Raw genomic sequence first — 57,671 nt, forward strand, 5'->3', positions numbered from 1 at the left:
TAGTGAGGGAACAGCTATACGCTTACTCCACTCACAAAAGTTGCTACTAAATGTTGAATAAAAGGTTCTTGCTGATCCTTTAAAAAATGATTGTCCCATAATGCATTGGTTACAAAAAAACCAAAGAGGCTCGTTAAAAAAACAATCGCCTGCCCATAAGTATCAATCTCCTTCAACGTCCCTTGCGTAATTTTGGACTGGAAATAAGCGGCCAATAACTTTTGTAGCTGTTGGGTTTGGGTATTGGCAATAGATTTCATTAGTTCAGGTAGTCTATCACGATCTTGGGCTGCGATGAGAAAAATGGGTTTGTTTTTTTCCATATACGCTAAATACGTTTGAGCAATTTGCTGAAGATCATTGACGAGATTACCTGATAACTCTTCGGCAAAAAAACGTTCAAAGTACGGGATATATGAATGGGTTTGAAGTACTGCCTGAAGAATGCCCATCTTAGTTTCAAAATGACGAAAAACAGTCATTTCACTCACACCAGCAGTGGTGGCAATATCTTTAACTGACACATTCGAATAGCCTTTTTCAGTCATTAAATCTGTAGCTGCCATAAGAATTTTCTCTTTTGTATCTTTTTTCATGCTCAGCCCCTCCAAAATGTTAGTCGTGACTAACAAAAATATAAACAACTTTCCCCTCCTTGTCAAAAAAAAACGTGCTACCTCTAGAACTAATTTTCTACAGGTAACACGTATACGTTGGCTTACATATGTCCAGCCCTAATCTTTCTCACAATAGTAAAAGTCGTATATGTAGCAGCTGGTGCCAAGACGACAATAAAAATGATCCAGACAGTTAGATTATTTGTTGCTTTCAAAGTTTCATAATTTGTTATGACAAACATGATGAGACCGAATAGTAATAAATAGCTCAGCACATTTGGAAAAATAACGATAAGTCGTAATAGTGCTGGCGGCATCTTTTGCTGATTCATTTTAACCACACCCCTTTTTTCAATTATACGGGAATTAAGTGATTTATCGTACTATATTTTTCCTTTTACACACTATTAATGTATAGCATAAAAAATTAAAAACATCTATTAGCTGTTATTCCAATTAATAGATGTTTTCCAATATTAAAGCAATGTATTGTTTTGCCAAGTATAAATCGCTTGATCGGAAGTTAGATACGTTTGCGGGAAAGTTTCCTGAGCCTCTGCCAAAAATGGCGGTAAATCCTGTGAAAGAAAACGAGCACTTAAATGATTCAGTAGTAGATATTGTGCCCCTGCTTGCTGTGCCACCTTTGCTGCTTCCACATTGGTAGCATGACCATAATTGGCGGCTAAATCCGTAGTTGTGCCGTCAAACGTAGCTTCATGGACAATGATGTCAGCACCCATTGATAGCTGAACAGCTTCCTCACAATATTTTGTGTCACCTAAAATGGTAAGTGTAAAGCCTTTTTTGGCTGGTGCAACAACATCTTTCGCTTGTATGACATCGCCGTTATCAAGCACGACATCATGGCCTCTTTTCAATTGTCCTAAAAGTGGTCCCTTGGGAACACCTAAATCCTTGGCTTTCTCGATTAATAATTCTCCAGGTAAATCCTTTTGTTCAATACGATATCCAAAGCATGGAACAACATGGCGCAATTCCTTCGCATATACCGTAAAACAATCATCCTCATATACAATCCCTTCTTGAACTTCTACAAAGTGCAAAGGATATGTTAAATGAGTCTTTGATAAAGAAAAAGTTTGTTCAATCCATTGCTGTAAACCTGCTGGACCGAAGATCGTTAAAGGTTCATCTCCACCTTGAAACGAACGGGAGCTTAAAAAGCCAGGCAATCCAAAAATATGATCACCATGTAGATGCGTAATAAAAATTTTTGACACCTTCCGCGGCTTTAACGACGTGTGTAAAATTTGATGTTGAGTCGCCTCTCCACAATCGAAAAGCCACATTTCGCTTATTTCGTCTAATAGCTTTAGCATCAGGGCACTCGTATTTCGTTCTTTGGAAGGCATGCCTGCGCCTGTTCCTAAAAAATGTAGCTGCACAAATGCCACCTCACTTCATGTTTTATCGTTTTATTGTACCTTATTGGACCTCATAAGAAAAACCTTTGGTAAAGCTTTCTCCAAAGGTTTTGTCGTTTATTTTGGTTGCCAAGAAACAAGGGCTGCATGAAAATCATGACGATAATAATAGCGTCCATCTTTTTCTTCAATAAAAGGTTGCAGCGATTCCTCAATGTGTGCTTGTTGAAAATCTGTATTTAATATTTTTTTACTTTGAGTCGTCACTAGCTGTTCATAGCTTTCATAAGCATAGACACGTTCTAAAGGAATGATTTGACAATCAGCATAAATATCCATTTCGTATAGTAGATTTAAAAACTCTATATAATCTCTTCGGGGGAATTTGATCGTATAGCCGTACTTTTCATATAATCGTTCATAGTGTGGCTGAATAGGCCCTGTCGTCATCCCAATAATGGCACGTTTCGTTGCGAGTCGATTCATATGCGCTAAAGCAGCTTTAATTTCATACATACGATAAAAACAGTTGACGCCTAAAACGATATCATGTGGCTCAATCTCATCTTTTTCTAAACGCTCCCATTTTGCATGGACATAGGAAACGTGCTCCTGATGAGGCATGCACTGCTGTAAGTACTGCAACATACTTTCGGAGCTATCCACACATGTGAGCTTGTTTACTCTATCTGCTAAAGGAAAGGTGTAATTTCCCCAGCCAGGTCCAATTTCTAATACAGAATGTTGGGGTTCAATACTTTTTTGAAGCTCCTGAAAAATGCGTGCAGCATACGGATCCGTTTGCCCCATATTTTTTCGCGCAACAGATTGAGCCCAAAATTGCTCTTCTAGCTGATCATTCACCATTCGCTCAGGCATATGTCCATGCCAGTCTTTCATACCCTCTTGCCATAATGCTTCGAAATTAATGGCTAATGGTCCTTTTCTTGTCATACAGATACCTCTATTGATAATAATTCATATATTTTTTTCATATCAAGATTTGCTCGTACGTGACTGGCTAACATATTGTAAGCATCTTCTCTTCGTTCAGCATCACTTTTTACCTCACGAGGTAAGGCAGCTAATCCTTTTTTTACACGGATGTCATTGATAAGCTGACGGGTATACGTACGATTATGGAATAAACCATGGAAATACGTGCCAATCACCTGCTCATCTTGACTTACAGCGCCATCCTGTCGACCATCTTCAAGCTGCAAAAACGGTGTAACCTCATCACGTAAAATTTTTGTTCGTCCTAGATGAATTTCATAGCCCGTCAATAGATCCTGTCCTCTTGTGCCCGTCATTTGCACCGTTTTTTTATTGCCTACAAAAATAGTTTCCATTGGCAATAAACCAAGACCGTAAGCAGATTCACCATTGCCCTCCACTGCTTCTGGATCTAATAGCGTCTCACCAAGCATTTGAAAACCACCACATATTCCAATAATTTTAGTGCCTTGCTCCCTTAATCGGGCAATAGCTTGATCGAAGCCATTTGCCTTTAACCAGGCTAAATCATCCATTGTGCTTTTCGTTCCTGGAAGTATGAGCAAATCTGGCGTACCGAGTTCATGAACTTTTCCAATTAATCGAACCCCCACTTCAGGCTCATCAAAAAATGGATCGACATCTGTGAAGTTTGAAATACGGGGTAAACGAATCATCGCCACATCCACAGCAAATTCCCCTGGTTTTGGCTTTTTAAAGCGTAATGATGATAAAGCAAGTGAATCTTCCGCTTCAATATTGACCTCTAAATAAGGCACAACACCTAGCACTGGAATACCTGTTTCTTGCTCCACCCATGCCAAACCATCATCCAATAACTCACGCATACCTCTAAATTTATTAATGATTAGTCCTTTTACTCGTGCCCGCTCCGCCTCATCTAGCAATGCCAGAGTACCAACAATCGAAGCAAAAACCCCACCACGATCAATATCGGCAACAAGAACAACCGCTGCATCTGCTAAATGTGCCATTCGCATATTTGCAATATCACGATCCTTTAAGTTAATCTCTGCTGGGCTTCCTGCCCCCTCTAAGACAATGACATCATATGTATTTTGAAGCGTACGAACTGATTTTTCGACAATGGGCATCGCTTCCTGGACAAAATTATTGCGATATGTTTTGGCATCCATATTTAAAAAATGCTTTCCGTGGACGATGACCTCAGACATCATATCTTGCTTTGGCTTGAGCAAAATTGGGTTCATATCAGTTGTCGCAACAACACGAGCAGCTTCAGCCTGTACTCCTTGTGCACGACCAATTTCCCCACCGTCTTTTGTTACAAATGAATTAAGCGCCATATTTTGCGATTTAAAGGGGACAACTTTAAAGCCATCATCCGAAAATATACGACACAACGCCGTACAAATCATACTTTTTCCAACATCGGAAGCTGTTCCTTGAATCATGATCGATTTTGCTGGCATAATCATTTTTCCTCCGTCATTATTGGTGTCACGCTGTCATATTTCTGTTCCTCGAGACACGATTATTTGCCTTCGTTCTGGTAGTAATCACACTTATCCAACATGCGTTGCTCACCTAACTCAGAGTAATTCATCCACCCTGAAGGTGAAGCTGCTTTAAAATTCAAGCCCCTTCACAGCTGGAATACCTTCATCATAATAATGTTTAGTAGCATCAATCGTAGAAACTAAATCAGCCATTGCTAGCAACGCAGGATTGGCACTTCGGCCTGTCACCACTAGATGCATAGTCGATGGACGTTGCTGAATTGCTTCGATAACTTCTGCCAGTGGAAGAACATCATCAATTGGAAACTTACTTATAGCTAATGCATTGTTTAGCTCATCTAGCACTAATAAATCAATGCTGTCATCCTGTAGAGCGGCCTTCGTTTTTTTCCATGCCTTTGCTAGGGCTACACGATGCTCCTCAGGTGTTTTGGTCCAAGTGAAGCCAATGCCCATTTGTTCCATTTCCACTCCTAGCTTACGCAAGGCAATTTGCTCTCCGTACGTACGCTCAGGTGATTTAATAAATTGCATATAGCGCACATTTAACCCACGACCAACCGCACGTAATGTAACACCTAGAGAGGCTGTCGTCTTGCCCTTTCCTTCGCCTGTATATACTAAAAACAAGCCTTTTTTTGCCATGCTGTTAGCCTCCTTACAGCCAAGTTGTTTTTTCTTCAAATGGTGTACGCTTCTTGTCGTTAAGCTCCTGTTCTTCTGGATAACCGATAAAAATCGTCCCTACCACTTTCTGGGCTTCACTTGCACCGATAAACGAATGCATGCGCGGATCATGAACAAGCCCAACACCACGTGTACGCCAAACAAAGCCAAGACCTAGCTCCTCGGCTGTTAGCCACATGGACATAATGGCACTGCAAACAGCAAAAACATTGTCCTCTGTCGCATCGATATCACCCTCCACAACATCTGCTGTCACAACTATCGCGACAGGGGTTGTTTGTACAACCTTTAATGAGCTTTCCACTAAATTCGGCTTTGTTGGGAAGCGTTCCTGTAAATAAGCACTCGCCATTGCCTCATAACGCTCCATTGATTCACCTTGAATGACGTAGAAATGCCAAGGCTCTCTCATTCTGTCATTAGGGGCAAATGTAGCTGCTTGTAAAATTTGCTCAATTTTCTCTTTTTCTACTAGCTGTGTTGTGTAATTTCGAATAGCTCGACGCTTTTTTAGTGCTTCGATAACTGTCATATTGCTTCCTCCTTCTGTTCTCTCAATGTGATGATTATGAAAAAGCAAGTCCCTGCTCTTCAAACCATTGAATTTTTTCACGTACATTGACGACTTCACCAACTACAATCATGGAAGGATTATGATATCCTTCCCGTTCAATAATGTTCGCAATTTCATCTAGTTGCCCTGTTATCGTTCGTTGTTGAGCAGTTGTTCCCCATTCAATAACCGCTACAGGTGTTGTGGCTTTACGTCCATTGTCGATAAGTTTTCGAGCTATGTAGGCAATATTGCCAACGCTCATATAAAAAGCGACAGTATCAATGCCTGTTGCTAATGCTGGCCAATTCAAAAAATCCTGTCCTTTTTCTTCTCGACCATGCCCAGTCACGAGGGCAAAGCTAGTGGCAAAGTCTCTATGTGTCACAGGAATCCCCGCATAAGCAGGAGCAGCAATCCCTGCTGTTATACCTGGCACAATTTCATAGGCAATGCCATGATTTTTTAAGATTTCAGCCTCTTCTGCACCACGGCCAAAGACAAAGGGATCGCCACCTTTAAGACGTGTGACAATTTTTCCTTGCTGCGCCTTCTCCACAAGTAATGCATTAATTTCATCCTGAATGAGGTGGTGCTTTCCTGGTAATTTCCCACAATAAACGAGCTCCGCATCCTTTTTTGCGAAGTCTAGCAATGCTGGATTCACAAGACGGTCATACGCAATAATATCAGCCTTTTGGATACATTCCAGACCATAGACCGTAATGAGCTTTGGATCTCCAGGTCCTGCGCCAACGATATAAACTATTCCATCCTTCATTGCTTTTCTCCCATCAATAGTTGTTGTAAATAAGCTTCACGTCTATCCATCTCACCTTGACGTGTCCATTCAAGGATGTTTGGCTCTAGCAAGGCCTGTAATGCCGCACGTCTTTGTGGGCCTTTATCAAACTTGGCAGCAACCATTAAACGAGCTTGCTGCAAAAAGCATACGTAATCCTCATAGGCATCATCAAATTGATCCTCTAACTCTGCTTTAATTTTACGAGCTAGCCCGGGACTTGCTCCTGATGTCGAAACAGTTAACACGAAGGGACCACGACGAACTGTCGCTGGGGTAGTAAAATCACTTTCACTTTGTCTATCTGTTCGATTAATTAATTGCCAATGCTGTGCGGCCTCTTGCACGGCTTCGTTAACTGCCGTCACATTAGTGGCAGCAATAATAAGGATTGCATCATCCAAATCACGTGGTTCAAACTCTTTTTGTTTCCAAGTAATTTGCCCCAATTCGGCTAGTGGCTGTAAATCTTCATGTAAGGCCGGACTAACAATGACAATATTCGCCTTCGCTGGTAAAAGGGATGCCACCTTTTGTGTAGCTACGTGACCACCCCCTACGATTACAACCGTTTTATATTCTAGATTAATATGAATAGGAAAATAATTAGTCAATATTCTTCACCTTCTTGCAAGCTGTTAACCAATTGTCAACTAGCTTTGGGTTTGATACAAAATGAAAATGCGTATAACCAGCCACCAAATTCCCTACTTGATAGCCTTCTTGCTTTTTGCCAAAGCGTCCAATCGTTTCGTAGGCCGGTGTGTGATGGGAGCCACTGTATTGGGAATAGTGGAATTCATGTCCCTTTGCTTGTTCCTCTGAACCGATTAAGAAATTACCTGCCGTACCAAAAATTTCACGATAGCCAAGCGCTGCTAGTTTTTTTTGCATCGCTACTTCTCCTGGGATTACACCTATCATGCCATAACGCTCCCCATGACTATCTGTAATAGCTTCTGTTAAATACATAAAGCCCCCACATTCAGCCAATGTCGGTAAACCTTTGTTGATGGCTTCACGTATAGATTGTTTGGCCATCGTATTTGCCGCAAGTGTCTGCGCAAACTCTTCAGGAAAGCCACCCCCTATATATAAGCCATCCGCCTCTGCTGGTACTGGCTCATTGGCAAGTGGTGAGAAAAATTGTAATGTCGCACCTTTCGCCCGTAGTAACGCCAAATTTTCTTCATAATAAAAATTAAATGCCGCATCTTTTGCTACAGCGAGACAAATATTTTGTGTAGGCTCCTCTGTAAATAATTTGCCTGACTCCTTAAGTACAGGTGCCTTTGTTATGTCGAGTAATTGCTCTAAGTCAATCGTCTCAGCCATTAGGTCTCCTAGCTTGTCAAAAAATGAATGAAGTTCTCCTCTTTCAATAGCAGGGACTAATCCTAAATGACGACTTGGAATATCAATCCCTTCCTCGCGCTTTAAGTAGCCGATTACAGGAATCCCACATTCTTGTTCAATAGCAGCCTTGGCAATTTCATAATGGCCAACACTACCAACTTGATTTGCTATTACACCAACGATATTTGGTTTATCTGATAATAATTGAAATCCTTTGACAACTGCCGCAACACTTCTAGCCATACTTGCACAATTAACGATTAAAATAACTGGACTTTCAGTTACTACACTAATATCTGCGGCAGAGCCAGCATCTGATAATGGACTTTTACCATCATAAAAGCCCATGACACCCTCGATAATAGAGACGTCTGCGTCCCTACTGGCGCGAGCTACAATATCACATACTGCTTCATGCGAAAACATCCAACTATCAATATTGCGTGATACTCTACCTGTTACGGCCGTATGATAGGTTGGATCGATATAATCAGGTCCACATTTAAAGCCCTGCACGACTTTCCCTTTATTTTGTAGAGCCTTCATCAGACCAATAGTAAAAGTAGTTTTACCTACACCACTGCCTGTCCCAGCTAGTACAAAGCGATTTGTTTGCATGGACTTCCTCCTTAAAACAGGTATCTAGCAACTGAAATCGTAGCATTACCTGATTTTTTCTTTTCTAAGATGAGTGATTTGACTTGAGCATAACGCATAGCTGCAGGTTCACTGACACCATATGCCCCTGTATATTTAAAGACGGTTTCTGAAGGTGATGGGAATTCAATTTCGTTTAATTCTGTCGGTGAATAGGTAACGAACTCCCAATCATATTTTTTTGTAATATCTAGGAAGCATTGCTCATCTTTCTTCAGATCGATTGTACAAAGTGCCTTCACACTTTTTTTCGAAAGCTTAAGCTCTGCCAAGGTTTCATCAATGACTTGTTCAATCTCCTCAATAGATGTACCACGATTACAGCCCATGCCTAGAATAATTGATTTTGGTCGATAAATGACACCATTTTCAAGCAAAACCTCTTCTTCTCGTTCAATTATACGGTCCGTTATTAATAATGTTGCATGAGGTTTAGCCTCTATGGCCGCCAGTGTAGATGGATAAATTTTAATTTGCTCTGGCATTGGGGTATCACGCATCCACCAATCCCGTTCACCAGTTTCCTGTACAATAGCCACATGTTCCTCATTGACGACAGAAGCACTGACAGGCGTTAATTTATCGGCACTATCCCAAACCCAGCCAAAGCGTGCACCAAATAGATCGACAGGAATAGTCTTTTGCACATCGGAGGCTGTTGTAATAATAGGATTGGCACCAAGAGCTGCCGCTACCTCATGTGTTAGTTCATTGGCACCGCCAAGATGCCCTGACAAGACACTTATTACGTTTTCGCCTCGATCATCAATAACTACAACACCCGGATCAGTCTTTTTATCCTTTAAAATGGGTGCGATCATTCGTACAACTGCACCTAAAGAAATAATTAAAATCAAACCTTTGTATTGTTTAAATAAAGTCGGCAAAAGCAAACGCACTGTTCCGGTAAACAGTTGAATATGTTTTTCCTCCTCATCGCCCTGTTCAAATTTACTCATATAATACAAATCACTTGCTGCAAACGTTTGTTGGAGTCGACGTCCTATTTGAACACCGTGCTTTGTAATCGCTACAACCGCATATGCATGGCGCTGATCAACTTCTGGTAATATCCCCTCTTGTAACTCAATCACTTGTCTTCACACCTTTTCTAAAGCCGTGTGTAAAGGTTGCATCATATAATTTCGAGCGATATTGATCCTTATCATGAATATCAGGGTCTAGCGCCCAGCCTGCTAGAATCATCGCATGCTTACGGATGCCATTCACGCGCATTGCTTCATCCAATTCGATTAATGTCGTACGAACAATTTTTTGATCTGGCCAAGAAGCACGTTGAATCACCGCTACCGGTGTGTCATCAGCCCAACCAGCACTTTGTAGTTCTTTGACAATTTTCTTTGTGAGCGTCGCACTTAAGAATAGAGCAATTGTACAATGATGGCTTGCTAAATCACGTAATTTTTCAAATTCGGGTACAGGGGTACGCCCTTCAGCACGAGTTAAAATTAAAGTTTGTGTTAAATCAGGAATCGTTAGCTCAGCCCCAATTGCCGCTGCTGAAGCAAAAACAGAGCTAACCCCTGGAATAACTTCGTAGCCAATATCTTGCTTTTTTAAGAGTGCTACTTGTTCCATAATCGCTCCATACATGGCCGGATCACCTGTATGCATGCGAGCTACTATTTTCCCAGCATGAACCCGATCAGCCATCACAGCGACCATTTCCTCTAAATGCATACCAGCTGTTCGAATAATTTCCGCATCTGGTCGAGCTTTCGCAATGAGATCTTCACTCACTAATGAATCTGTATACATCACAACGTCTGCTGTTTGTAGCATATGTAAGCCTTTAACTGTAATTAAATCTGGATCACCAGGACCCGCGCCGACTATATAGATCTTCTTCATTATTTACGCACCACCATTAATGTTAAATATTCTAAATCGACACCATCCAACTCGCGTACATCCCAAATGACTTCTTCGTCAGATGTTACCTTTGTCACAACAGATGCTTGATCCAGTAAATCTAAATCACGAAGTACCTGTAGCATTAAATCAATTACTTTTGCTACTTTAATAAAGACCACAGCATCATGACTTTCAATAGCTTCACGCATTGCCTCATAATCATCATAGGCAGGAATGATCGCGACACGGTCATCACCATCAGCTAATGCAATGCCAAGTCGAGAAGCGGAGCCATTAAATGAGGATATCCCCGGAACCGTACGAATTTCTACATCAGGATGCATGTCCTGCATTAACTTCATCATATGGATAAACGTGCTATATAATAACGGATCACCTTCTGTAACGAAGGCTACATCCTTGCCCTCCTGTAATTTTTCATATACAAGCTCGACTGACTTTGTCCATTCACGCTCAAGGACAGCTTCATCCTTCGTCATAGGAAATACAAGACCAAGCATATCTTTTTCCTCTGGATTAATATAAACGTCTACAATACGATGGGCATAGCTCTTACTACCTCTCAGTTTTTTGGGATAAGCAATAACAGGTGACTCTTGAATCACACGAAACGCCTTCACTGTAATTAATTCTGGATCGCCAGGACCGACGCCCAAGCCATATAAAACACCTAAATTAGTCATGATTTTCTTCCTTTCGATAAGCCGAAATAATATATATTGGATTTAATGGCACAAAGCGTGTCATATCTAAGATCGGTTTGCTACGCGCAAGCTGTGCCTGTAAAATATCAACCGCAAAATCACAAGCCTTAAACGCTTCCACTGCTTTATATAAATTTTCAATTGTCGCTGCATTTAAAACAATGCGACCATTTGGTTTTAAGCGGTTACAGCACAATTGTAGTAATTCGACCATTTCACCACCAGTTCCACCGATAAAAATGGCATCAGGGTCTGGGAAATGATCGAGCCCCTCCGGAGCTTTACTATGAATTGCTGTTATATCCACACGGAATTTTTGCTGATTGTGTAGACAATTTTCTAAATCAGGTGCATTTTTTTCAACGGCGTATACTTGCCCCTCAGGTGCAAGCTTACCCGCTTCAATGGCCATAGATCCTGTACATGTACCAATATCCCAAATAACACTATCCTGTTGAAGTTGCATCGCCTGTAAGCTTAAGACACGAATTTCTTTCTTAGTAATGAGTCCTTTATCTGGTTTTCGTTGTGAAAACTCTTCATCATCAATACCGAGTGTGTAGCGTTTTGGTTTAACAGATTGTTGTAAAATAACTACGTTTAAAGGGGAAAAATGTGCAGTCTCCATTTCATCTAGCGAATACCAATCATATTTTTCATCTTCACCTTGTAGATTTTCGGCTACAAATGCACGATATTCGGTCATACCAAAATGCTTTAAATAACGTGCGAGCGCATTTGGGCTATTTTCAGCATCTGTTAATAGAGCTATTTTCTTTTTCCCATCGATGCGCTGTGCCAAGCCTTTCATAGGTCGTCCATGAATACTTGTGACATAAGCATCCTGCCAGCTTTCTCCCATTTTCGCGAAGGCTAGCTGTACGGAGCTCATATATGGATAAACCTCCAAATCTAGCTTTTTCGCTAAATAGCCTCCCACGCCGTAAAACAATGGATCTCCTGATGCGAGAATAATCGTATTTCTTGTTTCCTCTGACAATCTCTCAACAAGTGCTGAAAGACCTCCTTTGATCATGATTTTTTCCCCTGTAAAATGTGGGAAAAAATCAAGCACGCGCTCACCACCTACAAGTACCTCACAGTCTTCAATCCACTGGCGATATTGTGGGAACAAGCTTGCTAATCCGTTATCCCCGATCCCAATTAATTTCATCGATCGATGCAATGTCATCAGCCCTTCCTAATAATTGTCCCTGCATCGAATAAATCGATGTGGAAAGCGTTAAACCGCCCTTTATATGATGAATGGAGGAATAGCAGCAGGCCTCACACAAACGATGGAAAAATGATTCATATCCTTTTTCCATCATAATTTCACCGACTTGCGACGCTGTGTTGGCCTCTCGTATTTCGGTTATTGTGTCTGCATCTGCCCCTACATCTTCTGCAAGTTGTGCTAAAAAGTTAAAATCAATCGGAGCACTTTTGGAATGCACCATCATTACCCCTTGTGCCACCTTTGAAAATTTCCCCATCATCCCGACAAGGGACACTTGTTTAATACCGAGTCGCTTACAATGCTTTAAAGTAAAGCCAACAAAATCACCCATTTCAACAAAAGCTTCTTCCGGTAAATGGGGGTATTGTTTCATCCCAAATTTTTCACTGCGACCACCTGTTGTCACTACTAAATGCTGACAGCCAGCCTCTTTAGCGACGCTAATGGCCTGTACAATACTAGCCATATACGCAGAACTTGAAAAAGGCACGACGGTTCCCCTTGTGCCTAAAATAGAGATGCCTCCAAGTATACCAAGACGACCATTTAACGTTTTTTTCGCAATCTCCTCACCCTTAGGTACGGAAATCACTACGTTAACCCCTCGTGTAATTTGAAATTCGTCCAATACACCTTGAACAGTGCTGTGAATCATTTTCCGTGGGACAGGGTTAATGGCTGCCTCTCCAACAGGCACTGGTAAGCCGGGCTTTGTGACACGCCCGACTCCAATCCCTCCATCTAAATGAATACCTGGTGTCTCTGCCCAGCTCACAGTACCGACGATGAGTGCCTGATGTGTGGCATCTGGGTCATCACCAGCATCTTTAATCGTTTCACAGCTGACGGCATTGTTTTCAAATAGGCATTTTTCAATGGTAAAGGTCGCATCCCTACCTATTGGCAAATGAATCGTGCTTGTTTCTTGCTCTTCATTTGTAATAAGGGCGAGTAAAGCTGCCTTTGTTACTGCAGTTGCACAGGCTCCTGTTGTATAACCGTGACGCATGTCCTTAGGATCCTTTTTTGGCTTCCGCTCCATTATTTTTTCGCCTGTTCATCCGCTAAAAGTGAAATGGCATTTAATGCGGCAACCGTCACTGTACTACCGCCTTTACGACCAACATTTGTAATGTACGGAATACCTTCAAGTTTTAGCAGCTCCTCTTTCGATTCAGCAGCAGACACGAAACCTACAGGCATACCAATAATTAAATCTGGTTTTGCTAAGCCTTCCTTAATTAAACGAATCAATTCTAGTAATGCAGTTGGGGCATTACCAATAGCATAAATACCGCCTTCATGCAATTTTGAGGCTTTTTGCATCGATATAATGGCACGCGTTGTATTTTGCTTTTTCGCTTCTACAGATACATCCTCATCCGCAATATAGCAATGTAAATCGCCACCATGTTTTTGGAAACGTTTTTTACCAGAACCACTTTCAATCATTTGCACATCCGCAATTACATGACGCCCTGCCAGAATTGACTTAACACCTGCTTCAAGTGCTCCTGGTGTAATAATAACGCTACGACCTAGCTCAAAGTCAGCAGATGCATGGATAATACGGCGCACAACCTTCCATTCATCCTCTGAAAAGTCATGCTCCCCCATTTCCTCCGCGATAATCGAGAAACTGTAATCGTAAATTTTATCTGGGTCTACTGTTAATGGTTTGAAATCTGTTTTAAAATCCATTGTTATTGCCTCCTAAAGTGTATGTTGTACAGCCTGTAACACTTCTTCAAAAGTGGAATATTGCTGGCCATATTTAATATTGGGTCTTGCAATAAGAATTGTTTCTATAGAACAAGCAAGGGCTGCCTCTAGCTTCTCGTCTACTGAGCCGACTTTGCCGCTCTCTTTGGTAATCATTAAGGTCACTCCATATTGACGGAATAATGCTTCATTTAATTCCTTTGAAAATGGGCCTTGAATGGCTACAATATCTCGCTGTGCCACACCGAGCGCCTCACATTTTTCCATATTGTCAAGTCGTGGGAGCATACGAGCAATGACTCTTGTATTTTCTAGGCCTTGTAAAACTTTCGTAAATGTAGCAAGCGTTTTACTACCTGTTGTCAGCATAATGACACCACGCTTTTCTGCTGCTAGCTGAGCTGCTTCCTCATAATCCTTCACGACTGTAATAAGTGGGTGTGCATAATGTTCATGAGCACGTTCATAGCGAATATAAGGCACTTGCGCTTTTTCAGCTGCTGCCATGGCATTTTTCGATGCCTCTTCTGCAAATGGATGAGAGGCATCTACGACCAATTGAAAGCCTTGTTCCGATATAATAGTCGCCATTTCTTCCGCTGTAAGTCGCCCTATTAAATGAGGTAAGCCAGCGTCAGCAAGACTAGAAGCTGCCGATTCCGTCACAACGGTGGCAGTTACAGCATGTCCCGTCCTTTGCAGTTCAAGGCCTAAATTCCTTGCATCACTCGTCCCTGCTAACATGAAAATCATTTTACTGGCTCCTCTTCATGATGATGGTGATGATCGTGTCCATGATCATGATCGTGGTGGTGATTATGGTCATGATGGTCATGATGGTCGTGATCATGATGGTGATGGTGATGTGCATGCCCATGAATAGCGGCGTAAGCCCGATAATCTTCAAGATCCTTCATACCTGTTGATGTACCATTCACCGCTTGCTCAATACGTTCTAATAGAACATTTTGTAAACGTTCATGGTAGCCAAAGTAGTTGGCAATTTGAATCTCACTTGTTGGAAATTGCTCATTGAATTTCTCACACATAACATGCATACGCTCCATTAAAATACCTGTGAATAAAAAATAAGGAAGCATAATAATTTTTTTAGCACCTAGTTTGACGCAGCGTTCAATGCCTTCCTCAACACGTGGGTCCGTTACGCCCATAAAGGCACTTTCTACGTATTTAACAGGTAGTTTTTCCCATAGCAATCGTGTAATTTTATAGAAATCTCCATTTGCATAAGGATCACTGCCTCCTCGAGCAATTAATAAAATGGCTGTGTCTTCCTGTTCTTGTTCAGTATCAAATCCAATTTCAACTAAACGATCTTGTAATATCGCAAATATTTCTTCATGAATGCCAATTGTTTGACCATATGTGAATGTGATATTCGGATAATGCTCACGAGCATGCTCGATTTCTGCTGGAATATGTAGCTTGGAATGACCTGCATGAAGTAAAATAATCGGGATGACATGTACCTCTGAAGCACCCTTTTTCACACAGTTTGTAATACCTTCTTCAATATTAGGAGAAGCAAATTCAAGGAAACATGTTTCCACTAAATATTGTTCTTCAATGCGAGATTTCATTTGCTCGATAAATGTACGCACCTCATCATTTCCTGCTGCTAAACGGCTGCCATGGCCAACAAATAATATAGCTTTCATCTCTTTTCTCCTCACTAGTCGCCGCACGGAGCTGGCTCTATTTTTATTTTGGAAGACATATCTTGATACGTAAAATGCAATATCTTTTTCACCCGCTTGAAGTATTTAAATAGACGTTCGTTTGGATGCGCATTGGCTTTATATTCTTCGATAATATCTGTAATTAAAGGGATTAATTGATCAGGCTCCAAACCTTCTACAACAGGCTGTGCTGCATGAGCCGTACGTCCGACTGGCTTCGCCCCAATAAAGACATCAAATTTACTTTTGCGATAAACAATCCCAATATCATCAAACACGGCTCGATAACAAGCCATCCCACAGCCATTGAAGCCAATATTTAACGTTTTCGGTAATGAAATACCACCAAGCTTTTCTTGAATTTCCTCCGCATACGGAATGGAATCTGCTTTTTCACCGTAGCAAAAATCACAAGCCTTCAACGACAACACATCACCAATTGGTGCTAATAAAAAGCCTACTTCCTGTAATTTCTCAGTGATACGTTCAGGCGTTGTTGTAGGTATTTTTAAATGGATTTGATGATCTGGTGTATATTCCATTGATCCTTCTTCTCCTACGACCTCTGCTAACGTCATCATTTGCTGTGGTGTGAAAAATTTATTGGCCACGCCAGGGCTCACTGCCAATTCAAAAATTGATTCTATTTTTTGTTGTACAAGCTTTGGCGTAGCCTTGATAGCACTTGTTCCCTTTACCATTGCAAGCGCAGCTGTAGCCATTTCAAGTGCTGTTTTTTGCGGCTTTGGCATAACGGCTATACTGGGTTTATTCATTCTCCCTGCATTAGGGTCTGCCGCAAAGTCATTTCGTGCTGTTCCTGTCTCTTGATTCATCGCCCATGGCTCATTTTCTTCCCGTAAGCGTTGATGTGGACGTAATGGCTGTTTTTCCTCGCCAAGTGTATATTTACGTTGGTAGCCACGCGGTGTAATCATTTTATTATCATAGAAGAACGTAGATGAGTTTCCGATAATAACCGTTGTCAGCATACCAATATCATGTTCCAACATTTTTGCCAATGTCGTCATCGTCACTTCCTGACGTTCTCGATAGGCACTTTTTACAAGCCCTACTGGTGTGTCAGGAGAACGATATTCTAAAAGAATTCGTTGCGCTTCGACAATTTGTCTTGTACGGCGACCACTTTTAGGATTGTATAAAGCAATAACAAAATCGGCCATAGCTGCGGCTTCCACACGCTTCGCAATTAAATTCCATGGCGTAAGATGGTCACTCAAACTAATGGTACAAGCATCATGCATAATGGGTGCACCAAGTAAACTAGCACATGAATTGATAGCTGAAATACCTGGGACAATCTCCACTTCAATACCAGTTGCCTCTGTCCAGCCTAGCTCAATTAATACTTCATACACTAATCCCGCCATACCATAAACGCCCGCATCTCCACTCGAAATGACCGAAACAATACTTCCTGCCTCTGCTTGACGAACGGCCTCCTGAGCACGTGACACTTCCTCTGTCATACCTGTACTGACAATGGATTTTGCGCTGACTAAATCTTGAATCAGCTCAACATAGGTTTTATAGCCTATGATCATATCACTTTGTTGTAAAGCCTCTACTGCACGTGTCGTAATATGCTTAAAGTCTCCAGGCCCAAAGCCTACTACGAAAATTTTCCCTTTTTGCGCCATGTTTTTACCCCTCTTTCACCTTTTCAATCCCTTTAATGGCTGTCGTTTGCGCTGTTCGCTGTAATGTCCCTTCTCGAAGTGTAAAAACATGATCGTTATATAAGGATTCATGATGCAAATCCTGTACAAGTGTTCTAGCATGCTCCGTTGATGGTACACGATACCAATTCCCCTGAGGGTAAGCAATTACAACACAAGCATCCTTGCATCGTCCATTACAGCGCGTTCTTGTCGTATGTATTTCTTTATCTAGTGCGTTACGCTGTATTTCATCTCGTATAGCTTGGGTAATTTCCTCCCCACCCTTGTTCATACAGCTACTGCCATTGCAAATAAAGAGATGTGTTTTCATCCCCTCTAAATTCCACGTTGTCATCTTATATCTCCCCTCATTTGCTTTTGGAAAAAAGAAAAAACCTTTACTCTGCCGAAGAGTAAAGGTTTGTAGAAGCCAAATAAAAACGAATAGATTGAAAGACAGATCCTCGCTTTTGCTTCAACTTCTCCCTCCGAAAAGTTTGCATGCACAATCTGATAAGCAGGTTTCCTGACTTAAGCTTCATTTTACTGTCGCACCTTCCCTAGTTTGCACAGGTGGCATTGCGATTTCATCAGCTATTACAGTAGCGGGGGCTGTATTGGACTTTCACCAATTTCCCTATTATCTCGAGTTCTTCGAGCACTTATCGACGTTTTATATGAAATTTTTAATCGTATATATAATAGAAAACTGTCTTAATCATATCTTATTATTTTAAAATTTCAATATTTCTTTAAAAAATCATGACAAATTTATCAATTTCATAGGAGGGTTGAAAGCTATTAAAAAATTGAATTTGCCTTCTTTAATCCTAAAAAACGTTAGTTATCAGAATTTTCGACATTGATATTCTATTTTTAATTTTTTATAAAAAAAGTATAGCATATTTATGGAAATTCGTGATACACTTTGTCGTGAAATCTCACAACTTACTATTTTTTGGTGTAAAATGCTCGTCATTTTGCTTAAAAGGGAAGCCGGTTTAAGTCCGGCGCGGTCCCGCCACTGTAATAGGGAGCTTTATAGAACATGTCACTGTCCAATAGATGGGAAGACCTATAAAGTGTTGAACTAGAGCCAGGAGACCTGCCGAAAATAAGTGATCGTTTCAGCCTACGAGGATAGGTGTGCGGCTTAGCAGATGAAAATGTTATTTGCTTTTTTAGCTATGCACTTTTCCAACAACGGAAAAGTGCTTTTTTATTACGCACGCTACATTCTAAAAATCTATTTACAGTTTGGAGGAAGAAAATTGAAGCTGTCTTGGTGGAAATTTAGTTATTTTCTATTGGCTTTTTTAATGGTGCCAAAGCGTGCCTTCGCCATGCATATCATGGAAGGGTTTTTACCAATCGAATGGGCTATTTTTTGGTGGGCAATCTCCATCCCATTTATTATTTTAGGATTGCGCTCTATTCGTAAAACAATTGAAGAAAACCCTGAAACAAAAATGATTCTGGGGCTGTCCGGTGCGTTTGCCTTTGTCCTATCAGCCTTAAAAATCCCTTCAGTTACAGGGAGCTGCTCACATCCAACAGGAGTAGGTCTCGGGACAGTATTATTTGGACCGTTAGCGATGAGTGTCATCGGGACAATTGTTTTATTATTCCAATCTTTACTTTTAGCACATGGTGGGATCACAACATTAGGGGCTAATGCTTTTTCGATGGCTATCGTAGGCCCGTTTATCGCCTACTTTGTATTTAAAGGGGCGCAACAAATGGGGTTATCGTTTTCATTAGCTGTTTTCTTTGCGGCTATGCTTGGGGATTTAGGTACATATGTGGTGACTTCCGTTCAATTAGCACTAGCCTTCCCATCTGAAGTTGGAGGCTTTATGGCTTCCTTTACAAAGTTCGCAAGTATTTTTGCCTTAACACAAATCCCATTAGCTGTGAGTGAAGGACTATTAACAGTTATTGTCATGAACTTCTTGAAAAAATATAATATTAGCGAATTAAAATCTTTACGTGTTTTCTCTACAAAGGAGGCGCACTAATATGAAACGAAATTTATTACTTTTAGCCATCGTGGTGCTATTGGCCATTATCCCTCTTTTCGTCCAAAAAGGAGCAGAATTTGGAGGAGCCGACGGTGAAGCAGAAGCAGCCATTGGGGAAATCAATGCAGAATATGAGCCATGGTTTGATAGTGTGTGGGAACCACCTAGTGGTGAAATTGAAAGCTTATTATTCGTGCTACAAGCAGCTATTGGTGCTGGTTTTATCGGCTACTTTATTGGCTATATGCGTGGCAAGCATAAAGAAGGTTAAGGATTATGTTACTCATTGATAAGTATGCGTATCTCAATAAGCTAGCGTTCGTTCATCCGCTAGAAAAAATGATATTTTCATTAGGACTACTTTTATTCACGCTTATTATGAGAGATGAACGACTTTCACTCATTACATTTTTTGTAATGAGTGCTTTTATCATTTGGGGCGCGAAAATTCCACTAAACTATTATGCGAAGCTATTATTACTACCTGGTTTTTTCTTATTCACAAGTCTCTTATCCATCATTATTTCGATAGCGCCAGCAGCGCATACATTACCAGCCCATATGGGGGCATTTACGTATATGAACTGGACAATTTTTATTGGGAGAGCCAGTATCGCTACCGCCCAGCAACTATTCTTTATTGTACTTGGCAGTATAAGTTGCTTATATTTTTTAATTTTAACGACATCAGTACAAGGAATATGTTATGTGCTCCGACAATGGCGGCTCCCTACTTTATTAGTTGAGCTAGTAGAACTCACCTATCGTTTTATTTTTATTTTTTTAGAAAGCATGCAAAAAATTCATTTGGCCCAGCAAGCCCGGCTTGGCTACCACTCACCCATGCAATGGTTACGTTCAGTATCCATGCTAATTGCCGCGTTGTTTATTGAAATGTTTCAGCGCAGTCGAGAGCTTAATCATGCCATGCAGGCCCGTGGTGGTGAAACTGTTTATTGGCATGAAACGGGCGCCTATAGCAAAAAAAACTGGCTTGGCATGACGGCTATTTTTTTATTCCTCATCATATATGGAGGGTACTTCTCATGACAGCATTTTATTTTAAACTTAACAACTTGTCGTATGCCTATGCAGATGGTACGAAGGCTTTGACAGATATTACATTAAACATTCCAAAAGGGAAAAAAATCGCTATACTCGGTCATAATGGAGCAGGAAAATCCACTTTATTTCAGCACCTTAATGGTATTTTGAAACCAACAGCTGGGACCATTTCATTTGATGGGGAAAAGCTTCAATATACTAGAAAGGCATTAAAGGCTCTCCGCCAACAGGTTGGAATCGTCTTTCAAGATGCTGATAATCAGCTTTTTTCAGGGACTGTTAAGCAAGATATAGCTTATGGTCCAATGAATCTAGGATGGTCTACGGAAAAAATTGAAGAAAAAATAGCATGGGCTGTTGCACAAACTGAAGTGACTGAGCTACTAGATAAACCCATTCACTTTTTAAGCGTAGGGCAGAAAAAGCGTGTGGCCATGGCAGGTGTATTAGCGATGGAACCGACTGTCCTTTTATTAGATGAACCAACGGCGGGTCTTGATAGCTATTACGCTACACAAGTTTTTCAATACTTAGCCAAAGTAGAAGACCATGAAAGAACGATTATCCTTGCGACTCACGACATTGCCCTTGCCTATGAATGGGCCGATCAAATCATTGTTATGGAGGCAGGAAAAATTATTTATAATGGTGACCCTGTCGCCTTATTTTATGAAGAAGAATTGCTAAAACGGGCACATCTTGAACGACCATGGGTATTTGACATGGCTTTGGCTCTACAAAAAAAGAAATTATGGCAAGAAAATATTTCAGTTCCTCGCTCTAAGCATGACTTACTGCAATTGATTGAACAGCTATATGTAGAGGCGTAATGGTATCATCCATAAAAAGTAACGGACAGTCCTTTTTTAAATTACTGAGAAAATTTTTCCTCATTTGCGAAACTTTTCTAACGTTTAACCGTATTAGTATAGTCGAGACATATTATAGAACATCAAGGAGAGATACAATTGAAAAGTTGGTTAAAAAAATCAGTCGCTGTCGTAGCATCCGCTGCATTAATGGTTCCTGTCGCTTCAGCTTTTGCTGAGGAGACACCACAACAAAGTGCGAAGAATGTAGTAGCAAGCAATTCACAACATGCAGGTAAGAATCTTACAAATGAAGACAAATGGATGAGTAAGGATACGATTATTATCAAGCATTCTGGTCTTGATAAAAACGTACATAAAAAAATTGGATCTAAGGTCATCCGCTCCATTCCTTCATTAGGCTATGATGTGATTCAACTTAACAAAGGTGTATCCATAGAAAAAGCCGTCTCTTACTATTTAAAGCAGCAAAGGATTACAAGTGTATCCCCAAGTTATGTCTATCATTCTTTCAACAAAGAAACTGACCCAAAGAAACAAGATATGTATCATCTAAACCTCTTGCAAATGGATCAGGCACTAGCATTAGCTGGGGAACATGACGTAACAGTAGCTGTTATCGATTCTGGTGTTGATTTTAAACATCCCGATCTAAAATCTCAAGTACTCACACCTTATAATGCAGCTGCACCGGCAAATACCTCTTATCCAGGTGATCATGGAACACATGTTGCTGGGATTATTGCCGCAGCTAAAGACAATGGAATTGGTGGACATGGAATTAATCCACAAGCGAAGCTACTACCTATTGATGTCTTTAACGGAAAAGAAGGAGCAAATGATTTTATCATTGCACAAGGTATTCTGTACGCCATTGAGCAGGGTGTTGATGTCATTAATATGAGTTTAGGAGGCTATGGTGAATCCCCCCTTATGCAGGATGCTGTTCAAAAAGCTATTGATAGTGGCATTACGATTGTCGCAGCGGCTGGAAATGAGTCTACGGATGAATATTCCTTCCCTGCTTCCTATGAAGGCGTAATTAGTGTTGGTTCCACGAATGATCGTAATAAACTATCAAGCTATTCGAATTATGGTCCCTCTGTCGATGTCGTGGCTCCTGGCGAAGACATCTACAGCACTGTACACGATGAAAAAAAAGGATCATCTTTTGTTAAGTTTAGTGGTACTTCCATGGCATCTCCCGTGGTGGCAGGCATCGTCTCCCTACTTAAATCAAAGCATCCGAATTTAAAGCCACATGAAATTGAAGCAATTCTTGAAATAACAGCACAAGATTTAGGTAAAAAGGGTTATGACCTTACTTATGGTCATGGGCTTGTCGATCCAGTGAAAGCCTTACAGTTCGATTTAAATAAATTACCTAAACATTATTCTGAATCTAAAGAAGAGCGTATCAAAAATGCCAAAGTTCTTGCTAAAAATACATTAAATATTGAACAAGGTGTTTTCGAACAGCAAGACGAGAAAAAATGGTACAAGGTTGAGCTAGAGGCAAATGAGTATGCTCAGCTAACATTGAAAGGCGCTGATCAATACGACTATGCCTTTGATTTATACTTTTACCCTACTAATGAACAAGGTGAAGTAGAGCCTATTAAAGTTAATGATGTTCGTGTAGGAAAAAAAGAAGGTCACCTCTTTAAAGCAGACCAAAAAGGAACGCTGTTAATTGGTGTGAAAGATCATAATGGTAGTTATAGCTTAAAAGGCAAATCTACTTATATCTTTACAGCACAAACTGCGAAAAACTCGAATTTGCCAATTGATACTTTAAATAAGTCTTCCATGCAGCCTATTAAAAAGTTCCCATATAATACGGCAGGTAAAAACTATACCCTACTGTCGAAAGATCAACAAAAGGATCAAGATTATTTTACGTTTTCAGTAACAAAACCAACAACATTGAAGTTTGATTTATCTGGAATTCCAGGTGTTACTGCATCTATGGATCTTTACTTAAAAGAGGATTTCAATCCGATCCCACCAGAAGAGGTGAAGCAAGCTAAAAAAGAGGAAAATGAAGAAGAGGAAGCCTTCCCTATTCAAAGTTCTTACGGTGCAGCTAAAGGTGAAGCAGTTAGCATGATCATCGATGCAGTACCAGATCAAGAATACATTTTAAGTGTATCTAATGAAAGTAATAGCGAGTTTTCTATGGAGATGTTTTTCAGTGGTGGCATTGAAAAAGAGGAAACAGTCAGTGAGTCTATGATTCCATACACATTAAAAGGTGAGGTTGTTACGCTCCCACCCGATGAGGATGGACTACCTTTAGAGGAAGGCATGTACGATGAAAATATCTCTGTCGACCAATTACCAATAACGTCAAGTACAACAAAAAAGCGGAATGAAATTGAAGGCATGATGAGTATGCTCATGAATTCCTTTACAACGGACAATTTAGAAAATGTTGATCCGATTATTAAGCAAGCTATTCGCTTCAACATTGGTGAGGATCAAAAAGCTTATTTCCAAACAGAATATGATGAGGACTACTTCTTATTTAAAACAAAGGAAGATGCCCTTTATAGTTTTAGCTTTAACAAAGGTGCTGGCCAAATGCCTGCTGGTACTGTCTTTGAATACGATGAAAAAGCAAATGAACTAATTCCTGTTTCGTCCTTAACCAATGATTTGGGTTTACTTTCATTGCTTCTTGGCTCAGCCGGTAATGAAAACGATGCAAAGGTGATGGCATTGAAAAAGGACAAAACATATGTAGTAGCCGTTGTAAATGCTGGGGAACGTTCTATTGAGCCATATACGTTGAAAACAAGTAAAATCGGTGATATTCCAAAAGATTATAATCCTGATAATTATGAAGAAGCAAAAGCTCTAAAAATTCAACCAGGTACAACTTATAAAGATCATCTAATTTACCAAGACGATGAGGATTACTACTATTATAAGCAAGACGGTAATGATGAAATTATGAGTTTATTAATTTCCTCTGTTCCATTTACCAATGAACAATTAAATCAATTACCAAAAGAGTTACAGAAGGACTTGAAATTTGCAGGATCGATTATTGAAGATACAAATGGTAATATGAAAATTGATCCGAAAGAAATGGAGACCGCTATTCCATTTGGACTGAGCGATAATATTCTTGAGATACTCCTTGGCATGGTAGGAACGACAGACGTAAATACATCCTTTAAGGCTAAAAAGGATCGAGGTTACTTTATTCAAGTCAATAGCACAGGGCTTGGCCAACTGTCCATTCAGCCCTACACATTGACGATGTTCGACCATAAACGAGCAGACGAAGATGCAGATTCCCAATTAGTGAATGGTGTACCAACCAAACCATTAGCCCTGAAGAAAGAAGACGACAAATGGATAGCTACTCACTATTTAAATGCGGGTATACCATTTGGTGATAAGGATTATTTTGAATTTAACAACGTCCAAAAACGTGATGTCTTCTTCTCACTTCAAACAGAAAAAGCACTAGATGGTGTGATTCGAGTGATAGATGCAAACGGAAAAACAGTCAAAACTTTAGATCTTTACGGAGCTGGAGATGCTGAGGTAGGTACAATTGAACTGGATGCAGGTAAATACTATATTGAAGTTAGTGAATATTATGGCCAAGCAAGTACACAGCCATATACGTTAGAAATTAAATAATATCAATAAAATCCCCTAGATAACGGAATATCTAGGGGATTTTTATACATTTAAGCATCTTTATTCTAAACTAAAATGCTTATTACATAAAATATTTGACATAATTACAGTATTCATCTTGCTTCATATGAAGCTTTTCATACAGCTTACGAGCATTCACATTATCAGCTGCTGTTTGCAGTGTCACATAACGAGCATATTGTTGCTCACAATATTGAAAAACTTTTTCCATCAATGCCTTGCCCACCCCTAGGCCTCTAGCATCTTCCGTGACATAAATATCGTTCAAAATATAGGCACGCTGTAACGCTATGGAAGAAAACGTTGGATATAATTGTGTAAATCCAACCATCTTGCCATCTACTTGCGCCATAAAAATGACCGACTCTTTAAGGGCCATTCGTAATTGTAAAAATGCCTTAGCGCTACTTACGTCCGATTCAATGCCATAAAACTGACGATATTCATCAAATAGCTTTGTTAACTCTTCTAGTTCGTTCATCGATGCTTGCAATATTTCCATTCTTGTCTCCCCTTGTGTCTTCCCATGATTGTTTCTACCATTATAAAGCTAGTTTTATTATATAGGAAAAAATGGCACAAAGAAAAGAATACTCCTCTCCATCGAGAGAAGCTCTACTTTTTTTCATTTAAATATGCAGCGACATCTTTCACGATATACTGCCAGTTTAGTTCCTTCCGCGCATCGGCTTGTAGCTGAAGACAAGTATTTTCTAACAATTCTTCCTGGTGTGCGACTTGCTGCAACGTCCGAGCAATACTTTCCCAATCATGTGTTGGATGAATACGTCCAAAGCGTTGTTGTTGGGTAATATCAGCAGCCCCATCCACATCGGTTGTCACAATATAACAACCGTTTTTAGCCGCCTCTGCAAAAACATGTGCAAAGCATTCAACCGTAGATGTTAAGCAAAAGATTTTTGCCTTACGATACTCCTCCTCTAGCTGCATCTTGTCTGAGATTGGCCCTACCATTGTGACTTGCGCAGGATAAGGATGACTGTCCAGTAATTGTTTTATTTCCTGCTGAAACGATTCAGACATAGGTCCTACCAAACGAAGCTCCCAGTCTGTCAGCTGTGCTGCTAGAAAGGCTTTTATTGTAAAAATGGTCTGCTTCTCTGGTGCATCTAATCGGCCCACTGATAGAATTCTATTTTTTTTCTCATGAAATTGCACGGGCTCTGTGTGAAAATACTCATAAAAGCCATTTGGGATATGTTGAACATCTAATTGTGAAAACTCTCGAATGTCAGTTTGAATCGATACACATTCGGAGGTCAGAAGATCACAAAGCTGCAGCAATTCTAGAAAGTATGGATAGGTTTTTAATCGATTTAACCAAAATCGATTAACATCTAACTTCATATAAACTTTGCCATTAGGATTGAACTGCTTATATGTTTGAAGAATGGAAAGATAGGATGGGTATGGTCCTATAGCAAATACAAGATCAATGTTTTTGGCATGCTTCACTAAATAAGCATTCATATTGGCAACATAATCAATCCCTATTGGAACCTGCTCAAATTTAACAGCCGGAAAAGATTGTTGCAGAAGGGTTTCATTCATCTCTGTCGTCACTATACTAACTTCATAGCCTAAATGCTCCCCTAGTAAAATAGGTACAAGACATAGATCTTTGAAAATGTGTGCATCGGAAAGTTTAGCTGATTCCACGCTACAAATAAATGCGATCCTTTTTGTCATCGAATCCCTCTTTCTTAAAAAGCGCTCTTTCCTAGTTTATGCCCACACCTGTCAAACGTGTATAACTTAGTAAAATGTCACCACCCTCTCCATAGTTCTCTAGCAAAAATAAAGGCAATCCATAAAATTACTCTCTTAAAAAACTTATGCTAGCAAGCAATTGCCTACAATAGCCCTCTATTCACGCATATTGTAATAAAGAATCTGTTCCGTAAACATGAAGATCTAAACTACTTAATCAGGATGGAGGGATAAAATGAAAATAAGCTTTTTATCACCTACTTATAATAGCGAAGAATGGATCCTAACAATGCTTGACAGTATTCCTAAAGAATATGCCTATGAAATTATTGTTGTAGATGACGGCTCCACCGACAAGACGTTGGCCATTTTACAGGACTATCAAAAAAACTGTACAGCGTTAAAAATCATCGTTCACCCAACGAATCTAGGTGCAAGCGTTGCCTATAACCGATGCATCGCTGAAGCAACAGGTGATTATATTGCCATCATCGATAGTGATGACCACTATTTACCTGCCATCCGCAATGTATTAGCACAGGTGGATGGTGAATTTGATATTTACTATTACAATATGATCATTAAGAATGGCTATGCGTTTATTAAGGATGAATCCAATCGTTATTCCTTGCCAGGACAATTTAAAATCATACGAAGAAGCTTTATCGGGGATGCGAAATTTACTATACGTAAGGATATTGCAGGAGATTGGGATTTTAATTGTGCGCTCATGGACAAAAATCCAACCAGTAAATATACCCATGAATACGCTTATTGGTACAACTATCCACGAGAAAACTCAGAATGCGATTTGCATGAAAGAGGATTGAAGTAACATCATGAACGGACCTAAGCATGTGGGAGGTGTAACAAGCCAGACAATGTTTAAAGATAAAACTTTACTGATTACTGGAGGAACAGGATCCTTTGGTAATGCGGTACTAAATCGATTTTTAACTACGGATATTAAGGAAATACGGATTTTTTCAAGGGATGAAAAAAAGCAAGATGATATGCGAAAGCTTTATCAAAACTCTAAAATTAAATTTTATATCGGGGATGTACGTGATTTACAAAGCCTTCACCCTGCGATGTATAACGTAGATTATGTGTTCCATGCTGCGGCCCTCAAGCAAGTTCCCTCTTGTGAATTTTTCCCTTTAGAGGCTGTTAAAACAAATATCTTAGGAACAGATAATGTTTTAACTGCGGCGATTCAAGCTGGGGTTAAAAAGATTATTTGTCTATCAACAGATAAAGCGGCATACCCTGTCAATGCGATGGGAATATCCAAGGCGATGATGGAGAAAACATTTATTGCTAAATCACGGATGGTCGACCCAAAGCAAACGTTGATTTGTGGCACACGATACGGGAATGTAATGGCTTCAAGAGGCTCAGTCATACCACTTTTCATCGAACAAATAAAAGCTGGTAAACCTTTAACTATTACCGATCCAAATATGACTCGTTTTATGATGAGCCTTGAGGAAGCAGTCGAATTGGTGTTGTATGCATTCTCACATGCGCAAAATGGCGATATTATGGTGCAAAAATCCCCCGCTGCTACGATCGAGAATTTAGCACAAGCTCTCCTTGAAATTTTTCAAATGAATAATGCGATTCACATTATTGGCACACGGCATGGGGAGAAACGGTATGAAGTATTATGTACAAAGGAAGAAGCAGCAAAAGCCATAGATTTAGGTAATTTTTATCGAATCCCAGCAGATAATCGAGATTTGAATTATGGAAAATACCTGGATGAAGGCTCTCCTAAAATTACCTTATCGGATGAATATAATTCCAATAATACACAAATGTTAAACGTGATGGCTATTAAAGAAAAATTACTAACCTTATCTCTCATTCAAGAAGAGCTTCTCCATTGGACTGGAGGAACACCATGAAATTTTTAGTGCTCGGCGCTTCTGGCATGGCGGGTCATACCATTTCTATCTACTTACGGGAGCAAGGATATGATGTGACAACGTATACGAGAACTGCTTTCGCATATGGAAATAATATTACGGGTGATATTACAGATTTGAACTTTTTACGCTCACTTCTTCAAGACCATCAGTATGACATTGTCATTAATTGTATCGGTATGTTAAATAAAGCATGTGAGGAAAATCCTGAGAAGAGTATTTTCTTGAATAGTTATTTACCACATGCTATCGTATCTCTCCTTGAAAATCGCCAGACGAAGCTTATTCATATGAGTACCGATTGTGTATTTTCAGGTGAAAACGCACCCTATTATGAAAATAGTGTACAGGACGGAACTACCTTCTATGACCGTACAAAGGGTTTAGGCGAAATTGATCATACCAAGCATTTAACATTCCGTAATTCGATTATTGGCCCTGATTTGAAAATGGATGGAATTGGGCTTTTCAATTGGTTTATGCACCAAAAAGGTCCGATTCACGGCTATACTGGTGCTATTTGGACGGGGGTCACAACCCTCACACTAGCGAAAGCCATGGAGCAAGCGGCCCAGGAAGAAATAACTGGACTCTATCATCTTGTCAATACATCGCCTATATCCAAATACGATTTGCTTCTGTTATTGAATAAGCACTTTATGGACCATACAATAAAAATTACTCCAGATCAGCTTATTGATGTTAATAAAACATTAATAAATACTAGAAACGATTTTTCCTTTTCGGTCCCTAGCTATGAAGAAATGATAATTGACATGAAGGAATGGATTTTGCAGCATAAGGATTTATATCCTCACTATATTTCTTAAAACTCCAACTCTATTACGAGTATTGTTACTCATAATGGAGTTTTTCTATTGAATAACTGTGCCCACTGGCAATTGTCCTTCCTTGATCCAATTCTCTACAAAACGATTGAAAAATGCAGGCTGGGCTAATGATACTCCATGCCCTATGTTGTTCAACATGATTCCTTTTGTATTTGGATGGCTTTGTACAAGCACTTGTGCAGATTTTTTCATTATTTTTTTCTCTTGATTGCCAACAGTAATTAAAATATGCCCCTGTGCATTGTGGAAATTTCGTGGGATTGAAAACGTCATATTTTCTTGTAAAACCTGAATTAATGCATCGTATGTCATCTTAGAGCTATCATGATAATAGCGGTCAAAATAGCGATCATCGATGTATAAGGTTTTCGCCTGAAGCTTTGCGAATGTTTTATTTTTGATAAGCGGGAATGATAGTCGGAGAAACGGCCGAATCATCCACGCTGTAGTAGGAGAAGGGATAACAAGAGCACTATTAATAATCGAAAAGTGGATTAAATTAGGCTTTATGCTTAACATTTGTATGGCAATTTGAGCGCCTAATGAAAAGCCAATAACAATTACCTGCTTGCCATTCGCCTTTTCCTCTAAGAGCTGTACGAGATGTTGTGCACATTGCTCAATAGAAAATGAATGATCGGACACAAGCTCAGGCACTATACAGTGATAATTGGAGAAGTGCTGAATTTGTTGTTCCCACATCCACCCCCCAACACCACCCCCATGAAGAAACATCATCACTGGACCGTCGAAATGGCCATACTCTTTATATTGCATAATGGATACATGCACCTACTTTCTTTACTATATAGCTTCTCATAAACTTGTTTGAGATTGATTGAATGTCTGGTTCTTTGTATTTCCTGGGCAATTGTTAACGTATGGCTTTCTCGTTGCGGAAATTAATTGCCTCAACCCTGTTAAAATGCGTATCATTTACAAATGATCATCCCAAAAGTCCTTACTAAAACTTGTGTTTGCTTGATGCTTCCCTGCTGGTTTTACAATATCAGAACCTCTCAAAATGACACCTTTTCCAAATTTCTGTTCAATTTGATCTACCAATTTAATAATCGGTTCGTCTTTAATATGTTCTTCAAAATCAAAAAAAGTTAGCTGCTGAGTCATCTCTTTAATGTCACTTACATTGGAAACAGTCACACCCAATAATCGAACAGGCTCCTCATTCCAGTTTTTATTAAACAGATTCCACGCCTGTTCAACTATATCCTCTTTTGAAAATATCGCGTTATTGACTGATTTACTCCGAGTATACGTTTCCCAAGAAGCTGTACGAATGATAATACTCACCGTCACTCCAGCGAGCTTTTTAGCCTTTAATCTTTCTGCTACCTTTTCAGAAAGGGTTGTCATTATTTTATATAATTCATCTCGGTCAGTCGTATCATGTGATAATGTTGTCGAATTACCTACACTCTTCGTATCATATATTGCTTCTGGATCAACAGGTCGGTCATCCTCGCCATTGGCCTTCTGTTTCAAGCGAAGGCCATTGATGCCAAACTTCTGTTTTAATGTGTATTCATCAGCCGCAGCTAGTTCTCCAATTGTTTGTATTCCTAACTCTTTCAGTTTTTCTGCCGTGCTTTTCCCGATTCCATGCATCTCTTTAACATTCAATGGCCACAAAACAGAAGGGACATCACGTTTACGTAATATGGTAATGCCCATTGGCTTTCTCATATCACTGGCCATTTTTGCTAAAAACTTATTTGGTGCAATGCCTATTGAACAAGGCAATTGGAGTTCGTTCCAAATTCGATCTTGTATACCATGTACATGTTCTAATACATTTTGTCCTTCGATTAGAGGCAATTGTATATAACCTTCATCTATAGAAACTGGTTGAAGTATTTCACTATATTCTTTCAGTAATTCAAAAAAAGATTTTGAAGCAGCTCTATATCGATCAAAATTTGGAGGTAGCACAATTAACTCTGGGCATTTTCTTCTTGCCTCACCGACATTCATGGTTGTATACACACCACTTTTTCTAGCTTCATAGCTACATGTAATAACGATCCCCCTACGTTCTTTTGGATTACCTGCAATGGCTATAGGCTTTCCTTTTAATGTGGGATCGTAAATTTGTTCCACTGAGGCATAAAAGCAATTAAGGTCAATATGTAAAATAATTCTTCCTTTATGCAATTTCGTTCACCTCACTTTAGTTTTAATAGTAGCTATATTTTATCATAGATAAGTCCTTGAACACTTAATCTACCATCTAAGTATGTTTCATAATAAAATAAAAGGTTCTTTTGATGTAAACTCTCGGAAATCGAGTGACATCAAAAAACCTTCTATTTTGGTTACCTATCCTATTAGAATCTAACCGATGAGCTCCATTATTACTGATTAGTAAATGGTGAGAAATCATCACTTGTTTGGTCGTAATCTTCCATACGCTTTTGAACCTTTATTTCATCAGAAGCTGCTATTCCTGTTATTAGTAGATTAAGTAGTGCAAAGGTTGGTGTAGCCCCTTTTAGAGAAATCGGAGGAGGAGCAACCACCTTAAACAAAATGTCCGAGAGAAGCCCTAATGGGGACAATTCATCGTCTGTTATGCCTATCACTTGTGCCCCTTTCTTCTTTGCTACTTTTACAAATGCATTCGTTTCTTTTGAATATCGAGGAAAAGTAATAGCCACCAATAATGTCTTTTCATCGATTAAGGATAATAAATAATTAGAATCCTCTATTTCTCCACGATATAAAAACGTATTTCCTACAACAACATTGAGACTAAACGATAGCCAGTTAGCAGGACCATATGATGAACGGAAGCCAATGACGATTCTTTTTTCAGAACTAATTAAAAGATCTATAGCTTTTTTATACTGGGTGTAATCTATTTGTTCTAACGTTGCACGTATATACGAAGTATCTTTCTCGATTACATGTTGAATTAAATTTGTATCTTTTAAAGACTTGGACGTTGATCGAAGCCCTTCAATTGGATCTGAAATGGGTGAAGAATCTTCTAATAAAGTAGCTTGAATTTCTTTTTGCAACTCGCTAAATCCAGAATACCCAAGAGCATATGATAACCTAATCACCGTTGTATCGCTTGTTTCACTTGCAATACCTAGCTGCTTCGATGTTTGAAATGCAACCTCTTTTGGAAAGTCAACAATATATTTTGCAACTAATTTCTGTCTTTTTGTTAGTTCATTAAATTGTTTTCTAATTCTTTCATTATAATTATCCATACAGCCAGCCCTTCCAATGAGTTAATCTAGGTATGTAACTTATATATTACAGGTTCAGTAAAGGGTTGATTACTAAAAAACCCCCATTTTATTATTCAGTATGCATCACTTTTATCTTTAAAAAACCACTAAATCACTTATAGATAATGCGCTCCAAGTTTTATACTTTTATCTGTCGGTGTAATTTATCCAATGAATAATTACTATAGTACAAACATTCAATCTATTACGTAGGTAATTTGGTAATTACACGAACCCTTTATTGTGAGTTTTATGTATAATTTCAGTTTCATATTTTCAGCATATCCCTAATTAATTCTAGATCCTAGGGTATTCACTTTAAACATTTAGTGTGAATACCCCAACATTAATTGATTTTTAACAGGAAAATAACTTACTAGTTGTAACATCATCATACCATTTAGCTATGAATTGTTATAGTTGTATATTTTTTCATAAGCGATTATATTTGATAAATTATTAATAGCCCTTGGGTTTAAAAGCTAAACGGTTACTTTATTAAGAAAATGATTATAAGCAACTCTCGATAATTTAGATATAATACTAGCACCCTCTGCTTCAGTATTATTTCCTATAGAAAATACTGAAATGATAAAATTACCTTTATTATCAGGTAGCTGGACTATCCCAGAATCATTGACAACACTTGCAATAGTGCCAGTTTTATGAGCAACAACTGTATTTTGAGGTAATAAATAAGGTATTCTACTTCGAAACTGTTGCTTGGCAAGGATTTCAAACATATCATGACAAGCTTTTTCAGAGATTAATTGCTTATTTGCCATTTTTTCTAACAAAAGTGCCATATCAGCTGCGGTTGTTACATTGTTTGCATGACTTTCTTTAAATACAATTGAATGATGATCAATTTCACCATTTTTAAATCGACGGTTAATGTCATTATAAGTGTCCATTGAGAATTTTTGTGGAGGTAATCCCACACAAGAGCAAAGAAGCTCCCAGCAGCTGAGACGAATGTAAGTATTGCTTAGTCCTATTTCTTTCATATATTGATTTACACTTTCTTTCCCTAAAATACTCAATAATTTATCTGTTCCAACATTATCACTAACAATTATCATCATAGTCGCTAAATTTTTTATCGTAACGTCGATTCCGGGAATTAGCTCCTTAAATATACCTGATCCATTGACTAAATCCTCTTCTTCCAACCTAATACGTTCTTTAAGTTCGACCTTCCCCATTTGAACATCACGATATAAAGTGGCCAAAATAGGAATCTTAAAAACACTTGCAGCTTGAAATAAACGATTCTCATTTATTGCAGCAGTCTCTCCAGATTCCAGATGTTTCACATAAACCCCGAATGTCCCAGTAGCTTCTTGTATAATTTTTTCCAAATTCTCCTGTAACCCCATCATCAACATCCTCTCAAATTTCTACATAAGGAGTTCAATATGAAAACCTTGGAACTCACTAGTTAAGTGGTATATTTACGGAAACTTTAGGGAATTGTCTAAAATGATATGATATTCCGTATGCTTCACTATTATCATCTACTAGTATCTCAGCTATTTCTGTAAAGTCATTAAAATATGCTATAAACATGTTATCGCTCACAAAAGTGATTGGTATCTCTACATTTTGTGAGAGTAGAACTGGGTTTCCTTCCTTGATTTTAATGCACACTTTTGTCCCTTCATTCGATTGATATTCTCCTTGATACTGTTGAAGTCGTTCTTCTGAAATATCATATTCTTCAAAGGTAAGGTGATTGGCGTCTACCTCTCTTTCACTCAAAGCATTAAATGCAAGTTGCATAATTCGGGCAGCAGGTACACCTGCCAAGTTGGTTAATACAACACCTGTAACCCCTTTTTCAGGTAAAATACTTAATTGAGCTGAGATTCCCTTAAGCCCTCCACCATGTTCAATAAGAGTAGTGCCAAAATAATCGGGAGTAATCATAAAACCGTACCCATAGAATCTTCCAGGTTGTAATTGAATATGAGGTTTAGTCATTTCTTTTACACTTTCTTCCGATAATATTTGCTTACCATTTACTACACCAGCATTACGGAAAATTTCTGCATACAATAACATGTCTCTAGCTGTAGATTTCAAAAAGCCTGCTGCTCGCATTGAAGTAGAATCCCACCAAATTGGTGCAGCTAAAACGTGTTTTGTTCCATCGCTTTTGTCCTCTGTATAGCAAGTGGTGATATTTTCATAATCAGCGTACTCCTCAATTGTGAAAAAGCTGTTTTCCATACCACAAGGTGTGAGGATATGATCATATATATATTGTTCATAACTTTTTCCACTAATTCGTTCGATGATAGTTCCTAACAAGGCATATGATTCATTGGAATAACTAAAATGTGTACCAGGTGCCCCCAATAATTCAATATCTTGTTCATCAATAAACTGCATAAGTTGCTCATAAGTGTCAATTGGTCCGTGATCTTCAACATTAATATTTAAACCTGGATAATTTTTTACAGTTGGGTCAAGATCTAGTGACCTTTTCATTGCGTAAAATAACGAAGACATTGGAGGCAATCCTGCTGTGTGAGTCATAAAGTGATGAATAGTGATATCTTTGATAGCCTCTTTATTTTTAACATTGAATTCAGGCAAGTATTTACTAACAGGATCATGCACATTCAATTTACCGACTTCCTGCAGTTGCATAATAGCCACACAAGTAAATGATTTTGTTATCGAACCAATACCAAAAACTGTGTTTTCAGTTACAGGTAGTCCATCGTCTACATTACGGAAGCCAAATCCTTTATGGTAAAGAATCTCCCCAGCTTCAGCAATTGCAACAGAAGTACCAGGAATCTTATGTTTTTCCGTTATCTTTTGACCAGCCTCTTCAAATGCTTTTAAATTCACATCTACTTTCATTTCTTTTCCTCCTTTAGAGTAGTTGTATATAATAATGTAGATCGAATCGATGATCTAACTATTATCCTCACATTATTGATTCTCAGACGTTATCAAGTTCGAAAAATTTTCTATAGGTAAATGTCTGTTTATAAAATCGAGCATTGAATTCAACCTAGCTATTCTTAATTCGGGTTTGCCGTATTGGAGGAGCCCATGACTTGATTGTGGGATACGAACCAGTTCTACTTCTCCTCCTCGCCTTTTAATATGGGAATAAAACTGTTCTGCCTGCTCTATTGGACATCGTAAATCATCTTCATTGTGTAGAAGGAGAAGTGGCGTTTTTACATTATCTACATAGGCAAGAGGAGAGAATTTCCAAAGATTCTCCAAATCTGTCTTTCCAAGAAACTCCTGATCAATAAAATATGGTGCTATATCGCTTGTGCCATACATGGAAATCCAATTCGAAATACAGCCTTCAGAAACTGCTGCAAAAAATCTATCGGTGTGAGAGATGAGCCAATTTACCATGAATCCACCATAGCTAATTCCATTAACAGCTACCCTATTTTTATCGAGATATTGATTTTTTTGTAAGGCAAAGTCCAGTCCGTTCAAAATATCATTCATATCCTTTCCACCATAATCACCATGTACAGCATTGGTAAATTCTACACCGAATCCTGAGCTTCCTCGTGGATTCGTGTAGATAACTGCATAACCTTGCGCAGCGAATAATTGCAATTGATGAAAATATGTGAAACCATAAGCAGAATGTGGTCCTCCATGAATATCTAATAGAACAGGATATCTTTTCTCAGGATCAAAGTTAGCGGGTTTTAAAATAAAACCTTGCATATACCAATTATCAACAGATTTATAGGAAAAAACCTCAGGTTCAACTACGATGAGTTCGGATAATAACTTGTCGTTGCAGTCATCCAGACGAACTTCAGTTTCAGGGAAAATGGGTACATGTAATTGAGAAAAAGCTTCTGTTGGATACCGATAATTACAGTGGGCTGTATTCGTTTCATCAATTCTAATGGCTGATATCTTCCCAGGATGATTGACTGTCGAATAGGCCATACTAATCGTCTCTTCTCCATCAAATGAAAAATGAAAAATAGTACGGTCTCCACCAGCAATGATTACCGGATGATCGTCATTTTTAACATTCGAGAATCTAACAATTTCATTTCTTCCTTCATGGGTACTAAGCGCATAAATATACCTACTATTATTAGACCATTGAGGGCGAAGTGCATATCTGAGATTACGCATATCTGTAAAAGTCATATCAAGGAGGGTGTCTTGATATTTTTTACTTAAACATCTAGCATCCCCTCCCTCTGAAGGTATGACTAATAATTCCTTCTGTTCTGCATGGTTGCCAAAAAACGCTATCCACTTTCCATCAGGTGAGTAAGAAGGTGAGCTTGCTTCCGTATCACTGTATAGCAACTCCGCATCTCCTCCGGAAGAAGAAACTCGATAAACCTTTCCTCCAAAAAGAAAATTTTCATTTTCTGCGTTTGAACTGAACACGATATATTTTCCATCTGGTGACACGTCAGGCTGATGAACTTCATTTATTCCTTTTGTTATCAAAACGAATGTTCTAGTATCTATATGAATAGCAACAATTTGACGTTTGTACGGTTTATGAAACCCAGTTCCATCATTTTTGTAATAGAGATGAAGATAGCGTTTAGCCCCATCTCTCCATAACTTATCCTCTTGTTCCTTCTCACTCTTTGCTTCATTAATTGTTGCATTTTCTTGAAAGGTTTCTAGTTCTGAATGTTCAACTACAGGTACCAATCCATATATCGTTTTACCGTTAGGAGCCCATACTATTGAGCTAATTCCTTGACGAAACTTTGTCAGACACCGGGCTTCTCCACCATCGAGAGATAACAGCCATACCTGCATTCCGTAAGCACGGTTCGAGATAAATGCTATAGTTTTTCCATCGGGTGACCAGATAGGATTGACGTTCCTTGTGCCTGAGGATGTCAAAACTCTTCGTGTTTTCCCTTCTACATCGCTTAAATATAAATGTGTTTCGTAATTATTTTCTTTCACGGCTATGGTTCTTTCATAAACTACCTGTTGTCCATCAGGAGAAATGACAGGATTGCTTGGCCATTCAAAGTTATAAATATCTTCTGGCACTGTAGTTCTTAACATCTTTTATCACTCCTTATTAATAATAGATATTTCACTATTGTAATTATTCAGAAAAATATTTTCGCAATATTCTAATCTAGTCTCTTCTACTAATTTTCACTAATACTATGGTTTAAATAATTTAATGGTCGTCATCGCAAGTATTTTTACACCATTTTGCAAAGCATCTAAGTTAAAATTCATATGAGGATGGTGCAGTCCAGGCTGTAAATCGGTTCCAAGTCCAATCATTGTAGCTTTAATATGAGGAAAATACTTTTTATAAAAATGGAAATCTTCCCCTCCAGGAGTAATGACTGGAGCAGCGATTGCGTCATTCCCTAGAGCTTCAATAATAGCTTCTCCCACTAGTTCCTCAAGCTGTGCACTAGGTTCCGCAGCAATCATTGATGCTAGTGTCTTTATTTCAACTATTGCCCCATTGGCTGAGCCCGAAGAAAGAACCGCATTTTTTACCTTTTTAAGTAAATCTTCCATAACATAGTTCTGTTGTGCGCGGACATCAATGCCAAATTCAGCATAATCGGGAATGATATTAATATTGTTTCCACCTGCCTGAACCATAGTTATTTTGACAGATGAAGATAGTGTCGGATCTGTTTTAACTGAGTTAACAGCCTGAATAATGGCTCCAAGTGAATCAACAACATTTATTCCTAGATTTGGTCGTGAACCATGAGCTTGAATTCCATGGATCTTCCCTTTCAATAGTGTTGTCGCGCCATGATAGATGGCAGGAGATGCTTGGCCAAATTTTAATTCTTGAATGGGACGTACATGTATCCCCAGTAAACAATCAACATCATCCATAACGCCTCTATCTATTAGAGCCTTAGCCCCTAAACCGGATTCCTCAGCTGGCTGAAAAATAATTTTAATAAGACCCCTAGGTTGAAAACCTAATTTCTTTAGACAAGAAATAGAAAGAAGGACCATTGTCATATGAGCATCATGACCACAGGAATGATTGGCTTTCCATTCACCGTCGACCAGCTGCCATAACGCATCAATGTCTGCTCTAATTCCAATGGTTGGACCAAGTTTTTCATTTCCCCAATATCCAACAACTCCGGTATGCTCCTCAAACCTCTCAAAAGGTATTTTCAAATATTCGAATTGCTTACATAAGTAATCCGTTGTCTCTTTTTCTTTCCAACTAATTTCCGCATTACAATGAAAATGATGATATGTTGATTTTATTAACTCTTTATTCTCATCAACCCACTTTTTGATTTGTTCAATCATATAGAGGCTCCATGGATTTATTTTCAATAACATAAAAATGAATGTTAGCTAAATTTTTTTTTAACATTCCAGTTACTACAAACCCTTTTGAGAAAGCATCATTTACTGCATCTCTCAACTTATACCTCCAAGCCTTCGCCGCTTCAAAATCCTCTTGTTTCAAAATCTGAAAATTAGCTGGAACAGGTATTAAATACCCCTCTTCATTCTTGATTGATTCTATCTCATCAGGATATGGAATATTCCCATTATCACTATATGACAGAAGCGACTTATAGTGATTAACCAATGTATCCTTTTTGACTACACCAGAAAGTGCATTCGTTACTCGGTTCGAACAAATATCCCATTCGACTAAAAAACGATCAGATGGTAGACCTTTATTCAGTTTATCGCTCATTTCACCATAATAAGAAGGATAGTACGTTTGGGAATATGCTCCTAGCTTATTAAGATTAAAGTATGCATTTTTGGCTTCTAAAGGATCAAAAGTCCATACAATTTTTTGATAGCCGTAATCTACTGCCCACTCCCTTTGCTTTAGTTTTAGCTGTAATCCGATCCCATAATTTCGGTACTTACTATGGACGCCAGTCATATGAGAGATTAAATATTCTTCCCCATTCTTAAAGCCAGAAAAACCGTATGAAAACCCAATTAATTCACCTTCTTTAAACGCTCCAACGATGTTTCCCCCATTGTGAGTTGCAGCAACAAGCTGCGGAAGAGGCGTTACTACATCTTTATCCCAAATATCTTCTTGAAAACAGACCACATCTTGTATTTCCTTTAGACCTATAATACTTTTATAGATGATTGGTTGTGTGAAAACCATGGGTAAATCCCTCCATTCATCATGAAATAAGATCAACTTGAAAATCATTTAGTAGAACTTTATTTTATCTCTCATAAACTCTTTCTGATTCACTGTAAGTTGATCAATGAATTCCTGGTTAACCTCAAAACCAATGCCAAGTTGTTCTGGAACAATAATAGTCCCACCCTTTGAAAGTTTTACTTCAGGTAAAATGATATCTTTATCAAAATAACGACTAGAAGCAGATGTATCACCTGGAATACTAAAGTTACTTAATGAAGCGATTGCGATGTTATGAGCCCTACCTATCCCAGTTTCAAGCATTCCCCCACACCATACAGGAATGTTATTTTCCTCACACAAATTGTGCATTCTAACTGCTTCGAATAGCCCTCCTACACGACCAACCTTAATATTAATAATTTTACATGCATTAATTTCAATAGCCTTTCTTGCGTCCTCTACTGAATGTATACTTTCATCTAGACAAATAGGTGTTGTTAATGCGTCCTGTAATTTTGCGTGATCTATAATGTCGTCATGAGCTAACGGCTGTTCAACCATCATTAAATGAAACTGATCTAATTCTTTTAATAGTTGTAAATCATCCAGACTGTAGCAAGAATTAGCATCCGCCATTAGTGGAATTTGTTCTCCAAACTTTTTCCGAATAGCCTCTAAAGGTTTGATGTCCCAGCCAGGTTTAATTTTCACTTTAATCTTTTTGTAGCCATCCTCTAAAAAGCCTGCCACCTTGTTTAATAGTGTTTCTATGTTATTTTCAATTCCAATGCTTACGCCCACTTCAATCTCGGAGCGATTCCCTCCTAATACAGTAGATAGCGTTTGTCCTTTTTGCTTGCTATATAAATCCCAAATGGCCATTTCAAGTGCTGCTTTTGCCATATTATTTCTACGTATATAGGAAAATAATTCAGAGAAATCTTTGGGCTCTTTAATTTCATTTTCTAATAGCTTTGGAATTAAGTAAGTTTCAAGCATGTGCCATACTGTACCTGTAGTCTCTTCATTGTAGATAGGAAAAGGCATCGCGACACTTTCAGCAAAACCAACTTTATCTCCACTATGGACCTTTACGATGATAATATCCTTTTCAGTCACTTTACCGAAGCTAGTTTCAAACGAAGATTTTAAGGGTAATTTAATTCTTTGTAACGAAATTTTATTTATTTCCATTTAGTAATACCTTCCTTTTTATATAAAATTACTTTTAGTCTCTTACTACCATTCTTTCTGGCTCAAACAAATGACAAGCTACAAAATGTCCCGGTTTAACTTCTATGTTTCGAGGTTTTTTTGTCCTACAAACCTCCATACATGCGAAGCACCGTGGATGGAAAGTACAACCAAGAGGAGGATTTACCGGATTTGGAACATCACCAGTTAAAATGATCCGGTCTTTTTTTTCACTTTCAGGATTTGGGATAGGAACAGAAGACATAAGGGACTTTGTATATGGATGAAGAGGGTCAGCAAATAATTGGTTTTTATCGGCAAACTCTACCATTCTCCCTAGATACATGACTCCAATTCTGTCACTAATGTGTTTTACAACACTTAAATCATGAGCAATAAAAATATATGTTAGTTCTAATTCTTTCTGAAGGCTTTGAAACAGGTTAAGTATTTGTGCCTGTACAGATACATCTAAGGCGGAAACTGGCTCATCTGCTATGATAAGTGAAGGGCCAACCGCGATTGCTCGGGCGATACCAATTCTTTGTCTTTGCCCTCCACTAAATTCATGAGGATAACGATCTGCATGAAAAGCACCTAACCCTACCATTTGCAGAATCTCTATTACTTTCTGTTTTCTTTCTTTTTTAGTCGCTCCTATTCCATGTGTTAATAGTGCTTCTTCTAAAATAGAAGAGATTCGTAGGCGAGGATTTAAAGAAGCAAATGGATCTTGGAAAACAATTTGCATTTGTTTTCTGAGCTTTCTCAATTCCTGTTTGCTCAAGCTTAGAACATCCTTGCCTTCAAATAGGATGTTGCCACTCGTTGGTTCAATTAATTTTAAAATACTTCTTCCAGTTGTAGACTTGCCACAGCCACTTTCACCAACAATTCCTAATGTTTCTCCTTTAAATAGCTTGAAAGTAACACCATCAACAGCTTTCACATAGTCTTTATTTTTTGAAAAAAAACTTTTATTGATTGGAAAATAGGTTTTAAGATTTTGAACTTCTAGCAATACTTCGCTCATGCGAATACCTCCTCCTTACTATATAGCCAACATCTAACGGAGTGTTCGTTATTCGTTTTTATGAGAGGTGGGTTGCTTTCAAAACATTTTGAATGAGCTTGGGCGCATCGAGAAAAGAAAGGACATCCTTTCGTTACTTCTCCGATATTAGGTACATTGCCTTCAATTGGTTGCAGCTTATCCTGCTCATCTTCAAGACTAGGAATAGAATTTAATAGACCAATAGTATAAGGATGTTGTGGATTTTTATAGATTGCTTTCACATGGGCCTCTTCAACAATTTGTCCATAATACATGACCATAACCCGATCAGCCATTTCTGCTACAACACCTAAATCATGCGTGATTAATAGTATAGCTGTATCATAGTTAGCTTTGAGATCATTCATTAAGTCTAGAATCTGGGCTTGTATAGTAACATCTAATGCAGTTGTCGGCTCATCTGCAATTAATAGGCTAGGATTGCAAGCCATCGCCATCGCAATCATGATCCTTTGTCTCATTCCTCCAGAAAGCTGATGAGGATATTCGTGAACAATCTTTTCTGGACGTGGAATTCCAACCTTTTTTAATATATCTACCGTTTGCTTTTTTAATTCGTCTCCTGAGATATCTGTATGAAGCTTAAGAACCTCACTAATTTGCCTGCCAATTCTATGAACAGGATTTAAGGATGTCATAGGCTCCTGGAATATCATAGAAACGTCTTTCCCTCGAATCGAACGCATTTTCTTTTCAGATACTTGATTAAAATCCATTTCTTTAAAAAGAATTTTCCCATCAATTTCACCAACACTATTTGAGATTAATCTCATAATGGAAAGGGACGTAACACTTTTACCACATCCAGATTCCCCCACCAAAGCAAGTGTTTCACCTTTATTAATTGTAAAATTCACCTGACTCACCGCATTGACAAAATCTTTCTTCCCTGTTTTAAATTTAATAGAAAGGTCTTCCACTCTCAGAAGGGCTTCATCTTTTACGAGATCCGTTCCCATATTTTTCACTCCCAAGCAGTTATTTTTGCCTTGGATCTAGTGCGTCACGTAATCCATCACCTAGCAGATTAAAACCAAGGACGACTAACATAATAGCCAAACCTGGGAATAGAGACATCCACCAAGCCTGCCCTAAAAAGGCTTTCCCGACGTAAGCCATCGAACCCCATTCAGGAGTTGGAGGCTGAGCACCGAGCCCCAAGAAACTTAACGCTGCAGCTACTAGAATACTAGTTCCAAATTGTAAGCTGGATAAAACAATGACGGGTGATAAGACGTTTGGAAATACGTGCTTTACAATGATTTTAAAATCTGAAACGCCAAGGGCCTTAACTGCCTCTATATATTCTTTTTCTCTTATTGATAAAACTGATCCTCGAACCACCCTTACATATGAAGGTATTGCCGAAATTGCGACTGCGATCATCGCGTTCGTTAATCCGACCCCAAGTACAGCAATAATAGCGATGGCAAGAAGGAGTGAAGGAAAAGCCAGTAAAATATCCATAACCTGCATAATATAAATATCAAGTTTACGATAATAGCCTGCTATCACTCCTAAAATGACACCGATAACACCTGCGATTAGCACTGCAACAAGCCCCATCATTAAGGAAACCCGACCACCATATAATATTCTTGAAAATATATCTCTCCCAAAATCATCTGTCCCTAAAAAATATTGTCCTCCTGGAGGTAAAAACCTTTGTTCGAAATTCATGACGTCAACTGGATGTGGAGCTATCCAAGGAGCAAATAAGGATATCGATACGAAGAACAATAAGATAAAGGCCCCACTAACAGCACTTTTGTTAGTTATTATTCTTTTCCCCACGATCGACCAGTAAGTTTTAGACTTTGCTTCAGAATCTTTATTGTGAGGAGGATTGAATTTAGTTTCTGAATCTGTAAGTTTAGGAGCTGAACTACTCAAAATACTTGCCTCCCTTTCTAATACTTAATACGAGGATCTATTAGACTGTAAACGAGATCCACGATCATATTAGTTATAATAAAAAGAAATGCCATAAATAGAACTAGCCCTTGTACGGTTGGCAAATCCCTTTTAGTAATGGCTTCAATTGAAAAACTCCCTAATCCCGGTAGTGCAAATACCGTTTCTATGACTACTGCACCTGCTAATAGAAAACCAAACTGTAGACCAATTAAAGTAATAACAGGGATCATCGCATTTTGGAGGGCATGCTTAAAAATCATAGGAATCATGGCAAGCCCTTTAGCTTGAGCCGTTCTCATAAAATCTTGTTTAATAACTTCAAGCATGCTAGACCTCGTCATTCTTGCTATATTGCCAGCTGAGCCTAAACCCAGTGTTATAGATGGCAAAATTAATGAGTAAAACCCTTGATATCCAGATATAGGGAAAATATTGAATTGGTAGGAAAACATCCAAATTAAAAATAATGCTATCCAAAAACCTGGTGCAGATATTCCTATTAAGGAAATCACCATAGCTAGCTGGTCAAAGATTGTGTTTTGTTTCACTGCTGCTAAAATACCCATTAAAATTCCAATGACGGATCCAATGATTAAACTATACAGTGCTAGTTGTACTGTAATAGGAAAGCGAGCCATAATCTCTTCACCCACTGTCAAGCCCGTAATATAGGAAGTCCCTAAGTTCCCTTGTAACACATTTTTAATGTAATCAATGTATTGAATAAAAAGCGGTTGGTCTAAACCTAAAGTCTTTTTCATTTCAACTATGGCCTCTTCTGAAGCAAAGTCTCCTAGAATATAAGTTACGGGATCACCCGGTATGAAATGCATCATCAAAAAGACTAAAATTGATACACCAATTAGAGTAATAACCATTGAAAGAGTTCGATTCAAAATATATTTAGACAAGTTTTAATCCCCCCCTTTTAATAAGGCAGTTAGCGATGAGTGGTCCCTAACTTTACAGGTTAATTTTTATTTCGAAGTGATATCATTGAAAATAATTGATTGTGAGTAAGGATTTTGTTTAAATCCATTAATGTCACGGTAAGCGGTTACATTTTCACGTACAAATAACGGAACCCAAGGAGACTCTTCCACAAGGAATTGCTGCGCCTGTTCATAAATTTTCATCCGCTCATCCGTATCCATCGTCTGACGTGCTTTCGTGAGTAAATTGTTTAATTCCTCAGGTTCGTAATGCATTCTTAATGAGCTTCCTTTTCCAAAAAGCATGTATAAGATATCTGGATCTGACCATCCATACATATTTAGAATTGCATCATGTAACCCCTTTGGTGTGTTTGCAGTAATTGCCGCTGGCTCTTGAACCGAAATATTAACTAAAATCCCAATCTCTTTTAATTGGCCTTGCAGAATTTGGGCAATTCTTTGCATGACTGGCTCATCAGATAACCATAATTCAAATGAGAAAGGCTTTCCGTCCTTCTCAACTATTCCATCTCCATTTGTGTCTTTCCACCCAGCTTCTTCTAGCAACAATTTAGCTTTTTCCACATTTTGCGTGTATTTTTGTGCTGCCTCTCCTTCAACTTTCTCACTATATCCAGGGATGCTTTGAGGCAGTGGACCAAAGAGCGGTTTTGCATAGCCTTCCAAGGCAAATTCTACGAGTGGATCACGATTGATACCTAGTGCGATCGCTTGTCTAACACGTTTGTCTTGGAACATTGGCTTTTTATTATTGAAGCCCAAGTATGTTATGCCTTGTTCCAACATACTATCAATTTTCACACCTTCTGTTGCTTCAAGCTCTTTAATATAATTTGGTGGCACACTGGTCATAATCTGTGTGGTACCTTTCTTAAATTCTAGCACTCTAGTATCGTCATCCGTGATAAAACGGAATTCATATTTATCAAAACCTGGGGCACTCTTATTATCTACAAAAGGAGGACCCCAATTATAATCATCATTTTTCACGTAAGTAATAGAAGATCCACGTACTCTTTCCTCAAATTTAAATATTCCTGAAGCTGAAGGTTTTTTTCCAAAATCCTCACCGTACTCTTCAAGTGATTTAGGATCCATCGGTGCTAAATACGCAGTAGTTAATCCACTAGCAAAAGGTGCAAAGGGCTCTGTGAAATAAACCATTAATTTCTGTCCATCAGCTTCTATTTTGTCTATTGGTCCAGCTATAAATTTGACAGCCGAATTTTGAAGGAACCTTTCAAACGTCTTTTTAACCACTTCAGCAGTGAGCGGTTCCCCAGAATGGAACTTGACATTTCCATCTAAATAAAGGGTCCATATTTTACCATCATCTGAAATGTCATATTTTTCAGCAAGACCAGGTATTATATTTCCCTCCAGGTCTCTTTTTAACAATGTGTCATAAATATTAGCTGTTGAATTATCAACCCAAGTTGTTTTATGGACATCAATGGTATCCGGCTCACGAACAGAAGAGATTACTAATGTATTCTTTGATTTGCTATCGCTATTTCCAGAACTTTGTTCATTTGAATCTGGGGTACAGCCTGCTAAAATAACCATAATCATTACCATAACGATACATTTAATTCCGCTGGTTTTCTTTTTCACCTTCATCCTCCCCTTTACTTAACTTTATCTTTCTGTAAAAATTCAACATCTTTTTTAAAAGGATAAACTTCTTTTGCAAGTCTTGTATGGTCAAAAGAAAACAGATTGAAACTTGATAACCCAGGTGAGTCAACGGTAATGATTGTATGGGCTAAGGGTTCAAATCCGGCACGGAAATGCTGACTTGATTTTAAAGCGACAATTTTGTAGGACTTAATATCAATCCCGTGTAATAAAAAGATTTGTTCATCCAGTGTTTGGGACCTTTTGGAACAAACAACAATATCAATGTCGCCAACTACTAACCTCGCAGATTTACCATAATCTACTTTTGCACCTTTTCCCATCAGAGAAGACTGGATAAATCGGCCATCTGCAAGAGTTTTAACATAAGCAGTAACCTTGAGCGGCTTTCCGTGTAAATCATCTGTTTTGCCACCTAGTAATACATCGATTGTTGCTCCTACTCCACTATTATGAGCAATATTCACTACTTCAGGGTCATAAATAAAACTGAAACATGCATTTTTAAGATCTGCGTTTATCATGGCTGAAAGTAAATGAGTTCCATCACCTGGCGTACCCCCTCCAGGATTGTCTGAAGTTTCGTTAATGACAATTGGCTTTCCTTCTATTTTTAGTGCTCTTTTAATGCCTTCATCTGGATTAATAATGTCTGGAAAAAACATCTCTTTTGTATTCCAAATCTCCAAAGCGATTTCTTCTGCAATTTGATCTGCAAGCTCCTGATCATTATTAGTGACGGTCACCACCGTAACGCCAACTTCAGGTATATTCGTGTAAGGAAAGCCATGAAAGAATGTGCAATCAATAATTTTTTCATTTACTTCATGTGCCCAGCACAGTTCATTGATATTTTTTGCTGGTGGTAAATTTGTAGTAGATGTAGGAATCATAAGTGGGAGTTTTTTTAGGCTCATTTTTGGTTGAAGCTCACCTGAAAGAATTTTTCGGGTAATATCGATTGCCTCGATTCCTCTTTCAAAACAATCAACATGTGGGTAAAAATTAACGCCCAATAGGACATCTGCTTCTTGGACCATCTGATCCGTTATATTTCCGTGTAGGTCTAGCGTGACGACAACAGGAATTTTATACCCAACAACTTCTCTAATAGCCGATAATATACCGCCTTCAAGATCATCAACGTCTTCCGCGACACCAGCACCATGAAGTGCAAGACAAATGGCATCATACTCTTTCACAGCTTTAATTGAATTCGTTAACTCCTGAAGAAGCACGTTGTAGGTTTCTTTTGTTATAACTCCAGAAGGCATGGCAAATGCTGAAAATAAAGGAATTATTTCTACTCCTGTTTCTTCAGCTCGTTCCATCATTCCACCTAAGTAATCTCTTACATTACGATGTTTCTGTAAGATCTCGTCGCCATGAATCCATTCCCATTCCTTAAACGACTCAACAGTTGTTTTCTCATTAGCAAACGTGTTTGTCTCATGTGCAATTTCGCCTATCAAGATTTTCATTACTTTACCCACCCTTTTGAAGTATTTACTTTAAAATAAAACAAAAATAAAGTAAATGTTTTATTTTTTTAATCATATTGATTTTGGGCAAAGTTGTCAATACAGTTATTTATTTTTTCTAAAATTTCAGATTTTTTATACGTGTACCTGTTCAGCCAGCGCTATCATCAAAACAGGACAACAATCTACCGACTCTTGTCCCGATAAATCTAAAAAAAGCAACTGGACATAGCGATCGCCATGTTCAGTTGCAAAAAAATTGCTTATTTGTATAGAAAAGGCCCAGCATTTTTTTATCAAGAAACTATGTCTGGTCCATCAATTTTGTTTTCTAGCACCAACTTCAAACCTTTTTGATAATATTGATTCATGATATCTTCCGGAACCATGCTCCCCCCAGTTCCCCAAATAATATGTGTACTGTTTTTCATTATTTGTTCTGTTAAATGAAGCTTGCTTAAATAATCAGCGCCCTCTTTATATAATTTTATTGGTCCTAACATACCAGCTAGTGCTGATGGTTCTAAATGAATGCCTTCAGTGTCGACAAGCTCCTTCAGTAACCTATACAATTGTTCATCGTTGACCGTAAAATTACCACTTAAAAAAGGTTCTATGGTCTTACCAACAAATCCAGAGGGTCTTCCTACAGCAAGTCCATCTGCCTCTGTTACATTATCAATGCCAATCTCTTGCACAGAAACTTGATCATGCAGTCCTGTCATTAAACCGAGTAGCATACAAGGAGAGTGAGTAGGTTCAGCAAAGAAACAGTGAACATTATCTTCAAACAATAGCTTCAAGCCAAAAGCAATCCCCCCTGGACCTCCACCTACACCGCATGGAAGGTAAACCATTAACGGATGATGTTTATCTATCGTTATATTCAGATCATCTAATTGTTTTTTTAAGCGTGACGCAGCTACTGCATAGCCTAAAAATAAATCATGTGAATTTTCATCATCCACAAAATAGCATGTTGGGTCCTTTTCTGCCTGAATTCGACCTTCTTCCACTGCTTTACTATAATCAGCTTCATATTCAATAACCGTGACATGGCTATTTCTGAGCAAGTCCTTTTTCCATTGCTTGGCATCTGCTGACATGTGAACAGTCACATTAAAACCTAATTTTGAGCTTATAATACCGATACTCAGCCCTAGATTCCCAGTTGAGCCTACTGCAATAGAATAGTGTGAGAAGAAAGATCGGAACTTCTCACTAGCCAAAATTGAATAATCATCATCGACCGTTAACAAATTATGTTGAATAGCTAAATTCTCTGCATGTTTGAGAATTTCATAAATCCCCCCTCTAGCTTTGATAGATCCAGATATAGGAAGATGACTATCACATTTCAGTAATAAATCACCTAAAATCGGCTGCTGAAAAGTATTCTGTAAGGATTGCTTCATGGCAGGAACATCCACTAGAGGAGATTCAATCATTCCCGCCGTTCCTTCCGTTTCAGGGAAAACCTTCGCGATATATGGAGCGAAGCGTACCAACCTTTCCTCCGCATCCCTTACATCCGCTTCGTTCAGAGGGGATTTTTTAATTCCTGATTGGAAAATCTCCATATTCGGATTTATCCAAAATACTTCCTCCATTCCTGTAAGCTTATCGAATAATGGATATTGTTCTTTCCATATTTGCATATCTTTTTTCATCATCTAGCTGATCCCCCCATTTTTCTTGTAGTAGTTCTAGTTATAAAATATAATTAAATAATATTTAATAAAGTTTAACATAATTGTCGTTTCTGTTAAATAAAATTTAATAACGTTAAACAATTTTTAATTCATACGATAGGAGTTTCAAAATGGAGAATTTTGATATTGGAAAGAAAGTTGAGAAATACCGAAAAATGAAGGATTTGACCAATAGAGAATTAGCAGCTTTAGCTGGCATTACCCCTTCCATGTTAAGCCAAATTGAACGGGGTCTAGCGAATCCATCCATTCAAACATTAAAAGTCTTAGCAAAAACTTTAGATGTTCCAACATTTAGCTTTTTTATGGAAGAAACAAACACCGAGGCTTTAGTAGTAAGATCAAATAAACGTAAGAAAATGATTATAGATAACTTGTCCTATGAGTTATTATCACCCGATTTCACAGGTAATTTGGCGTCAGCCATTATGACCGTTCCCCCCTATATGTCTTCTTCAGAGAAACTTTTGGATCATAGAGGCGAGGAAATAGCAGTTATTATAGAAGGAAGCATAAAAATTTATTTGGGTGAGGAAGAATATCTTTTAGAAGTTGGTGATAGTGTGAAAATACCAGCAAATTTGAAGCATAAATGGGAAAATAATTCTCATACAGTGGCAGTTGTATTATTTTCTGTTACTCCGCCTATTTTTTAAAACATTGAAAGAGATATGTATGAATACAAATAAAAAATATTTTTGTCTCACCTATACAAATTAGAATATAGAAGGAGTTAGCATGGTGATTTCAAATAGAGAAATTACCAAAGTAATTATATGGAGGTTTGTGAGTTAACAAGTAACAAAGATGTCAAATTAACATTGTACGAAGAATTTATATGTAGTAATACTGTATCTTTAGCGTATGCACCCTATGTCCCTTTATAATAATGAGGTTTTAATAGGTTTCTTTATGTATGGACATAGCGAAAAAATTATATACATCCTATCGGTTACGTTTACTGGGAAAATAAACACTTTTACAGGGGACATGCCAACTCATGAATATTATTATAGGCTAGATTTTTAAGACTGGCTGTCCATACATAAATGAGTCCATAGACAAACTTAACATTTTAAGAGTTTGTCTACGGACTTTTATATTTTTCCCTCATGGTTAATCATAGTTGTGTAATATTTAGTACGCTTACAAAAATTTTAGGTTTCCTACAATTGCAATAGACTTGCCTACTTAAGAATCACGCAATCTTCATTCATATCTCTGCACCTCTTTCTATGACTTAAAGACGTTTAATCAACAAATACATAGTCACCATCACTTTCGAGAATATCCTTTAAAATTATTAATGCTTGCTCCAGCTGATACTCTGGAGCTGCTATAGCCATACGCACAGCATTCACTGGCTTTGCATTGCCGACTGTAAAGCGTTCTGCAGCGTAGACCTGTACACCCGCTTTCGAGGCAAGCAATTCAAATTGTACGCCTGTAAATTTGTCTGGCAATAGGAGCCATCTGAAAATACATTCCTCATCACCTAAAATGTGATACTCTGCTAAATAATGATTAACAAGAGCATTTTGTTGTTTTGCGTATGCTCGATGCTTTTCCAATATGGTTTGCGCGACCCCTTCATGTATCAATCTTGCTGCAAGCTCTAGCATAATTGGAGAGACTGATATATTGATATTATAGAGAGTCTCCATTATTTTTTTACGAAGTGCAGGAGGTGTGACAATAAAGGATAGTCGCAATCCTGGTGAGATCGTTTTCGACAGACTAGCAATATAGATCACTTTATCAGGTGCATAGGAAGCAATCGGAGCATATGGTTTTTCCTTAAGAAAGCTATAAATTGCATCCTCAATGACAAGCAAATTTTTCTGTCTTGCTACTTCTGCGATCATTTTTCTGGTTTCTACCGACATGGTATGTGTAGTTGGATTATGAAAATCAGGGATGACATAAATGCCTTTAATATGTTCATTTTTACAAGCATACAGCAGTCCTTCTTTTGTCATCTCACCCTGGCATTGTTGTATAGCGACAAGCTGAATACCTAGCATATTGGCAGCAGTTTTCATTCCAGCGTAAGTTATAGGATCTGTCCCAATTCGATCGCCTGGCTGGAATAATGCCGCAAGTGTTCCAACAATGGCATTTTGTCCACCAGCTCCAAGCAAAATGGGCTGATCTGTTTGAAAATTTACCCATTCGAAGAGCTTGAGCACGGCCTCATTTTGCCAAGCGTTCCCCTCAGGTCGCCCATATTGAAATAGTTTAGGAAAGCTAGGTTCACCTACCATTTTTTTCATATAACGAGTAATGTCCTCATTGACAAAGTTATCTGGTAGTACAGAGCCCATTTCAATGATCGGTGTCGTACGGTTTGTTGGTAATAAAATTTTATTGCTAGCTGCATCCGTTGAAACAAATGTGCCACTACCAATCGAGGCATATATTAATCCCTTTTGTCCACAAAGCTTAAATGCACGTGTAATCGTGCTTAAATTCACATCTAAAAAATCAGCTAATTCACGTTGTGGTGGCAATTTTGTTCCTGGCGTTAGCTTTCCTTCTTTAATGTCTTCCTCTAGCTGTTGTGCAATGGCTATATATAATGGAGCCGTGCTATTACTAATATCTGGCTTCCAACTCATAGGATACGCATCAAATGAATTAATAGGCATTCGCAAAGCGCCTTCTTTCTATTAATTTGCATACAATAGTTTAATTGTCTTGCATACAATGATAATATTGTATGCAACCGATGACAATGATATAATTTTTAAAAAATCAGAAAAAAAGGACCGATCATTATGCAATATTCTGAAAGAATCTTAAATACGCCATCCTCATTTATTCGAAATATTTTGAAAGTGACAGATGCAGAGGATGTCATTTCCTTTGCAGGTGGGCTTCCAAACCCAATCTCTTTCCCAATTGATGCATTAAGAGCATCAGTAGATCAAGCTATCACAAAAAATGGTAGCCGCCTATTTCAATATTCTTCAACACAAGGTTATGCACCATTACGTGAGTACATTGCTGCGAAGTATCAACGTGTCCACGGGCTTGATATCCATGCTGACGACGTCTTTATTACAACAGGTTCACAGCAAGCACTTGAATTAATTGGTAAAGTACTTATTAATAAAGGCGATGGCATTATTATCGAAGAGCCTGGTTACTTAGGGGCTATACAAGCCTTTACATTAGCTGAACCAACCTTCCATGGGGTAACATTAGAAAACGATGGTCTTAATCTAGAAGAATTAGAGCAAGCCCTACAACAACCAAATGTAAAATTTATTTACACAGTTCCAAACTTCCAAAATCCAACGGGTCTCACATACTCGAAAGAAAAGCGTGAGCAAATATACGAATTGGTTGCCAAGTATGATGTTGCTTTAATTGAGGATGATCCTTATGGGGAGCTACGTTTCCAAGGCGAGCCACTTCCTTATATCGGCGCTGGTAAATTAGAAAATAGTATTTTACTAGGTTCTTTCTCTAAGACGGTCACACCTGGCATGCGTCTTGGGTTTATCATTACAAAAAATAAAGAGCTTTTACAGCATATCGAAACAGCTAAGCAAGCTTCTGATCTTCATACGAATATTTTCTCGCAATATGTTATCTATGATTATTTAGCAAGTAATGATTACACGGAGCATGTTAATAAAATAATTAGCTTATATAAAAATCAATCAGAAGCGATGCTGGATGCGATGCAAGAGTTTTTCCCTGCCCATGTCGAGTACACACGACCTGAGGGAGGCATGTTCATTTGGGCAACAATGAAGGATGGTACGCCAGCTCTTGATGTATTCCATAAAGCGATGGAACAAAAGGTTGCCTTCGTGCCGGGTGATCCATTCTATACATCGAAAACGAACGTGAATACAATGCGCTTAAACTATACAAATGCAACACCTGAAGTAATCCGCGAGGGTATTAAACGTTTAGCAAGTATACTGTAAAAAAATGAAACCGTATAAACGCTTTGAAGGCGTTTATACGGTTTATTAATGTGGATAGTAGATGGTCATGCTGAGACGTGTTAAAGTCTCTCCGGGGTTGATATATGTGTGGGAGCGATCAGCTTTAAAACGGATGGCATCACCGCTTGCTAATCGATAGTCCTTATCTTGTATTCGAATGATTAATTCCCCATCAAAAACGGTTAAATATTCCTCCGTTCCTTCTCTATGCGCCTCAGCGTGTAATGTTCCATTCTCCTTTATCGCGATACTATAAATTTCAAAGCGGCTATCCTTTTGAAAAGGAAAATGAGGGTAGACGATATATTTCCCGTTATCTTCCTCTAATGCATGAATGTCCTTGCCTAAGATGAGCTCTGTCTCTGCCTGCGGTTGATGAATAAGCTCTGTGAAAGATACTTTTAACCCATTAGCTATTTTCCAAATGGTAGTTAATGTTGGGCTGGATTCCCCTCTTTCAATTTGTCCAATCATGGCTTTACTAACCCCGCTTAGTTGTGATACCTTCTCTAGGCTTAATTTCTCTCTCTCTCGAATAGCCTTTAAATTTCGAGCAAAAATCAGTTGAATATCATCCATATTTAATCTCCTTTTAAATATGTACAATATAACGTACGTTATGTATAATAAAACAAACAACGTTATAATGTCTATTTCGGACATTATAACATACAAATTGAAGGTGGTGATGGCCCTTGCCTATATTTTCCTTTCTAGTTTTTATTACGATTACAAGCTTCACTCCTGGCCCAAACAACTTTATGGCCATGGTATTTGCCAAACAGCATGGCTTCTCAAAAACGTTGCCCTTCTGCTTTGGTGTGGGAATTGGATTTTTTATTATTATTGCTCTGAGCAGCTTTTTCAACATTGTTATGCTAAATATTTTACCGACCATTAAATTGCCCTTAATCATTTTTGGTGTCGGCTATATGCTATACTTAGCCTTTAAAATTGTGACAAGTAAAGAGCCGGAGGAAAGTAATGAGGTAGAAGAAAGACGGAACTTATTTTTTATAGGAACCTTCTTACAATTTATCAATCCAAAAGGAATACTATTTGGAATTACGGTTGTTGCTACCTACATCCTTCCTTATAATTCTTCCTACATAAGCTATCTACTTTTCTCCCTCTTTTTAGGCTTCATTGGGATCATTAGTACATTTAGTTGGGCATTATGTGGGTCCGTTTTCCAAAAGGTATTGCAACAGCATCGACAACTGTTTAATATCATCATGGCTTTATTACTTGTGTATAGTGCCTTCTCAATTGTTGTACATTAAAAAAACAGCCCTCAACTGTCGAGGGCTGTAGTAAAAAAGAACTTTTATTTTGTATATGTTAAAACCGCATTCTTTTTGAATTTCGCCAAAGCCTCTGTTGCCTCATTTTTGTTTGCATACTCAAAAATTCGAACATCCTTTTTATCAAATACTGTAATAACCCACATGTAAAAAGCTCCCTTCTCTTATTTTTTTGTACTATAACAATCACTAAAATTTGTGAGACTACTCGTCAACTGTTTTACAACAATTCCTTACTTGATTCTTATTTTACGCTGAATTTTTGAAAAAGAAAGCTTTATGTGAAGGTCTTCACAAACTGTTCAATTTCAAACCGCTTACATTGAACAATTTGTGAATTTCTTTATTTTTTAGGTATATAACCGGTTTGAGATGTTAGGTTTATTGTCATTTTTCTCTCTCTATCGATTGTATTTCGGCTTTTATCAATAGCTTCTTTCTATTGATCCATCATCATTAAAACTGTATCCATCTTAAGCAAAAAACCGTACGAGTGTACGGTTCTCTGTAGTAGTAGATTTTATTTCTAAAGCCCTAACAAAATGCTGCCTCTTGCTTTTGCGTTAACTCAATCTCAAAGCCTAAATCCTCCAACATACGATAATCACTATTGGCTTCCTGGCCTGCAGTGGTTAAATAATCCCCCACAAATATACTATTCGCTGCATAAAGGCCCAGTGGCTGTAGAGAGCCGAGATTGATTTCACGCCCACCCGAAATTCGAATTTCCTTTGTTGGATTGATGTAACGGAATAATGCCAAGACCTTTAAACAATAACGTGGATTTAAGTCCCTTGTCCCTTCCAGTTTTGTGCCGTCAATCGCATTTAAAAAGTTAACAGGAATCGAATCTGCATCTAATTGATGAAGGGCACGCGCAATATTGACGACATCCTCCCTAGTTTCCTTCATCCCAATAATGGCGCCCGAGCAAGGGGAAATACCATGTTTTTTAACAATCTCTACCGTATTGACACGATCCTCATACGTATGTGAAGTCGTAATGAAGGAATGGTGACGCTCAGAGGTATTCAAATTATGGTTATAGCGATCCACCCCCGCCTCCTTTAATTGCTGTGCCTGTTCTTCTTTTAGCAAGCCAAGACAGGCACAAACCTTCAAGCCATATTTTTCTTTAATTTCAGTAACTGCCTCGCTTACGACATTGACGTCCTTCCGTGTCGGCCCACGACCACTTGCCACAATACAATACGTTCCAATCTTATTGTCAAATGCTCGTTTCGCACCAGCCAAGATCTCCTCTTTCGTAATAAAAGGATATTTTTCAATAGGTGCTGTTGATTTAGAGGATTGAGAACAATAGCCACAATCCTCTGGGCAGTAGCCGCTTTTAGCATTCATAATCATATTCAGCTTTACTTTTTTACCATAATAATACCGACGAATAGCAAAGGCACCATCCATCAGTTGTAATAGCTCATCATCCTTACTATTTAAAATAGCAAGTGCCTCCTCATTGCTAATGATTTTGCCATCAATTACTTCCTGTGCTACCTGTAAAAAATTCATATCATCGTCTCCCCTTCCCCTTGAGAAATACTTACTCTTCTAGCTGAATGAAATACTTTATACAATTTCTCTGCTAATAAGCCGGCTGAAATAGCTAAGCCAAAATCAGCAATGATACTGCTTACAAAGCCAACAACAAAAACATGTGACCAGCTTGTTTTCATATCTAACCAGAAGTTTAAAGCGATATATAAATATGGAACAGCTATAGCATATACAATGAAAAGCCCTAAAATTGTCGCCCCAATAAAATGCCTTTTCTTTGGCCTTTCAATTCTCTCAACGATCATTCCAATCACATACGCGGCAAGAGCAAAGCCAATAAGATAGCCAAATGTGGGCTGTACTACATAAGTAATGCCTCCGCCCTGAGTAAAAACAGGTAGCCCTACTAAGCCAACACCGATATAAACAAGCTGACTATATAACCCATTGCGACTACCTAGTAAACATCCTGCTAAAAAAACGAAAACAATCTGTAAAGTAAACGGAACAATCGGTAATGGAATTTTAATAAACGCCCCGATCGCCGTTAAGGCAGCGAACATGGCAATCATGACTAATGCTAATGTAGAATGACGTTTAATCAACCTCATCCCCCCTATCTTTGAAAAATTGTTCAAGCGTTTCTTTCGTTGTATTCATCATGAACGTCATTTCTTCATTTGAAATGATGTAAGGTGGCATAAAATACAAAATATTGCCAAGAGGTCGTATGAGTAGACCTTTTACTAATGCTTGTTGATAAATTTGGTAACCAATTCGTTCTTCACTTGCAAATGGCTCCTTCGTCTGACGGTCTGCAACAAGTTCTATAGCCCCCACTAAACCAACTTGTCGGTATTCACCCACATAAGGCATATCATCAAATGCTGCCATTGCTAGCTCTCGCATTTGTTGCCCCTTGCGCTGAATCATG

55 protein-coding genes and 2 riboswitches (1 of these 57 cut by a window edge) are annotated in these 57,671 nt (G+C 38.5%); of the genes, 11 read left to right on the plus strand and 44 right to left on the minus strand.

From position 1 onward, the window contains the following. Positions 1-14: 14 nt before the first annotated feature. The 20 genes from KVT27_RS11235 to KVT27_RS11330 form a co-directional block, all read right to left on the minus strand. Positions 15-596: a TetR/AcrR family transcriptional regulator gene (locus tag KVT27_RS11235; protein ID WP_036126791.1), complete on the minus strand. Its 582-nt coding sequence runs from the start codon at positions 594-596 to the stop codon at positions 15-17. Positions 597-718: 122 nt separating this feature from the next. Further along, a complete protein-coding gene (locus KVT27_RS11240) occupies positions 719-949 on the minus strand; it encodes an acyl-phosphate glycerol 3-phosphate acyltransferase (protein ID WP_217581297.1) in 231 nt (76 codons plus the stop codon). Positions 950-1,093: 144 nt separating this feature from the next. After that, entirely contained in the window at positions 1,094-2,026 is a 933-nt protein-coding gene (rnz, locus tag KVT27_RS11245; protein ID WP_217581298.1) for a ribonuclease Z, read from the minus strand. 96 nt (positions 2,027-2,122) lie between these two features. Continuing rightward, entirely contained in the window at positions 2,123-2,959 is an 837-nt protein-coding gene (locus tag KVT27_RS11250) for a class I SAM-dependent methyltransferase (protein ID WP_036126796.1), read from the minus strand. After that, positions 2,956-4,455 carry a cobyric acid synthase gene (locus KVT27_RS11255; RefSeq protein WP_036148937.1) on the minus strand — a complete coding sequence of 500 codons (1,500 nt, stop codon included), beginning with the start codon at positions 4,453-4,455 and terminating at the stop codon, positions 2,956-2,958. Before KVT27_RS11255 ends, KVT27_RS11250 begins: the two co-directional genes overlap by 4 nt. Positions 4,456-4,611: 156 nt before the next feature. Beyond that, positions 4,612-5,148, minus strand: coding sequence for a cob(I)yrinic acid a,c-diamide adenosyltransferase (locus KVT27_RS11260; RefSeq protein WP_036126802.1), 537 nt, complete (start codon positions 5,146-5,148; stop codon positions 4,612-4,614). Between the two features lie 13 nt (positions 5,149-5,161). Then, complete coding sequence (locus tag KVT27_RS11265; RefSeq protein ID WP_217581299.1) at positions 5,162-5,722, minus strand: nitroreductase family protein; 561 nt, start codon at positions 5,720-5,722, stop codon at positions 5,162-5,164. 34 nt (positions 5,723-5,756) lie between these two features. Then, positions 5,757-6,524, minus strand: a complete 768-nt coding sequence (gene cobA / locus KVT27_RS11270; protein ID WP_036126806.1) for a uroporphyrinogen-III C-methyltransferase — start codon at positions 6,522-6,524, stop codon at positions 5,757-5,759. Next, positions 6,521-7,159 (minus strand): precorrin-2 dehydrogenase/sirohydrochlorin ferrochelatase family protein, encoded by a 639-nt coding sequence (locus tag KVT27_RS11275; protein ID WP_217581300.1) that lies wholly within the window; start codon positions 7,157-7,159, stop codon positions 6,521-6,523. Before KVT27_RS11275 ends, cobA begins: the two co-directional genes overlap by 4 nt. Continuing rightward, positions 7,152-8,519, minus strand: a complete 1,368-nt coding sequence (locus KVT27_RS11280) for a cobyrinic acid a,c-diamide synthase CobB (protein WP_036126812.1) — start codon at positions 8,517-8,519, stop codon at positions 7,152-7,154. Before KVT27_RS11280 ends, KVT27_RS11275 begins: the two co-directional genes overlap by 8 nt. A gap of 11 nt (positions 8,520-8,530) precedes the next feature. Continuing rightward, positions 8,531-9,652, minus strand: a complete 1,122-nt coding sequence (locus KVT27_RS11285; protein WP_036126814.1) for a cobalt-precorrin 5A hydrolase — start codon at positions 9,650-9,652, stop codon at positions 8,531-8,533. Beyond that, the gene (gene cobM, locus KVT27_RS11290) at positions 9,645-10,430 is read right to left on the minus strand and encodes a precorrin-4 C(11)-methyltransferase (protein ID WP_025116158.1); all 786 of its coding nucleotides are present in this window, start codon (positions 10,428-10,430) and stop codon (positions 9,645-9,647) included. The genes KVT27_RS11285 and cobM overlap by 8 nt, the downstream gene beginning before the upstream one ends. Beyond that, positions 10,430-11,137, minus strand: coding sequence for a precorrin-2 C(20)-methyltransferase (gene cobI, locus KVT27_RS11295; protein WP_036126816.1), 708 nt, complete (start codon positions 11,135-11,137; stop codon positions 10,430-10,432). The genes cobM and cobI overlap by 1 nt, the downstream gene beginning before the upstream one ends. Next, positions 11,130-12,350 (minus strand): precorrin-6y C5,15-methyltransferase (decarboxylating) subunit CbiE, encoded by a 1,221-nt coding sequence (cbiE, locus tag KVT27_RS11300; RefSeq protein WP_217581301.1) that lies wholly within the window; start codon positions 12,348-12,350, stop codon positions 11,130-11,132. The genes cobI and cbiE overlap by 8 nt, the downstream gene beginning before the upstream one ends. After that, positions 12,307-13,440 (minus strand): cobalt-precorrin-5B (C(1))-methyltransferase, encoded by a 1,134-nt coding sequence (locus tag KVT27_RS11305; RefSeq protein ID WP_217581302.1) that lies wholly within the window; start codon positions 13,438-13,440, stop codon positions 12,307-12,309. The genes cbiE and KVT27_RS11305 overlap by 44 nt, the downstream gene beginning before the upstream one ends. After that, positions 13,440-14,099, minus strand: a complete 660-nt coding sequence (locus tag KVT27_RS11310) for a precorrin-8X methylmutase (protein WP_008178269.1) — start codon at positions 14,097-14,099, stop codon at positions 13,440-13,442. The genes KVT27_RS11305 and KVT27_RS11310 overlap by 1 nt, the downstream gene beginning before the upstream one ends. A gap of 12 nt (positions 14,100-14,111) precedes the next feature. Further along, positions 14,112-14,873, minus strand: a complete 762-nt coding sequence (cobK, locus tag KVT27_RS11315; RefSeq protein WP_150907207.1) for a precorrin-6A reductase — start codon at positions 14,871-14,873, stop codon at positions 14,112-14,114. Beyond that, positions 14,870-15,799 carry a sirohydrochlorin chelatase gene (locus KVT27_RS11320; RefSeq protein WP_217581303.1) on the minus strand — a complete coding sequence of 310 codons (930 nt, stop codon included), beginning with the start codon at positions 15,797-15,799 and terminating at the stop codon, positions 14,870-14,872. Before KVT27_RS11320 ends, cobK begins: the two co-directional genes overlap by 4 nt. A gap of 14 nt (positions 15,800-15,813) precedes the next feature. After that, positions 15,814-17,481, minus strand: coding sequence for a precorrin-3B C(17)-methyltransferase (gene cobJ, locus KVT27_RS11325; RefSeq protein ID WP_217581304.1), 1,668 nt, complete (start codon positions 17,479-17,481; stop codon positions 15,814-15,816). Positions 17,482-17,485: 4 nt separating this feature from the next. Then, positions 17,486-17,857: a (2Fe-2S) ferredoxin domain-containing protein gene (locus KVT27_RS11330; protein WP_036126829.1), complete on the minus strand. Its 372-nt coding sequence runs from the start codon at positions 17,855-17,857 to the stop codon at positions 17,486-17,488. 144 nt (positions 17,858-18,001) lie between these two features. Next, positions 18,002-18,183: riboswitch (cobalamin riboswitch) on the minus strand. Positions 18,184-18,444: 261 nt separating this feature from the next. After that, positions 18,445-18,629, plus strand: a riboswitch (cobalamin riboswitch). A gap of 144 nt (positions 18,630-18,773) precedes the next feature. Here KVT27_RS11330 and KVT27_RS11335 point away from each other — a divergent pair. The 5 genes from KVT27_RS11335 (at position 18,774) to KVT27_RS11355 (ending at position 25,075) form a co-directional block, all read left to right on the plus strand. Further along, complete coding sequence (locus tag KVT27_RS11335; protein ID WP_150907204.1) at positions 18,774-19,520, plus strand: energy-coupling factor ABC transporter permease; 747 nt, start codon at positions 18,774-18,776, stop codon at positions 19,518-19,520. Position 19,521: 1 nt separating this feature from the next. Then, complete coding sequence (locus KVT27_RS11340) at positions 19,522-19,794, plus strand: energy-coupling factor ABC transporter substrate-binding protein (protein ID WP_217581305.1); 273 nt, start codon at positions 19,522-19,524, stop codon at positions 19,792-19,794. A 5-nt stretch (positions 19,795-19,799) separates the two neighbouring features. Next, positions 19,800-20,573 carry a cobalt ECF transporter T component CbiQ gene (gene cbiQ, locus KVT27_RS11345; protein WP_036126833.1) on the plus strand — a complete coding sequence of 258 codons (774 nt, stop codon included), beginning with the start codon at positions 19,800-19,802 and terminating at the stop codon, positions 20,571-20,573. Further along, on the plus strand, positions 20,570-21,418 hold the full coding sequence (locus KVT27_RS11350) for an energy-coupling factor ABC transporter ATP-binding protein (RefSeq protein ID WP_150907203.1): 849 nt from the start codon (positions 20,570-20,572) through the stop codon (positions 21,416-21,418). The genes cbiQ and KVT27_RS11350 overlap by 4 nt, the downstream gene beginning before the upstream one ends. Before the next feature lie 138 nt (positions 21,419-21,556). Continuing rightward, complete coding sequence (locus KVT27_RS11355; RefSeq protein ID WP_217581306.1) at positions 21,557-25,075, plus strand: S8 family peptidase; 3,519 nt, start codon at positions 21,557-21,559, stop codon at positions 25,073-25,075. Positions 25,076-25,157: 82 nt separating this feature from the next. Here the strand turns inward: KVT27_RS11355 and KVT27_RS11360 are convergent, their stop codons facing one another. Together KVT27_RS11360 and KVT27_RS11365 are read right to left on the minus strand one after the other, a co-directional pair. Beyond that, complete coding sequence (locus KVT27_RS11360) at positions 25,158-25,598, minus strand: GNAT family N-acetyltransferase (RefSeq protein ID WP_036148950.1); 441 nt, start codon at positions 25,596-25,598, stop codon at positions 25,158-25,160. Between the two features lie 113 nt (positions 25,599-25,711). Beyond that, a complete protein-coding gene (locus tag KVT27_RS11365; protein WP_217581307.1) occupies positions 25,712-26,806 on the minus strand; it encodes a glycosyltransferase in 1,095 nt (364 codons plus the stop codon). Positions 26,807-27,062: 256 nt separating this feature from the next. Here KVT27_RS11365 and KVT27_RS11370 point away from each other — a divergent pair, with 256 nt between their 5' ends. From KVT27_RS11370 to KVT27_RS11380, 3 genes are read left to right on the plus strand one after another with little or no spacing between them, the layout of a single operon-like run. Beyond that, the gene (locus KVT27_RS11370) at positions 27,063-27,662 is read left to right on the plus strand and encodes a glycosyltransferase family 2 protein (protein WP_008178244.1); all 600 of its coding nucleotides are present in this window, start codon (positions 27,063-27,065) and stop codon (positions 27,660-27,662) included. 46 nt (positions 27,663-27,708) lie between these two features. Beyond that, on the plus strand, positions 27,709-28,737 hold the full coding sequence (locus KVT27_RS11375; RefSeq protein ID WP_036128091.1) for a polysaccharide biosynthesis protein: 1,029 nt from the start codon (positions 27,709-27,711) through the stop codon (positions 28,735-28,737). After that, positions 28,734-29,588 carry an SDR family oxidoreductase gene (locus KVT27_RS11380; RefSeq protein ID WP_036126843.1) on the plus strand — a complete coding sequence of 285 codons (855 nt, stop codon included), beginning with the start codon at positions 28,734-28,736 and terminating at the stop codon, positions 29,586-29,588. Before KVT27_RS11375 ends, KVT27_RS11380 begins: the two co-directional genes overlap by 4 nt. Before the next feature lie 45 nt (positions 29,589-29,633). Here the strand turns inward: KVT27_RS11380 and KVT27_RS11385 are convergent, their stop codons facing one another. The 16 genes from KVT27_RS11385 to KVT27_RS11460 form a co-directional block, all read right to left on the minus strand. After that, positions 29,634-30,386 carry an alpha/beta fold hydrolase gene (locus KVT27_RS11385; RefSeq protein ID WP_217581308.1) on the minus strand — a complete coding sequence of 251 codons (753 nt, stop codon included), beginning with the start codon at positions 30,384-30,386 and terminating at the stop codon, positions 29,634-29,636. Positions 30,387-30,545: 159 nt separating this feature from the next. Then, positions 30,546-31,781 (minus strand): DNA polymerase IV, encoded by a 1,236-nt coding sequence (locus tag KVT27_RS11390; RefSeq protein WP_217581309.1) that lies wholly within the window; start codon positions 31,779-31,781, stop codon positions 30,546-30,548. A 200-nt stretch (positions 31,782-31,981) separates the two neighbouring features. Then, complete coding sequence (locus KVT27_RS11395; protein ID WP_217581310.1) at positions 31,982-32,845, minus strand: MurR/RpiR family transcriptional regulator; 864 nt, start codon at positions 32,843-32,845, stop codon at positions 31,982-31,984. Positions 32,846-33,348: 503 nt separating this feature from the next. Beyond that, entirely contained in the window at positions 33,349-34,248 is a 900-nt protein-coding gene (locus KVT27_RS11400) for a serine hydrolase (protein WP_225316142.1), read from the minus strand. A 55-nt stretch (positions 34,249-34,303) separates the two neighbouring features. After that, entirely contained in the window at positions 34,304-35,740 is a 1,437-nt protein-coding gene (locus KVT27_RS11405; protein ID WP_036126854.1) for a serine hydrolase domain-containing protein, read from the minus strand. A 72-nt stretch (positions 35,741-35,812) separates the two neighbouring features. After that, positions 35,813-37,903, minus strand: coding sequence for a S9 family peptidase (locus tag KVT27_RS11410; protein WP_309140229.1), 2,091 nt, complete (start codon positions 37,901-37,903; stop codon positions 35,813-35,815). A gap of 120 nt (positions 37,904-38,023) precedes the next feature. After that, positions 38,024-39,163, minus strand: coding sequence for a M20 peptidase aminoacylase family protein (locus tag KVT27_RS11415; RefSeq protein ID WP_217581312.1), 1,140 nt, complete (start codon positions 39,161-39,163; stop codon positions 38,024-38,026). After that, positions 39,156-39,998: a GNAT family N-acetyltransferase gene (locus KVT27_RS11420; protein ID WP_036126861.1), complete on the minus strand. Its 843-nt coding sequence runs from the start codon at positions 39,996-39,998 to the stop codon at positions 39,156-39,158. The genes KVT27_RS11415 and KVT27_RS11420 overlap by 8 nt, the downstream gene beginning before the upstream one ends. Positions 39,999-40,046: 48 nt before the next feature. Next, positions 40,047-41,177 carry an o-succinylbenzoate synthase gene (menC, locus tag KVT27_RS11425; RefSeq protein ID WP_217581313.1) on the minus strand — a complete coding sequence of 377 codons (1,131 nt, stop codon included), beginning with the start codon at positions 41,175-41,177 and terminating at the stop codon, positions 40,047-40,049. 34 nt (positions 41,178-41,211) lie between these two features. Next, entirely contained in the window at positions 41,212-42,210 is a 999-nt protein-coding gene (locus KVT27_RS11430) for an ABC transporter ATP-binding protein (protein ID WP_217581314.1), read from the minus strand. Then, entirely contained in the window at positions 42,207-43,211 is a 1,005-nt protein-coding gene (locus KVT27_RS11435; RefSeq protein ID WP_254636095.1) for an ABC transporter ATP-binding protein, read from the minus strand. Before KVT27_RS11435 ends, KVT27_RS11430 begins: the two co-directional genes overlap by 4 nt. 19 nt (positions 43,212-43,230) lie before the next feature. Continuing rightward, complete coding sequence (locus KVT27_RS11440; protein WP_217581315.1) at positions 43,231-44,145, minus strand: ABC transporter permease; 915 nt, start codon at positions 44,143-44,145, stop codon at positions 43,231-43,233. A 17-nt stretch (positions 44,146-44,162) separates the two neighbouring features. Next, the gene (locus KVT27_RS11445; protein WP_036126869.1) at positions 44,163-45,080 is read right to left on the minus strand and encodes an ABC transporter permease; all 918 of its coding nucleotides are present in this window, start codon (positions 45,078-45,080) and stop codon (positions 44,163-44,165) included. A 66-nt stretch (positions 45,081-45,146) separates the two neighbouring features. After that, complete coding sequence (locus KVT27_RS11450; RefSeq protein WP_217581316.1) at positions 45,147-46,745, minus strand: ABC transporter substrate-binding protein; 1,599 nt, start codon at positions 46,743-46,745, stop codon at positions 45,147-45,149. 8 nt (positions 46,746-46,753) lie between these two features. Next, positions 46,754-48,244, minus strand: coding sequence for a M81 family metallopeptidase (locus KVT27_RS11455; RefSeq protein WP_036148964.1), 1,491 nt, complete (start codon positions 48,242-48,244; stop codon positions 46,754-46,756). 296 nt (positions 48,245-48,540) lie between these two features. Next, entirely contained in the window at positions 48,541-49,917 is a 1,377-nt protein-coding gene (locus tag KVT27_RS11460) for a D-serine ammonia-lyase (protein WP_420911005.1), read from the minus strand. 149 nt (positions 49,918-50,066) lie between these two features. Between KVT27_RS11460 and KVT27_RS11465 the strand changes: the two genes are divergently transcribed. Then, positions 50,067-50,612: a helix-turn-helix domain-containing protein gene (locus KVT27_RS11465; RefSeq protein ID WP_217581317.1), complete on the plus strand. Its 546-nt coding sequence runs from the start codon at positions 50,067-50,069 to the stop codon at positions 50,610-50,612. A gap of 594 nt (positions 50,613-51,206) precedes the next feature. Here KVT27_RS11465 and KVT27_RS11470 read toward each other — a convergent pair. Further along, positions 51,207-52,604, minus strand: a complete 1,398-nt coding sequence (locus KVT27_RS11470; protein WP_217581318.1) for an aminotransferase-like domain-containing protein — start codon at positions 52,602-52,604, stop codon at positions 51,207-51,209. A 129-nt stretch (positions 52,605-52,733) separates the two neighbouring features. Here KVT27_RS11470 and KVT27_RS11475 point away from each other — a divergent pair, with 129 nt between their 5' ends. Beyond that, complete coding sequence (locus tag KVT27_RS11475) at positions 52,734-53,897, plus strand: aminotransferase-like domain-containing protein (protein WP_008178203.1); 1,164 nt, start codon at positions 52,734-52,736, stop codon at positions 53,895-53,897. 45 nt (positions 53,898-53,942) lie between these two features. Here the strand turns inward: KVT27_RS11475 and KVT27_RS11480 are convergent, their stop codons facing one another. Beyond that, entirely contained in the window at positions 53,943-54,497 is a 555-nt protein-coding gene (locus KVT27_RS11480) for a helix-turn-helix domain-containing protein (protein WP_036148970.1), read from the minus strand. Between the two features lie 116 nt (positions 54,498-54,613). Here KVT27_RS11480 and KVT27_RS11485 point away from each other — a divergent pair, with 116 nt between their 5' ends. Next, on the plus strand, positions 54,614-55,201 hold the full coding sequence (locus KVT27_RS11485) for a LysE family transporter (protein WP_217581319.1): 588 nt from the start codon (positions 54,614-54,616) through the stop codon (positions 55,199-55,201). Between the two features lie 44 nt (positions 55,202-55,245). On the opposite strand, the gene KVT27_RS27075 is transcribed toward KVT27_RS11485, so the two are convergent. The 4 genes from KVT27_RS27075 to bioA form a co-directional block, all read right to left on the minus strand. Next, on the minus strand, positions 55,246-55,368 hold the full coding sequence (locus tag KVT27_RS27075; protein WP_008178200.1) for a hypothetical protein: 123 nt from the start codon (positions 55,366-55,368) through the stop codon (positions 55,246-55,248). Between the two features lie 388 nt (positions 55,369-55,756). Next, on the minus strand, positions 55,757-56,752 hold the full coding sequence (bioB, locus tag KVT27_RS11490) for a biotin synthase BioB (RefSeq protein ID WP_036126880.1): 996 nt from the start codon (positions 56,750-56,752) through the stop codon (positions 55,757-55,759). Further along, positions 56,749-57,342 carry a biotin transporter BioY gene (locus KVT27_RS11495; protein WP_036126882.1) on the minus strand — a complete coding sequence of 198 codons (594 nt, stop codon included), beginning with the start codon at positions 57,340-57,342 and terminating at the stop codon, positions 56,749-56,751. The genes bioB and KVT27_RS11495 overlap by 4 nt, the downstream gene beginning before the upstream one ends. Further along, positions 57,335-57,671, minus strand: partial view of an adenosylmethionine--8-amino-7-oxononanoate transaminase gene (bioA, locus tag KVT27_RS11500; RefSeq protein WP_217581320.1) — the final stretch only. It continues 1,040 nt past the right edge of the window; only the last 337 of its 1,377 coding nucleotides appear in the window; its start codon lies beyond the right edge, outside the window — the gene reads right to left on this strand; the stop codon is at positions 57,335-57,337. The genes KVT27_RS11495 and bioA overlap by 8 nt, the downstream gene beginning before the upstream one ends.

Source organism: Lysinibacillus sp. GbtcB16 (genome assembly GCF_019091145.1).
Classification (GTDB): domain Bacteria; phylum Bacillota; class Bacilli; order Bacillales_A; family Planococcaceae; genus Lysinibacillus; species Lysinibacillus fusiformis.

What these genes read in the sequence shown, in the direction of transcription:
- KVT27_RS11280 (WP_036126812.1), bottom strand. Translation starts at nt 8,519, where the DNA reads ATGCAAACAAATCGCTTTGTACTAGCTGGGACAGGCAGTGGTGTAGGT.
- KVT27_RS11360 (WP_036148950.1), bottom strand. Translation starts at nt 25,598, where the DNA reads ATGGAAATATTGCAAGCATCGATGAACGAACTAGAAGAGTTAACAAAG.
- KVT27_RS11365 (WP_217581307.1), bottom strand. Translation starts at nt 26,806, where the DNA reads ATGACAAAAAGGATCGCATTTATTTGTAGCGTGGAATCAGCTAAACTT.
- KVT27_RS11330 (WP_036126829.1), bottom strand. Translation starts at nt 17,857, where the DNA reads ATGACAACGTGGAATTTAGAGGGGATGAAAACACATCTCTTTATTTGC.
- KVT27_RS11235 (WP_036126791.1), bottom strand. Translation starts at nt 596, where the DNA reads ATGAAAAAAGATACAAAAGAGAAAATTCTTATGGCAGCTACAGATTTA.
- cobI (WP_036126816.1), bottom strand. Translation starts at nt 11,137, where the DNA reads ATGACTAATTTAGGTGTTTTATATGGCTTGGGCGTCGGTCCTGGCGAT.
- KVT27_RS11480 (WP_036148970.1), bottom strand. Translation starts at nt 54,497, where the DNA reads ATGGATGATATTCAACTGATTTTTGCTCGAAATTTAAAGGCTATTCGA.
- KVT27_RS11395 (WP_217581310.1), bottom strand. Translation starts at nt 32,845, where the DNA reads ATGGATAATTATAATGAAAGAATTAGAAAACAATTTAATGAACTAACA.
- KVT27_RS11240 (WP_217581297.1), bottom strand. Translation starts at nt 949, where the DNA reads ATGAATCAGCAAAAGATGCCGCCAGCACTATTACGACTTATCGTTATT.
- KVT27_RS11470 (WP_217581318.1), bottom strand. Translation starts at nt 52,604, where the DNA reads ATGCCTATTAATTCATTTGATGCGTATCCTATGAGTTGGAAGCCAGAT.
- KVT27_RS11455 (WP_036148964.1), bottom strand. Translation starts at nt 48,244, where the DNA reads ATGAAAATCTTGATAGGCGAAATTGCACATGAGACAAACACGTTTGCT.
- cobJ (WP_217581304.1), bottom strand. Translation starts at nt 17,481, where the DNA reads ATGGCGCAAAAAGGGAAAATTTTCGTAGTAGGCTTTGGGCCTGGAGAC.
- cbiE (WP_217581301.1), bottom strand. Translation starts at nt 12,350, where the DNA reads ATGACATTGCATCGATCGATGAAATTAATTGGGATCGGGGATAACGGA.
- KVT27_RS27075 (WP_008178200.1), bottom strand. Translation starts at nt 55,368, where the DNA reads ATGTGGGTTATTACAGTATTTGATAAAAAGGATGTTCGAATTTTTGAG.
- KVT27_RS11260 (WP_036126802.1), bottom strand. Translation starts at nt 5,148, where the DNA reads ATGGCAAAAAAAGGCTTGTTTTTAGTATATACAGGCGAAGGAAAGGGC.
- KVT27_RS11460 (WP_420911005.1), bottom strand. Translation starts at nt 49,917, where the DNA reads ATGATGAAAAAAGATATGCAAATATGGAAAGAACAATATCCATTATTC.
- KVT27_RS11255 (WP_036148937.1), bottom strand. Translation starts at nt 4,455, where the DNA reads ATGCCAGCAAAATCGATCATGATTCAAGGAACAGCTTCCGATGTTGGA.
- KVT27_RS11380 (WP_036126843.1), top strand. Translation starts at nt 28,734, where the DNA reads ATGAAATTTTTAGTGCTCGGCGCTTCTGGCATGGCGGGTCATACCATT.
- KVT27_RS11465 (WP_217581317.1), top strand. Translation starts at nt 50,067, where the DNA reads ATGGAGAATTTTGATATTGGAAAGAAAGTTGAGAAATACCGAAAAATG.
- KVT27_RS11375 (WP_036128091.1), top strand. Translation starts at nt 27,709, where the DNA reads ATGTTTAAAGATAAAACTTTACTGATTACTGGAGGAACAGGATCCTTT.
- KVT27_RS11430 (WP_217581314.1), bottom strand. Translation starts at nt 42,210, where the DNA reads ATGAGCGAAGTATTGCTAGAAGTTCAAAATCTTAAAACCTATTTTCCA.
- KVT27_RS11310 (WP_008178269.1), bottom strand. Translation starts at nt 14,099, where the DNA reads ATGGATTTTAAAACAGATTTCAAACCATTAACAGTAGACCCAGATAAA.
- cobK (WP_150907207.1), bottom strand. Translation starts at nt 14,873, where the DNA reads ATGATTTTCATGTTAGCAGGGACGAGTGATGCAAGGAATTTAGGCCTT.
- KVT27_RS11385 (WP_217581308.1), bottom strand. Translation starts at nt 30,386, where the DNA reads ATGCAATATAAAGAGTATGGCCATTTCGACGGTCCAGTGATGATGTTT.
- KVT27_RS11435 (WP_254636095.1), bottom strand. Translation starts at nt 43,211, where the DNA reads ATGGGAACGGATCTCGTAAAAGATGAAGCCCTTCTGAGAGTGGAAGAC.
- menC (WP_217581313.1), bottom strand. Translation starts at nt 41,177, where the DNA reads ATGGAAATAAATAAAATTTCGTTACAAAGAATTAAATTACCCTTAAAA.
- KVT27_RS11320 (WP_217581303.1), bottom strand. Translation starts at nt 15,799, where the DNA reads ATGAAAGCTATATTATTTGTTGGCCATGGCAGCCGTTTAGCAGCAGGA.
- KVT27_RS11250 (WP_036126796.1), bottom strand. Translation starts at nt 2,959, where the DNA reads ATGACAAGAAAAGGACCATTAGCCATTAATTTCGAAGCATTATGGCAA.
- cobM (WP_025116158.1), bottom strand. Translation starts at nt 10,430, where the DNA reads ATGAAGAAGATCTATATAGTCGGCGCGGGTCCTGGTGATCCAGATTTA.
- bioB (WP_036126880.1), bottom strand. Translation starts at nt 56,752, where the DNA reads ATGAATTTTTTACAGGTAGCACAGGAAGTAATTGATGGCAAAATCATT.
- KVT27_RS11400 (WP_225316142.1), bottom strand. Translation starts at nt 34,248, where the DNA reads ATGATGGGGTTACAGGAGAATTTGGAAAAAATTATACAAGAAGCTACT.
- KVT27_RS11370 (WP_008178244.1), top strand. Translation starts at nt 27,063, where the DNA reads ATGAAAATAAGCTTTTTATCACCTACTTATAATAGCGAAGAATGGATC.
- KVT27_RS11415 (WP_217581312.1), bottom strand. Translation starts at nt 39,163, where the DNA reads ATGATTGAACAAATCAAAAAGTGGGTTGATGAGAATAAAGAGTTAATA.
- KVT27_RS11265 (WP_217581299.1), bottom strand. Translation starts at nt 5,722, where the DNA reads ATGACAGTTATCGAAGCACTAAAAAAGCGTCGAGCTATTCGAAATTAC.
- KVT27_RS11340 (WP_217581305.1), top strand. Translation starts at nt 19,522, where the DNA reads ATGAAACGAAATTTATTACTTTTAGCCATCGTGGTGCTATTGGCCATT.
- KVT27_RS11305 (WP_217581302.1), bottom strand. Translation starts at nt 13,440, where the DNA reads ATGGAGCGGAAGCCAAAAAAGGATCCTAAGGACATGCGTCACGGTTAT.
- cobA (WP_036126806.1), bottom strand. Translation starts at nt 6,524, where the DNA reads ATGAAGGATGGAATAGTTTATATCGTTGGCGCAGGACCTGGAGATCCA.
- KVT27_RS11420 (WP_036126861.1), bottom strand. Translation starts at nt 39,998, where the DNA reads ATGGTTTTCACACAACCAATCATCTATAAAAGTATTATAGGTCTAAAG.
- KVT27_RS11450 (WP_217581316.1), bottom strand. Translation starts at nt 46,745, where the DNA reads ATGAAGGTGAAAAAGAAAACCAGCGGAATTAAATGTATCGTTATGGTA.
- KVT27_RS11350 (WP_150907203.1), top strand. Translation starts at nt 20,570, where the DNA reads ATGACAGCATTTTATTTTAAACTTAACAACTTGTCGTATGCCTATGCA.
- cbiQ (WP_036126833.1), top strand. Translation starts at nt 19,800, where the DNA reads ATGTTACTCATTGATAAGTATGCGTATCTCAATAAGCTAGCGTTCGTT.
- KVT27_RS11405 (WP_036126854.1), bottom strand. Translation starts at nt 35,740, where the DNA reads ATGAAAGTAGATGTGAATTTAAAAGCATTTGAAGAGGCTGGTCAAAAG.
- KVT27_RS11475 (WP_008178203.1), top strand. Translation starts at nt 52,734, where the DNA reads ATGCAATATTCTGAAAGAATCTTAAATACGCCATCCTCATTTATTCGA.